Genomic DNA, 57,671 nt, shown 5'->3' with positions numbered 1-57,671 from the left:
TGAACGAGATGCAAAAACCACCGCAGCAGCAACGGCAGAAAGTATGAGAGACATTATTACGGAAAAGCTTGATAATTACGGCAATACAATTAATAAACTCGCAACAAGTACAATGACTGAAGAATTTGCGCGAAAACAAACCAAGCAAACATTGGCTTTTGAAAACGATGAACTAAAAAACATGCAGGAACAGGATAAGCTCATTTCGTTTGCCTATATTGGAACAAGTGACGGAAAAATGTTCGGCTTTCCGGAGTTCGATCTTGGCGAAGGATATGATCCATCGAAACAAGGCTGGTTTAAACAAGCAGCTGAAAAGCCTGATCAGGTCGTTTGGACAGATCCATATGTCGATGAAGCAACGAAAAAAGTGATTGTCTCAGCCACGAAGGCGATTGTCAAAAATGGAAAGGTCATTGGGGTCGCTGGACTTGATTTGAAGCTGTCCTCTATTCAAACGTATATAAATGAACAAGAGATTCCTTATAAGGGGACCGCTTTCTTAGTTGATGGCACAGGCACCCTTTTGGCGCATCCAACAGAGCAAGGAAAAAACATATCAAAGGTCCCTTCTGTGAAAAAAGCGCTTGACAACTCAGGTGTTGATGACAGCAAAGAACTGACGGTCCTATCTAAAATCAAAGAAGCCGATTGGACGGTTGGTGTCAGCTTTGAGAAAAGTAAACTGCTTTGGATCACAGAACAAATGAATCAGACAAGTATCATTATATCCGTCATTGCCATTATTCTTGCGATAATCCTCAGCTTCTTATTGGCAAGAAGCATTACAACGCCAATCAAGCGTCTAATAGAGCATGTGCGTAAGGTGTCAGAAGGCGATTTAACAAGTACGCTTGCAGTGAAATCCCAAGATGAAATTGGTTCCCTCACGAAAAGCATTAATCAAATGACCGAGGATGTCAGGGAGTTAATTGAAAAAGTGAAAGGGGCTTCAGATCAAGTTGTGAAATCAGCGGATGAAGTGACCCACATTTCAAATGAGACTTTGCTGTCTAGCGAACAGATTGCAACGGCCATTCAAGAGGTGGCAACAGGAGCGACTAAGCAGGCGTCAGATGCAGAAACGATTAATGAAAAATCAGAGTATTTGTATGAGAAAGTGCGCCATATGGGTGAGCTCGCTTCACAAATGCAAACCAACTCAAAATCATCTGAAGATGCAAGCTATAAAGGGCTTGACGCACTTGGTTTGCTCGTCCAAAAATCAACACAAGCGAGTGAAGAATCGAAAAAGGTTGAGCAAATGCTGCTAGACCTTGAGCATAAAACGAAAAATATTGAAAATGTCGTGACCGCCATCTCTGAAATCTCGGATCAAACGAATTTACTTGCACTGAATGCAAGCATTGAAGCAGCGAGAGCAGGAGAAAGTGGACGAGGATTTGCTGTAGTTGCAGAAGAAGTGAGAAAGCTTGCTGAACAATCTGCGCAGTCAACAAAACACATTAGTGAAACCGTCAAACTCATTCAAGATGAGTCGAAGAAGGCGGCTGAAGCGATGACAACAGCAAGTAAAATGAATGAGGAACAAGGTGCCGCCATCAATGCAACCGGTGAGGCACTCAGCAGTATCACAATGGAAATGCAGGCACTTGTCGGTTCAATCGACAGCATTCATACACAGATTAATGAAATGACAGAAGAACAGCAGAAGATGAGTGACTCCATTCAAAGTATTGCTGCCATTTCAGAAGAATCTGCTGCCTCAGCTGAGGAAGTGCATGCGTCTACAGATGAACAAGTTCAAGTGTTAGAAAGAACGAAAACCTCAACTGAAATGCTGAACGAATCAAGCCAGGCACTGCGTCAGGCGGTTGATCGATTTAAGGTGTAATGAGCGGAAAGGAACCTTGCGATGTGAGCAAGGTTCTTTTTGTATGATAAAATAAACTAGGGGAGGTGTTGACATGGATGTCAATCTAACTGGAAAAAAAGCATTGGTAGCTGCAAGCAGTCAAGGTATCGGAAAAGCGATTGCCTTTGCTCTAGCAAAAGAGGGAGCAGATGTGATGCTCTCGGGAAGACATGAACAAAAGCTGAAGGAAACAGTCAATGAGCTGTCTCCGCTTGTCAAAGGACAGCTGACTTATCAAGTATGTGATGTATCTGACGCCGGGCAAATCAAGGCGCTTGTTCAAGCGGCGGCTGGTGATGAGAAGTGTCTAGACATTCTTGTGAACAATACAGGCGGGCCTAAAACAGGAACGCTCGACACCTTAACAGATGAAGATTGGATCGAATCATTTCAGCTTCATTTACTCAGCTATATTCGATTATTAAAAGAGGCATTGCCTTATTTGAAAAAACGCGGCGCACGTGTGTTAAATATTGCGTCAATGTCAGTGAAAGAACCGATCCCGGGCTTGATGCTGTCGAATACATTTAGACCGGCCATAGCCGGATGGACAAAAACAGCCGCTCTGGAGTTTGCAAAGGATGGTATTTTGATCAATACGTTAGCACCGGGAAAAATTGAAACAGACCGTGTGAAACAGCTGGAGAAGCATCGCGCACAAAGAGAGAATCGGACGGTTGAAGAAATCAAAGCACAGGCTGAACGAGCGATCCCGCTTGGCCGTTACGGCCAGCCAGAGGAATTTGCAGCATATGCAGTGTTTCTTTTATCAGAAGCCAATACATATATGACAGGTCAAACACTGATCATTGATGGTGGATTGACAAAGTCTCTTTAAGGAGGAACAAGTGATGGCACAAATCAAAACAGTTGGTTTTATAGGAATCGGTGTAATGGGTCGCAGTATGGCAGGACATTTAATGGATGCAGGCTATGAAGTGATCGTTTATACAAGAACGAAAGCAAAAGCAGATGCATTGATTCAAAAAGGCGCATCATGGAAGCCGGCAGTAAAGGAGATTGCAGAAAGTGCAGATGCCGTCATTACAATGGTGGGATATCCATCTGATGTAGAAGAGATCTATTTAGGTGAAGATGGGCTTGTGGCACATGCCGCGCCAGGTACATATCTCATTGATATGACGACATCGAAGCCTCAGCTTGCAAAAGAAATTGAGTTGAAAGCGAAGGAAAGAGGTATATTTACATTAGATGCACCTGTGTCAGGCGGAGACATAGGAGCCAAAAATGGCACGCTGGCCATTATGATCGGCGGAGAAAGGTCAGCCTATGAAGCCTGTCTGCCGCTATTTGAGCAAATGGGTGAAAACATTCAATATCAAGGACCAGCAGGAAGCGGTCAGCATACAAAAATGTGTAACCAAATTGCCATTGCAGCGGGAATGGTCGGTGTCGCAGAGGCAATGGCCTATGCCGAAAAATCAGGGCTTGATCCAGAGCAGGTGCTCAAAAGCATCACAACAGGTGCAGCCGGCAGCTGGTCTTTGTCAAACCTTGCACCAAGAATGCTGAAAGGCGATTTCGAGCCAGGGTTTTATGTGAAGCATTTTATCAAAGATATGGGCATTGCACTTGAAGAAGCAGAGCTGATGGGTGAAGAAATGCCAGGGCTCTCACTTGCGAAGTCCCTTTATGAAAAGCTGAGCGAACAGGGAGAAGAAAACAGCGGGACCCAGAGCATCTATAAATTATGGGTCAAATAGTTTGCAGCACCCTCAAAACAAACTAAAAACCTGTCCCAAATAGGGACAGGTTTTTTTGATATTATTTTCCGATGAATTGCTGCGTCCAGTAGTTGCCAGATTTCACATAACCAACACCGATATGTGTATAGCTTTTGTTTAAAATGTTCGCTCTGTGGCCTTCACTGTTCATCCATGCTGTCACAACTTCTTGAGGAGATCTTTGACCTTGGGCAATGTTTTCACCTGCTGATTTGTAAGTGATACCGAATTGCTTCATTTGATCAAATGGAGATCCATAAGTTGGGCTTGTATGAGAGAAATAGTTTTTATCTTTCATATCTTGAGATTTTGCGCGAGCAGATTTGCTTAATTTAGAATCAACAGAAAGGGCCTTTAAGCCTTGTTTTGCACGCTCTTTATTTGTAAGCTCAACCACTTCTTTTTCAAATGCATTTAAGCTGCTGTCTGCTTTTGATGCGGTTGTGTCTTTTTGGTCAGCTTTTGTGTTGCTGCTTGTGTTTTCTTTTGCTGGAGTGCTTGGTTTAGAAGCAGTTGGTTTTTTCACTGATTCTTGTTTTTGTTCTTGTTTTGCTTTGTTTACTTCTTTCACTACTTTTGTTCCTGTAACAGGTTGACCGCTTTTGATCAGTTTGTTTAATAGAGCTTCGATCTCTTTTTGATTCGACTTGCTTAGCTTGTTTACATCTGAAGAGATATGTAATTTTGCTGCTAGTGTATGAAGATCAATGGCTTGATGCTGTACATTTATTACTTGTTTCAGGTTAAGCTCCTTCGCATCAGCTGAATGTCCTCCAGTGAACGTGATGAGTGCAGCAGCTGTCAGCGCTGAAAAAAAGAATGATTTCTTCTTCATATTGTAACTCCTCCTAAAATCTTTGTTTTGTTTTCTCACAAAAAATCATACCATGGACTTTTTGTTATAAACGTACCAGCATCCTCCATTGACAATGCCAGTTTGTCATTTTTGTTAAAGTCATCGTAAGAGCCGCTTCATATCAAAGTATGGGGAATTCTTCCATTTAAAGAAAACGACATAAACATACCAATATTTTAAAGTGTTAGTATATTTTTTTGCAGATTAGGGATTGACAGCTTTTTTTCACTCGTTTCGCTGTAACAACTATTACAAAAGTGTTACAATAATGAGTGGTAATTGTAAAAGATTGAAAAGGATGAGAGGAGCTACATAAGTGGGAGAGAAACAGCATCAAGGTGCTGCCGAGCAAAAAAAAATCAAGCGCCGGAACGCCTGGAGAATTAATCTCTTTTTCTTCGCTGTATTTAGTTTATTTGCTGGACTTGTGATCAAGCTTGGTGTGCTGCAAATCGTCAATGGTGAAGATTATAAAAAGCAAGCCAACCGAACAGAGGTCAAAACAGCATCATACCCGTCTCCAAGAGGAAAAATGTATGACGCGAGAGGAAGAGTCGTCGTTGATAACGAAAGTGTACCTGCCATCGTTTATACATCAGAAAGCGGTGTGAAAGCGGAGGATAAGATTAAGGTAGCAAGAAAACTTGCGACTTATATAAAAATGGATACTGATTTTTTGAGAGAGCGTGACATTCGAGATTTTTGGCTGGCGAGCCATCCGAAAGAAGCGGATAAACTCATTTCAAAAGCGGAGAAAAAAGATATCGATGCAAAGGATGTCTATCCGCTTCAAGTAGAGCGTGTCCCAAAGAAAGAAGTCAAAGCGATCGAAAAGGATGCAGAGGAAAAAGCTGTTGCAGCGATCTACCGTAGATTTACAGGCGGATATGCCTTTGAGCCCCAAATCGTGAAGGCAATGAACCCAAACGAAGAGAAAAAAGGGGACGAAAAAGTGGCTTTACTCGATGAAACGAAAGAATCAAAACAAACTTCATCCGTAAGCCTGACATATGAAGAAATTTCACTTGTCTCAGAGCATCTTGATGAACTGCCTGGTGTGAACGTCATCAACGACTGGACAAGAAAATATCCGTATGAAAAGACCCTTTATAATGTACTTGGCGGTGTGACTACACCAGAGCAAGGAATCATTAAAGAGCGTGAAGATTACTATATGGCAAGAGGCTACTCGCGAAATGACCGGGTAGGAAAGAGCTATTTAGAATATCAATACGAGGATTTTCTAAACCCAGAGAAAGCGACCGTTCAATATACACAGGTTGGTGGGAAGCTGCTCGATGAAATCAAGCGGACAGAAGGACGAAGAGGACTTGATCTTGCGCTGACATTTGATATGGAGCTGCAAAAGGAAGTCGACAAAATCGTTGAATCAGAGCTTAGATCCGCCAGCGCGAGAAACTATATGATGGATCGTGCCTTTGTCGTCATGATGGACCCTCACACAGGGGATGTTCTCGCCATGTCAGGCAAGAAAATGGACGGCAGAGACGTCACAGATTATGCGATCGGAACATTTACGACCCAGTACGAAATGGGCTCTGTTGTCAAAGGAGCCACAGTACTTGGCGGTTATCAGGACGGGATGTCACACAACCAAGCCTATATGGATACACCGCTCTATTTTGCAGGGAGTAATGGAAAGGCGAAAAAGTCTTATAAAAATCTAGGATGGGTCAATGACCTTCAAGCACTCCAAAAAAGTTCCAACGTCTACATGTTCCAAGTAGCGATGAGAATGGCGGGCATCACCTATCAAAAGGATGGTCCGTTACCTGCAAGGCCTAAGCACTTACAAAAAATGAGAAACTACTATGCGCAATTCGGTCTTGGCGTGAAAACGGGGATCGATCTGCCGCAGGAATCAAGCGGGATGCAGACGCATCCTAAGACGGTCGGCGGACTCTTGCTTGATGAAGCAATTGGTCAGTACGACACGTATACACCGCTTCAAGTGGCACAATACATGTCAACGATCGCCAATGGAGGCAGCCGTATTCAGCCAAGAGTAGTGAAAAGTGTTCATCTTCCAACGAAGAAGGATGAAGTAGGCCCAGTCGTAAAAAAATATGAGCCGAAAGTGCTGAATACGATTAACAACTCGAAAGCAGATATTGACCGCGTAAAAACGGGACTGAAAATGGTCACATCAACAGGCGGAACTGCCGCTGGCCGGTTTGGTCAGCATGATGTCGCAGGAAAAACAGGTACAGCGCAAACGTTCTACTATGGTGCCAACCGCAGCTGGTGGGGAAATTCAACGTACAACTTAACCTTTGGAGGATATTATCCTTCTTCTAATCCAAAGGTGGCGTTTAGTGTCGTGACACCTTATGTCTCAGATAAGGATCCTGTTATTAAAAACATCCCGAGTAAAATTGTGGATAAGTACGTTGAATTACAAAAGAAATATGAAAAACAATAAACCGCAGGGAGCACAGCAGCAGAAAGTGCTCCCTTTTTGCTGAAAATATGGACGTTTCCCTCGATGACAGAAGGAAAATACGGGTTTTCTAGCGAATCTTTTTTATACATCAATCTAAGGACAACCCTAAAAAATGAAAAGGAGGGTCGGACGACGATGGAACAACAAATGAAAGATTCGAATCAATTGTATTCGAACATCGATTTACATGCCGTTCTTTCTTCTAATGGCCGCTTTCTCTACATTTCTTCCAACTGTAAGCAGCTTTTGCTCTATGAACAAAAGGATTTACTAGGGTGTTTTTTGAAAGACTTTGTTCATACCGAAGATCAATTTCTCGTCGAAAGTTATTTTTACAATCAGCACATGCTAGAGGTTTGCCACTTTAGACTGCTAAGAAGTGATCTGACAGCTGTATGGATCGAAGCAAGCATTGATTTTGTTGCTTGTGATGGGTTAGACAACGAAGTAAGTAGAGAAATGATCCTGAAAATGAGGGTGCTGGATACTGAGCCCCAAAAAGCAGCATTTCAAACAACATCAAAAGTAGCAGAACAGTCGTTAGGCAGTCTGCCGGCTTTCCAAAATGTCGGTGAAGCTGAACAATTGATTGCCATGCTGCCAAATCCGTTATGTATTACGACTTTAGGGAAAATTGTGTATGCGAATGATGCAATGCTGCAATTAATGGGGGTAAGTGCAAGAGATGACATGATCGGCAAGTCCGCGTTTGATTTTATTGCTGAAGAGTACCATGATATTGTCAGAAGCCGAATAACAAGGCTGCAGCAAGGCCTTCCAGTCGGAATGATTGAACAGATATGGAAGCGTCAAGATGGGAGCAGTATTCATATTGAGGTAAAGTCATCACCGACGATTTATCAAAATCAGCGGGCAGAGCTTTTACTGCTCGTGGACATCTCATCCCGTAAAAAATTCCAAACCGTTCTTCAAAAAAGCCGGGAGAGGTATCAGCTGCTCATTCAAAACTCCATTGATACGATTGCGGTCATCCATGATCACAAATGGGTGTTTATGAATGAATCTGGCATTAAATTATTTGAAGCCGAGCATTACGATAAATTAATAGGAAAGGATATCTTTCATCAAATTCATTCCTGTGATCAGCAAAAGGTCAAAAAGAGTTTATCACGTATTATTGAAAGAGCATCAGATTCTGAGATTGTCACAATGAGCTGTCATACGTTTAAACATAAGTTGATTTATACAGAAATGGTCTGTATCCCAACTACATTTTTTGGAGAAACAGCGGTTCAAATTATTTTAAGAGATATCTCCGAACGTAAGCAGACAGAAGAGCTCATGCTCCGCTCTGAAAAATTATCGATTGCAGGCCAATTGGCGGCTGGCATTGCACATGAAATCAGAAACCCATTGACCGCCATCAAAGGCTTTTTACAGCTCATTAAACCGAAAACAAAAGATCGCGATCAATACTTCGAGATTGTTTTCTCTGAGCTGAGCCGAATAGAAATTATCTTGAGTGAGCTGCTAATGCTGGCGAAACCGCAGCAAACGTCCTCAATGCAGACGCTTGATTTGAAAAAAATCATCAGCGAAGTCACAGCCTTGTTAGAAACACAAGCGAACTTAAATGGTATTTTAATGAACACAAGTGAGATAGAGGAGGGTCTCCTGATGAACGGGGATCAAAATCAGCTCAAGCAAGTGTTTATCAATTTAATCAAAAATGCCGTAGAATCCATGCCGGACGGAGGAAAGGTAGACATCACAGCCAAAGCAGAAGGTGATGGAATACTTGTCACGATTCGTGATGAAGGGATCGGCATTCCTGAATCGGTGATGAAGCGGATTGGAGAGCCCTTTTTAACCACAAAGGAAAAAGGAACAGGACTTGGCCTCATGGTCACATTTAATATTTTAGAAAATCATAACGGGACGATCCGTGTGGATAGTCAGCCTGAAAAGGGCACTGTATTTCACATCATGTTTCCTGCAAAATAAAAACAACGGCAAGAGAGCCGTTGTTTCAATCTAGCGAATGAATGGAACGTTTTTCGAGTACAAATTGTTCTAGCCGGTCAAGTCCTTCTTTCAGCGTTTCAAGTGAATAAGCGTAAGACAGGCGCACATACCCTTCGCCGAGTGGAGAGAAAGCAGAGCCTGGTACGACCGCAAGTCTTGTACTTTCTAACAGCTCCATGCAAAAATCAAAGGAACTCATCCCAAACGATTCAATGGATGGAAAAATATAAAAAGCGCCAGAAGGTTTAATCACCGGAAGCCCCATAGAAATGAGCCGATCATATACATAATCGAGTCTTTTCTTATATTGCTCTCTCATGATCAGTGCATCATCCACACCATTTGTCACAGCTTCAAGTGCCGCCTTTTGTGAGACAGCCGAGGCACAAGACACGTTATATTGATGTACTTTTAATACATGTTTAGCAATTGGAGCTGAAGCAAATAAAAATCCAATTCTCCATCCAGTCATGCTATGAGATTTAGACAGTCCATTGATGACAATGGTCTGTTCTTTTAAGAAAGAGGCAATTGAATGATGCGGCCGGTCAAATGTCAGCTCGCTGTAGATTTCATCGGATAAAATAAAGATGTCTTTTCCTTCAAGGAGCTGGGCAATTTCTTTCAATTCTTCTTCTGAAAGCGTGACACCAGTCGGGTTTGAAGGGTAAGGAAGAACCACACACTTTGTCTTTTCCGTTAGCGCATCCTCAATCAGCTTGGCATTCAATTTAAAGCCGGCATTCGTTGTGTCAATATGTACGGGCATGGCACCGCACATTCGAATGATCGGTTCATATCCGGGGTATACAGGTCCAGGTAAAATGACCTCATCGCCTTCTGTTAAAATGGTTCGAAACGCAGCATCGATTGCTTGACTTGCACCTGTCGTCACAATGATTTCTGACTCTGCATCATAATCAAGATTCACTTTCTTCTTGATATAATGCTGGATCGCTTGTCTTAGCTCTAGGAAACCAGCATTGTGAGTGTATGAGGTGTAATTCTCGTCAATGGCTGCTTTGGCAGCTGTTTTGACATGATGCGGCGTATAAAAATCGGGCTGGCCTATCGTCAATGAAACGACATCTTCATATGACGATACGAGATTTGAAAATGTTCGAATGCCTGAAATTTCAATATCCTTTACTCTTGGATTCAGCAAATGCTCCATTTCTCATCACCTTAAAAATTTATGTTTTTATCCTATTTTACCATTCACTGCATAAATGTCACCTGCGAAAGGCACTGGATATCGTTATATGTAGTCTATTCTCCTATCCATCACCGCATGAGTGATATATTAAAGAAAGAGCAACATTTATTATAGCGTAACCTCAAGAGAAAATACAGGCTGTGATGAAGATGATTAGAAAACGGCAAAACTGAGTAAACTGAAAGAACGTGAGAATCAGGGTCATGGGAATTGCTTTCATAGACATACGATCTCCTAAAGGAGGACGATAGATGGAACAATCAGCGAAGACATCGAAAATCGCGTTTCTATCCGTGCTGAGCAACACATTTGTTGTCATCTTAAAAATCATTGTGGGTCTATTAACCGGATCTGTCGCGGTTTTATCAGAAGCCATTCATTCGTTTCTCGATTTAATGGCATCGTTTATTGCATTTATTTCTGTTCGTATTTCAAGAAAGCCAGCAGATTCTAAACATCCTTATGGACATGGAAAAGTCGAAAATATTTCTGGAACGATTGAGACACTGCTGATTTTCGTTGCTGGCATTTGGATTATATACGAATGTGTTCACAAATTAATGCATCCAGAGCCAGTCAAGCTGCCTGTGCTTGGCATTGTGGTCATGCTGCTAGGCGCGCTCATCAATTTTGTTGTATCGAGGGTTGTGAACAAAGAGGCTGAGCGAGTACATTCAGTTGCCATGAAATCAAATGCACTGCACCTTTTAACGGATGTGTTTACGTCATTAGGGGTGGCATTTAGTTTATTGCTTGTGGCATTAACCGACTGGTATTTCCTAGATCCGATCATTGGAATGGTTCTGGCTCTCTTTATTATGCGTGAAGCGTTTAAACTCATGAAGGAAGCCTTCCCGCCGCTTGTTGATGCTCGGTTAACACCAGAGGAAGAACAATCAATCGAAGCGATCATTCAAGGATTTAGTCAAGAATTTATTGAATATCATGACTTTCGAACAAGGCGGTCTGGTGCCGAGGAATATATTGATTTTCATTTGATTGTAGATGGAAAGACAACGATTGAAGATGTGCACCAATTATGTGATCGAATTGAAGAGAAGATTCAGCTGGAATTTCCGCATGCACAAATCTTTATTCATGTGGAACCTGAAAGTGAAAGAAGCGCACAAACGTAAAAAAGGCGATCAACCTATTCTCAGGTTGTATCGCCTTTTTTTACGCTTCATCTATGAAATGAAATCAATATCCATAAGCAGTATCGTAGTCTTCATACCAAGAGATATAAGCTGTGTCATCATTTGACAAACCATGCTTCATATCTAAAAAATCAGCCTCGCAAATATCTTCAATTACAGTCATTTCGTTGTTCTTTAATAATACGACAGTTCCCATCATGAACACCTTTCTTTAAAAAATCCTTGACTATTGTACCATTTGAAGAATCATTGTCAACAGAAGAATGGAAACAAGACGAAAATATCACAAAATGTTAAAAAATCAGGAGGTAAAAGAACTAGAAGTGCCATGTTTTTCACAAATTTTCAGTATTTATTCACATAAATCGCTTAGATCAAACTGATCTAAAATGTATGTAAAAGTGTAAAGTTCCATTGATCTTGCTATATTCATAGGATATAATAACGAATGATTATAAGAAATTTATAGAAAACATACATAATAAAGGAGAAATAGGATGGAAACCAACATAACAGAACCACACATTCAAGAAAAGAAGCATCCTGAGCTAGCAGGTGTAGGCTATCGTTTTCTTGCACACCTTTTGGACGGTATCATTATCGGTGTACCAATTGCATTTATCATGTTTATTTTGGCGTCAGTCTTTTTTATCTCAAGCCCAGAGGCAGCAATGATGATGGATGACGACAGTTATTACTATTCTTCAACCGTCATAACGGATGAGGAGTGGGAAGCTATTATGGGACTGATCTTTTTCTATATAGGGGCAATCTTGATGGGTACCGTGGTGACATGGCTTTATTACGCCATCATGGAATCATCAAAATTGCAAGGAACACTTGGAAAGATGGCTCTCGGCATCAAAGTAACAAAAGTCACAGGCGAAAAGGTCACATTTGGCCGTGCAACTGGCCGCTTCTTTGCAAAAGGCTTTTTGTCTCCGATCTTATATATTGGCTATATCATTGCTTTCTTCACAGAAAAAAAACAAGCACTTCACGATTTGATTGCAAGTACCATTGTTGTGAAGAAATAATGAAAAAAGCACCTCTGCTATATGGTAAGAGGTGCTTTTTTTCATAGATCGCTTGTATGGAAGAGGGAAACAGCACATAAAATAGAATGATAGTGAAAAATGAGGCAGGGAAGGGAGACAATCGATTGAGAACAGGAAAAAAGACCGCACAGAAAAAAGGGGCAGGCTTTGGGCTGTTTTTGACAGCACCTGTGCTGGCCTGGGCGTTGTATGATTTTGCAAATACGATCTTTTCATCAAATATGATCACCATTTTCTTCCCATTTTACTTGCAGGAAACGATCGGAGACAGTGCGAGAATGGACCAGATCGCCAGCACCTTTATTTCTTATGCAAACGCACTAGCCAGCTTTTTTCTCGTCATTTTTACACCTTTATACGGAGTGCTGATTGATCGTACAGGGAAAAAGAAACGCTACATTACGGTGTTTACGTTCATATGTATTGCTTGTACGTTGATGATGGGGATTTTTGCTGGGATTGATTTCTCAAGTGAATGGTTTGGGCTGCCTGTTTCTTTATTAGTCGTGGTTACCTTATTTGTGATCGCAAAGTTTTTTTATCATTCTAGTCTTGTTTTCTATGACACCATTTTGCCTGATCTTGGGACAAAGGAAGAAATCCCGCTTATTTCAGGATTTGGTATCGCCGTTGGCTATTTAGGAACACTTGTCGGTCTCTCTGTTTATTTACTTGTCGGCAATGACCAGTTTCATGAAGCATTTATTCCGACAGCTCTTTTATTCCTTCTCTTTTTTCTACCCTTTCTCTTTTTTGTAAAAGATCCTCATCCGCTGCCTCAGCGAGAGAAAAAGGCGTCTTTTTTCAGCGGGTATAAAGAGATTATTCACACGTTTAAAGAGATGAAAAAGTACAAGCCAGCTTTTATCTTTATGATTGCTTTCTTTTTTATGAATGATGCTTTACAAACAGCGATTGCGATGATGGCTGTTTATGCCAAAATCATCATTGGCTTTACCGCTGGGCAATTTATTTTGCTCTATCTTGTGTCGACCATTTCAAGTATCATTGGCTCCTTTCTGTTTGGATATATCACAAAAGCGATAGGGGCAAAGCGATCGATTACAGTCGTGTATGTCATTTTAATTGTGGCGCTCATTCTGGCTGTGACAGCGGCAACCGAATGGGTCTTCTGGATAGCGGGCAGTTTATTCGGGATTTCACTTGGCGCAAGCTGGGGGGCATCACGAATCTTGATTATTGAACTGACACCGAAGGAAAAGCGAGGACAGTTTTTTGGCCTCTTTGCATTCTCAGGGAAGGTATCTTCCATTATCGGGCCGATCATTTATGGCTCAGTTACCCTGCTGTTTGCAGAGCACGGAAATCTCGCAAGCCGCCTTGCACTAGGGTCTTTGCTCATCCTTGCAGCGATAGGACTTGTGATTCATCAATTCGTTCGAGAGAAAGCGTAAAGAAACGTCAACTTTTTACCTATGCTGCCGATATAAAAAGTACAATCTTATATTGAAGAATAGAGGGATTTCCGTGGCTTTAAACAAACAAGAAATTTTACTTGACTCTGGTACCAATGAATTGGAAATTGTGAAGTTTGAAATTGGTGCAAATCAATTCGGCATTAACGTCATGAAAGTAAGAGAAATCATTCAGCCGGTTGAGGTGACGGTTGTACCGCACTCTCACCAAGATGTAGAAGGGATGATTAGTTTACGAGGCGAGATTTTACCAGTCATCAATCTATTTTCCTTTTTTAATGTCGAGTCAGATCAGTCAGAACAAGAGAAATATATTGTGACTGAATTCAACCAACGGAAATTTGTGTTCCATACAGGAACGGTATCACAAATTCACCGCGTCAGCTGGGAAGAGATTGAGAAGCCGACTGCACTCAATCAAGGGATGGACCGTCATTTAACGGGCATCATTAAGCTTGATGAAAAAATGATTTTCCTTCCAGATTACGAAAAAATCATTTATGATATTGAATCCGCTTCTGGTGTTGATACGTATCATATGTTTGACGGTGAGAAAGACGAGAGAAGAACAGGGAAGAAACTGTATGTCGTTGAAGATTCTCCGCTTCTCATGCGTTTATTAACAAATGAATTAACCGAAGCAGGCTATAAAAACATTGTGACCTTTGAAGATGGCAAACAGGCATATGATCATGTCATGGACCTTGTCAGCAAAGGAATCAGTGTCACAGAAGAAATTGATATGATTATTACGGATATTGAAATGCCTAAAATGGATGGCCACCGGCTAACAAAACTGCTGAAGGACAATCCTTTAACAAATTCCATTCCGATTCTTATTTTCTCTTCGTTAATCACTGAAGATTTGCGTCATAAAGGGGAAACGATCGGGGCAGATGATCAAATCAGTAAACCAGAAATTCATCAGCTGATTGAAAAAGTCGATCATTTTATTATCTAAACGAAAAAACCACTCGGTATGAGTGGTTTTTTTCTGTTTAAAAATAACTTTCCCCGAGACGTTTGAAGACGGGTTTTGTGTAATGTGATTTTTGTTTTGTGGCGGCAGGTTTTTCTTTTAAACCGACATACGTTTGAAGTATTTGCTTTGCTCGGTTTAATGACATATTCGCTTTCGGATTGCGATATGATTGATTTAAATTTCCTAAGTGTGGCAAAAATTCGAAGTCTTCTTTCGTTGGTGGCAGGTGAAAATAATAATCTCCAATTTCAATCAGCACGTCGGACTGTTGTTGACTATACTTGGGATTGTTAGAGAAATGTAGGCCCACTTTTCTTCCTTTACCTTCTTGCAATAGTTTTTGCAGCGCGCGTTTTTTCAAAAGATAAAGAAACTTGGGGTTTGGTGCGGTTTTAGCATGGCGGTTAACAGTATAAATGGCTTTTGCGATGTTTTCTGCTGTAGGTTCTATGTCTTTAGTATGAGCATAATCGTCCATTTTTTCTCTCCTTTGTCTTTCGTCTTCCTGTGCTTAGTATAAATTATACGTTTTTATTAGTAAATTGCAAATAGAGTTATTGTAAAAAGAAAACCTTTGGTATAAAGGGATTAGGGAGGGTTAAAAATTTTGTGTGTTTTAGAACCTCCCCAATGTAGCTTTTAACGAATTTTTAATTGATCCAAGAATAAAGTTACTCGAAAGACGGAAGGAAAGGCAAACGGTATTGGTTCTATGAAGAATCAAAAGAAATCATGAAACAAATTATGGATGAAGGGGAAATAAAATCGTGGACAAGTACATCTGAGAATTTTTAAAAACTGTTGCAACTCGTTTTTTTGAATGGCCACTCTTTAGTATAAGCGTGTAAGTTTTGAATTAAATGAGTTAAGACAATATTTCGATAGGAGGAACAAAAATGAATACCCATTTACAGTAATTGATGAAAAAGAACAAGTGTTTAATAATCTCATAACTCTAAATCTGTAAAGAGTGTCAAGAACACGGTTTTAAATTAAAAGAGTTAGAAAGGGACTAATTGCCCCTCTCATGAGTTATCCAGTATGACATTCATTACAACAGTAGTAACAACCATCAAAATTATATTTGCTAGTTTCACGTTTTGCTCGATTAATGGCTGACTTACAATCAGGCTCATAGCCAATATACTCACGGTTTCGAGTATCAGGAAGGTAAGAGCAATCTTCTGTATGCACTTCATGATTGCCATTAATGTCAGTATTTATATTATAATAGTAGAATTTATCCGAATTTTCACCTCCCTTCAAAATTATTCTATCAGAAGGGAAGTATTTAGTCCGCTAATTTTTCAGCACACCCAATTTAAAATTTCCGCTCGAATTCTGAGTTAAAATAGAAGGGCAAGGTGAATAACAATTTTAAAGTAATAGATTGTTCTTAAATTTGGAACACAGGTTGACAGTTAGAGATTGGTATTGAGAAGCGCCGCTTACCGCCAAACATATAAAAGAGGCCGTGGCGGGGCATTAAAAAGCAAATAAAGGGGGAGGGTATTTTATGGTGAACCACCTGTAATAGATAAAAAAGAAACGAGAAAAAGAGTTGAAAGGATTCTCGACAACTATCGTTCGTATCTTCTCCCAGTCACCGGACGATATGCTGCCAAAGATAACAGGAGGATTCAGCATAGTGCCGCCCGCTACTACCAACGCTTTCCGCTTATCCACTGAAAGTACAGCCATTATACGGATTGAATGGGAGCAGAAACGAAATGCGTTTCTTGAGAAGTTGCAAAGAGAGGTTAATCGTCATCATATAACGAGAGGCAAATAATCATTAAACGGTACATGCAGCAAGAACCTGTTTTCGATTACCAGGTTGATAATGAAATCGGCATGAGTATATACAAGGTTAAAAGCAAAGACTTTCCTAGACCTGGCATACGCTCTCAATGAAATTGTAACTAAAGCACCCGTTTAGAGGTGCTTTTATTTTCGTTCGACAAATTTTGCAGAATATAAAGTTCATAAAGGTGTTGTCGATAAACTCATGGGAGGTGAAAATATGACTAGAAATTATAATGAAGCTAAAACGACGATAAAATATTTAGAAAATCGCTATGGTAAATTCTATAACTTAACTAATGATGGACAAAAGGAACTTCAAAAATCAATTATATTAGATCATAACAAAGATGATTTAAATAGAATGTTGAGAAGAATTAAAGGTGGTATCGAAGTAGCCAAAGATACACAGGCTATTAATGTTCAACCTTTTAGTTTCTTTATGGTAATGATTGCAGCTTTATCTTCAGCAAGTATAGGAATTATGACTGCGGCTATGGCCTTCTTAAACAGTGTTTTCAGTAAGTATTTAGACACTAAAGATCTTACCAAAATGGATGCTTCAGAACTTTTAAATATAATTGATTTTGCAACCGTTATAAGGACGACCATATTAGCTGTCGGTGTGCCATTCATACTAATATTTGTTATTTGGGGTATACAACATAGGGTGTTAACTAAAAATGTAGATAAACGCTATATAATAAAAATATTTTTGGAAGAATGTTTAGAGGATTACAATAAGGTAACTCAACAAGTGGAGCCAGTGAAACAAAAATAAAATGAAAGTTTAAGCGCCTTTATGGTGCTTTTTTATTGGCAGAAAACTGGCGTGTTTTTGGCGTAATGTTGGCGCAGCGTGACAGAAAAAAGGTTATAATATTGTATTATGCGATAGATAATGGATTAAAAATAAGAATAAGGAAATGGACGAAATGGAACAGTTATTTAAAAAATGGGTTAATCACTCTAAAGAAGGATATCGTAGGTTCGATTTAAACAAAACGGATGTGACCTGGAAAGATTTAATAAAACAATTATACGAATGGGAGAACAGTGAAGACAGCACTGCGAAAGAGCTTGCGAAATATTTACTATATATCGGAGAAATAAGAAGAATTCATAAAGATCATAAAAAAATTGATTATGATAATCACTATGTTTCATGGACATTAGCAGAAGATCTAGAGGATATATATTGGTTTAAAAACGAATCTTCATCACCTTACACAATTATTACAGCAAAAGCTACTAAGGATAACCCTGGAATAAATATTAAGGGATTTATAGTTGCTATGAAATCAAAAATTCCTGATTATGTGTTAACCTCAGTAAACATTTATAAGGAACAAGAAGTCATATTTCCTTTACAAAAAAGTTCAATGATTAAAGTTGAGAAATTTAATTGAATTATTGGTTAAATTTGATCATTAGAAGCACTGTTCGATAGGGTGGTGCTTTTTCTATTTGCTCTAAAGCGTTCCTGTCTGTTTTCAAAATCAATGGCGGCTAACAAACAGGGGCGGCTTAGAACAAATAAAAAAGGAGAGTGATGAAATTAAAACAGGGACGTACACCTTTGTCTTATCCTTGAGTCGCATAAGGGTAATTAGAAATGCCGGTAAAACGTTGTAACGTCCCCACCTGCCGGGAATATATAGACTGGACTGAACGTTATTGTACAAAGCACCAGGGCTGTGCTGATAAGCAATTAGATACAACAAACAGAATGAAGCGAATTACAAATACTATCAAAGCAGAGAATGGAAATCACTTCGAGAAGCAATGTTACGTGAGAGTCATTACAGATGTGCTGTGTGTGCCACAGAAGGACGCATAAACTCCAATAGGTTAGTTGGTCCATCATAAGCATAAAGGAGCTTAGAGAGGTCATGATATAGAGCACAATGATTTAAACAACCTTGAAGTGCTTTGTCAGTTTCATCACAATCAAATTACATTTTCCAAAAAATGAATTATAATTAACTTAATTTTATTTGAGAGGAAGAGTATATTGCGTAATGATTGGTTGGACCTTTTTAGACACTATGGTTTAGTAAAACTAAGCGATTATGCGGAGCATGTAGAGAGCACATTAAATCATCAACTTGTCGAAATTGATAGATATATCGATACATTTGAGACAGTAGAGGAAAAAGAGTTTTATGTTGATCGAATTTATGATGAAATAGCAGCTTATAGTGATGACTTCCCAGCAATTATGAGAGCTTCATTGCTGATTAGTATCTATTCTTACTTAGAACATGAATTAAATAAGTTATGTCGATTTCATAATAAGGAAGGGTTTATGACATATAAAACCAAAGCCACTGGCATAGCACGATCAAAAGAGTTTTTAAAAAAAGAACTTAAGATGAATTTTCCTGACCAAACAAAGGAGTGGAATTTCATTTGTCATGTAAAAGAAATAAGAAATTGTTTTGCACATACACAGGGGCATATAGATATGATGAGTCAAAGTTCACAAACAAGAGTTAGGCAAGCAATTAAATCAATAGGAAAAGATTTAATTTCCGAAAAGGAGTCTTTAATAGAAATTCAGTTACACGAAACGTTTAATAAAGAATTTATAAAAAATGCAAAAAAATTCCTCGACTATATTTATGAAGAGATAAAGTCCCCCCGACATTGAACGGGGTGGGCTTTTTTGATTCCTGGAAATCGGCGTCCCCTCAACTTTAAAAGAAGTGTTGAAATGGAGTTTTGAATTTTCCCGTTTTTTGCGGTTTTTCACTCATTCATAAAATGGAGTGATCCTTTACAGGCGTTGAGATAGAGCGGAATTATTCATTTGTTTAATTGCCTAAAATCAATAGGTTGGATTTGCTGAAAGGTGGTGGTTTTTTGGCGAGAAGAAAACAAATGACGGACACATTAAAAGGGCAAATAAGCAATGAAGAACGTGAGCAGCGGCAGCAACATGAAGAAAAATTGAAAGGCATTTCGCCATTGAAAGAGAACCCGCCTTATTGGCTGTCAACAATGGCAAAAAACGAATGGATCAGAATTTACCCTCATATTATCGAGCTGCCAATATCGGAACTGGATCGCACTCTGTTGGCTATGTACTGTAATAGTTATGCACAGTATCGACAGGCACTAGAAGATGTGGCAGCAGAGGGACAAGTCGTTTTTGAAGTGAATAGTAAGGGGTTTGAAGTGAAAAGAAAAACGCGTCTATTGAAAATCATGATGCAAATGTCGAAAGAGGTTCGAGCCATTTCGGGGCAGCTTGGTCTTATTGGCACAGTATTTATGGATCGAAGACTAAAGCAGTCCTCGAAAATCTATTAAAATAAAAACTTGTAGTCATATGTCTATAGGAAAAGAAGGTGCATGAAACAATTAAACCCCTGTCCTTATGGACAGGGGTTTATTTATTTATCTAAGCTATCAATATTGGTATCTACTTCAGAAATCCATTTCTTTGATTTAGTTGTTTTATATTTGCCATTAACATATATTTTTGTGGTTGCTTGGTATTCAGCTTTAGTGTATTTCTTAATCCAACGATATTTCTCAGTCGAGACAAGTCTAATTTTGCCTTTTGTTGAGATGTAATTCGTAATCATACCAGTTAATGCAGCCGCAGTCGCACCACCTACATTTAACGTACCCATCATATATTGAGTAATTTTGTATGCACCAGCACTTGCAGCGGCTGCAACAATATGAGCCGGAAGGGTATAATCTGATTTAAATTGACCATCCCAACTAGCTTGAGTTTCCACTTCCGATTTCAAGATATTGTCATCCAATACAGAATAAGAGGTTTGATCTGTTTGTTCAATTTGAGTCTGTGTCTTCTCCTTAGCAAAAACGGGAGCGCTTACAGAAAACGTTAAAACAAGGGACAGAGCGGCGATAGATAAACTTTTGTAAATCTTCATAATAACCCTCTTTCTAGCAATATTGTAATACATTGTCTATTATAAACGCCAAATTGTATAATTTCCACCTTTTTGTAATAAAATGTAGAAAAATATTCTGAAAGGTTGTTTGATAAAAATGAAAGATTTAATTACCACTGTATTAGTTGCAATTGTAGTTGGCACTATCGTTTATTTTGCTGATAATCGTTTAAATGATATATATTGCTGTGCTCGTTTTTATTGAGATATATTTGACAGTTACAATATGTAATCAATTCTTTCAGAGTTATGACCGCAAAGGTGATCAGAAAAGTATTGTAGTTAATATCTAAATTATGTGAATCCTGCGGTGATAGTGATAATTATATATGTTATTATATGTAAAAAAGGGATGGGATAGGGAGGATGAAGTGTAGCCTACTTTGTAGGCGATTTCTGTGATAGTGAAATCCGTTTCTTGAAGCAGGATGAGGCTTTGCTGAATTCTATATTCATTTACATAATGCATAGGTGATTTCTTTAAAATGTCTTTGAAGGATCTGCAGCATTCTGAGCGGCTAAGCTGTCCTGCACGAGCAATATCTTGGAGAAGGATCTTTTCATGATAATGCTGATGAATCCATTTCAGCATGTGTTTCATCCGTTCGTTTTTATCGTGTTTACGCGCATCATGTTTCATTTGGAAGCCATTTTGTAATAAGCTTTTCCAAATGGTGATGAGCTGAATATTGAGTTCAAGTTCATAATAGACTGGAGTTTCATCAATTAATTGTTGAATGGTTTGAATACATTGATAAATATGTTTAGGCCAGTGATCTTTTTGGTTGAGTAAAATATAAGCTGTCTGGCTCGCATGCATATAAGGATGGACAAAAGTGGTGAATAATTCATTCGCTGTGATGAAGTAGGGAGAGACATTTAAACAAACATAAGTACATGCCGTCCCATTCGCATCTTTTGCCATGTGCAGGCAGCCACTATTGATGAAAATGCCATCTCCTTGCTTTACATATAATGTCTCTTCATTGATATGAAATTCAGCCTCACCCTCTAAAATAAAGACAAATTGAAACTCGTCATGCCAGTGAAGAGGAATATAGCCGCTTCTATGATGACGAATCTTCGTATGATAAAGAGCAATAGGCCATGCTGTCGTGGAATGCTCCGTTAATTCTTTCAGGTTGCAGTCAATCAGAAAATGATGGTTGTGCATAATTCTCCTCAATATTCTTTTATTTTTATGTTCAATTAATATATCAATATGTAACAAAGTGAACTACTATCAACTATATTATCATGATTTGTTAAGAATTGAGGAGAATGAAAATGAATAGGAGAAAGGGCATTTTACTTGTACTCATAGGCGCCATCTGCTGGGGTGTAGGAGGAACGATTTCACAAAAATTGTTTCAGCAATATGGGATTGATGTCAATTGGCTTGTGACGGTCCGGCTGCTCATCTCAGGGGGATTGCTTTTATTTGTTCATGTGATGACAAAAGAAAAAACACATCTGATGGGTGTGTGGCAAAAGAAGAGGACAGCGATGCAAATCCTTCTATTTGGACTAATGGGGATGCTGGCTGTTCAATATACTTATATGGCATCCATTCAACATGGAAATGCTGCTGTGGCAACGCTGCTTCAGTATACAGCCCCTGTTATGATTATCGTGTATTTGGTCATTCGCAGGCAATCAACCTTCACTAGAAGAGATCTAGTCACAGTGGTATTGGCTTTAGCAGGTATGTTTTTCTTATTGACGAATGGTTCTATTTCAACATTAACCGTTCCATTTGCGGCAGTGATGTGGGGAATATTATCGGCTGTGGCGCTCTCGTTTTATACGTTATATCCAATCAGACTGTTAAAACAATTCGATTCTCTAGTGGTTGTCGGCTGGGCGATGCTGATAGGAGGAGGCGCCCTTAGCTTGATCCATCCTCCTTGGAAGGTTAATCTCACTCATTTACCTTTTGAAGCGTATGTCTATTTATTATTTGTGGTCATATTTGGAACGATGATCGCTTTTTGGTTTTACATAGAAAGTTTGCAATACTTATCACCAAAAGAGTCGAGCTTAATTGGAAGTGTTGAGCCCCTTGCAGCAGTCGTTACGACAGTTTTCTGGTTAAAAGAGCCATTCGGACTTTTCCAATGGATAGGGACAGCTTGTATTGTCTATATGATTTTATTCTTGGCATTGTATCAGCCGAAAAAATGAGAGGGATGGGTGTTGAACAATAGAAGGAACGATAAGAAGAGTTGACTGAATGAAATATAAATAAAGTGAACTATTAGTTCATGATAACTACCTATTTATTAAAATGGGTAGTTTCTCAAATGATATTTTTTATATGATGTAAGCAGATGAATTATTTTGTATGAATAGAATAAGCGCAATAAAAACAACCATTAAAGTCCGTTTCATTTGTCATTTGTTTGGCTTCGCCCATGGCGCTTTCCCCATTCATATGCATGCCAATCAATGTACGGCTTGCAGCATCACCTAAAAATGCACAATCTTCTGTATGTACAACAAACTGTCCCTGTTCATTCTTTGTATGAATAAAATAGTAACTTTTTAGCATTTCCTTCACCTCCAACCTGACTATCCTACTATAAAACGTTTAATGATGTAAAGGAATTTTATTGTGAAAAACAAGAAAAAATGGATCAACAAAACAAAACGAGAGGTGCTAAATGGATGGAGGGGGGAGTAAAGCGAGGTAAATGTGATTTATTTATGCATGCTTCAAGCAGATTCTATGGGCAGAGGAAATGAAATGAAGGATGTTTCAGCCATGCAAAAAGGACTTTCCTGAAAAGAAAGTCCTTTTGCTATTTACTTATTGAACTCCCTGACCCTTTAGTTCACGCTGCACGTCTAAGTCGGCAGCTTCTCTGCTGAACTTTGGCAGTGTAATGAAGTAAAAAAGGAAGACGAGTAAAATAATAAAGCCCATTCCGTAATAAATATAAGAAACATTTGTGATGAGTTTTGGAAATAATACAGCAATCAGACCTAATGTCATCGATTGAGCAAACATAGTAAGCGGATCAACCCATCCTGACACACGGCCCATCAGGCGTGGGTGGACGATTCTAGGCAGCCAGCCGCCAATGACAATGTTGACTGGGCCAATGCATGTACCAATGACAAATGATGTGACATAAAACAACCATAATGTATGGGTAGAACCAAGGACAAAAATCAAAATACCTGCGACCAGAATTGGAATCGACATGAGATATTGCATCTTTACCTTCTTAGCGAGGACAGAGCCCATTAAGCTTCCAACGAGCAATCCTGCACCGATCGCAATGGTAAAGAAGGATGTATGCAGCTCAAAATGGTCCGGTGAAAGTCCATATTTCATTGTAAACATCGGAAGAACGGCAAATGCGCCATTGACTAGACCGAAAACAAAAAAGCCAAAAATTAAAGAAGCCAATAATTTATTTTTTAAAATATACAGTATGCCTTCTTTAAAATCTTTCAGAGACGTTTTAATGGTCATGCCTCTCCAGCCAGCTTGTCCATTTGGCTGACGCGCTTCAATTGGAATGTTACATGAACGAATCAGGATGCCTGAAATAATAAAGCTGACTAAATCAATTGTAATGGCACCGTGAAGACCAATCGTTTTATACATAATGGCACCGAGTCCAACGCCAAATACCATAAATAAACTAAACAGCATTTGATTTAAGCCAGCGGCTTTTGCATATTGATCTTTATTTAAAATGGCCTGAACGAGAGAAGCTTCAGCTGGATAGAAGAATTTCGTAATGGCACTTCGAATAAACAAGATCAAGAAAATAAGTGGCAGTGAATTAAAATAAATAACGATGAATAATACAATCGTCAGCCCAGCTCGTATCCAATCACAATTCTCTGCGACTTTTTTACGATCAAACCGGTCTGCGACCACACCGACCATAAAAAAGACAAAGACAGTAGGAAGAGAATACATAAGCTCAGCCAATGTGGCGTATGCGGGCTGATGACTAAAATGGTCGAGCAAATAAAAGGCAAACGCCATATTGCCTACTGTTGTCCCCATTTGCGAAGCAAGTGCCGCAAAAAAGAGACGAACAAAATTTCTGTTTTTAAAAATATCCATAAATACGCTCCTTAACCTGAAGATCCCACTTTATATCATATAAAATTTTAACCATTCGTACAATTGATTTCATCTACTGGCTAATGGTCACAGGTGTTCCGTTTGGAACGAGTGAAGCAAGCTCGATGACATTCTGATTATACATGCGAATGCATCCTCTAGAAACAGCTTTACCAATTGAAGACGGGTTATTCGTACCGTGAATGCCGTAATGAATTTTTGAGAGGCTCAGCCAATAAGCGCCAAAGGGACCTCCTGGGTTTGGCTGTCTGTTGACAATATAATAAGAACCTGTCGGTGTCATATTTAAAATTTTCCCTGTTGCAATCGGATACGAACGAATAAGCTGTGATCCAGAAAACAAAACAAGACGTTTCGTTGAAATCGAAACAAAGATGCGGTAAGGGATCGTATTAGGATCCGGCAAACCAGGAATAATGATGACCTCATTTTGTTCGGGCTCGCGAGCTTGAAGTGACGGATTTGCAGCCTTTAAGGCATCTGTTGTTGTTCGAAAATCAAGTGCTATAGAAGCAAGGGTTTCCCCGCTTTTCACCGTGTATCGAAGCACCAAAGCACACTCCTTTTACTCAAATAAAAGAAGCCGTGATGCCGTCGCTTGACATACTATATGGACGGAATCAGGCCCCGTAAGGTTTCTCCTAACATTTGTCATGAGAAAGATCTTTGATTATACATATGCAGGAGAGGGCAGTTTGGCTTCTATTTATACGCGAGATGTCAAGGTAAAAAAGGTTAACTCGGGTTTGGCTAAAAACCGAAGCGGCAGCCGCGTTGTTCCAAGTCCACGGTTGACATAGATTCGGTGCTGATCGCTGCCGTATATACCTTCTACATATGTACGGCCGTAAGGTGCTGTGAGAATCGGTCCATAGAAAGGCAGCTGCACTTGACCGCCATGCGTATGCCCGGAAAGCTGCAAGTTAATAGGTGTGGTTTTCAGCTCTAATGCGGCATCAGGCTCATGGACGAGCAGTAATGTAAATAAATCAGTTGATACTTCCCGTTTGATCAAATCGTAATCAGGCACGCTCATCATGAGATCATCCAGTGAAGCAATCTGAATATGCGCATGATCTTTTTCTAATAGAAACACATCATTTTTACATAAAGTAAATCCACAAGCCTCCATTGTTTTCTCATAAAGCTCCACGCCAAATGGTCCGTAGTCATGATTTCCGTAGATGGCAAGCTTACCGAACGGAGCATGAAGCTTATTCAAATAAGCCTTCGCTTTTTCATGCTCTTCAGAGGATGCTTGAAAATCAACGAGATCACCTGTGAACACAATGAGATCTGGAGATGCAGCATTGATTTTCTGGACGATGGCTTCTAGATTCTTCGCAGCGAATGTATCACTCAAATGAACGTCACTAAATTGGGCTATTTTAAACTGGTCAAATGAAGCTGGAAGCTGAGCATCTTGAATGGTCAGTGACACGGTATCGATCATGCGCGGCTCAATGTACCTGGCATATCCATATCCACAACTTGTAGCCAAAAAACCGAGAATACTCGCACCAGCTGCTCCTTTTAAAAATTGTCTGCGGGAAAGCTGCTTCATATAAGACTCCTTTATAAATAAAATTAAGTATAGCATCATATTTGGATAATCTCCCATATGGTGCACCGAGGGTCAATCATGATATGATAGACAACAATGAATGAATAGTCATTCAAATGACACAGAGGGGGAGAACAAATGACGAAACAAACAGTGATTGTCACAGGGGGATCAAGCGGTATGGGGAAGGCGATGGCTGCTCATTTGGCAGCTGAAGGCTGGAATGTCGTGATTACTGGTAGAACGGAAGAGACGCTGGAAAAAACGGCAAAAGAAATGAAGCAGAAGGGCGGATCGGTTGCTTATTTCCAAATGGATGTACGAAACCCAGAGGATGCTGACCAAATGGTTAAGTTTGCAGTGGATACATTTGGTGATGTCGATGCCCTCATTAACAACGCAGCAGGAAACTTTTTAGTGCCAGCAGAAAAACTGTCTCCTAACGGCTGGAAGGCTGTCATTGATATTGTGTTAAATGGTACATTTTTTTGCAGCCATGCAGTGGGGAATTACTGGATTCGTCAAAAGAAAAGGGGAAGTATGATTAACATGGTGGCCACCTATGCATGGGGTGCTGGTGTAGGCGTGGCGCATTCGGCGGCAGCAAAGGCCGGTGTGTTGTCTCTCACTCGAACGCTTGCTGTGGAATGGGGGAAGCAATATCGAATTCGCGTCAATGCGATCGCACCAGGTCCAATTGAGAGAACAGGCGGTGCAGATAAACTATGGGAATCTGAAGAGGCAGCGCAAAGAACATTAGATAGTGTTCCTCTTGGCAGACTGGGCACACCTGAGGAAATTGCAGCGCTTGCGAGCTTTTTATTGTCTGAGCATGCGTCTTATATAAATGGAGATTGTATCACGATGGATGGGGGACAATGGCTCAACCAATCACCATTTTGATTGACGATGTAAGACCTGCTTTTGATGTGGTATAATCACACAAAGAGAGAAGCAGGTGATGAAAATGGTCGATCCATTGGATATTTTAACGAATATTGAAGATGTTTTCCCGCACTATCAAGCAATATTCAGTGCGGAAGAGCAAAAAGTGATAGGCTATGAGATTCTAGGAAGAATGAAGCTTGAGTCAGAAACGGTCAGCCTAGGCTCCTTCTTTACGGATTCATCTATTCCTGACGAATATAAATTGGAAGTAGATCACAAAGTATTGACTCAAGCACTTGATCTCTTCACAACTGCAGATGACGATTTGCTCATTTTTATTAATCATGATGCCAATATCCTCATGCTGGATCATGGAGAAAGCTTTTTAGAACTTTTAAAGGAATATGAAGCACGGGGCATTCAGCTTAACCGGTTTGTTATTGAGTTTGCAGAGCATACGTTTAGCGGCGACATTGAACAGCTATACCATACGTTAACGTATTATCGTACATATGGGATTAAAATCGCCGTCTCAAATATAGGAAAAGAAAGCAGTAATCTGGACCGGATTGCCTTGCTTTCACCCGATTTATTAAAAATAGATTTACAGGCATTAAAGGCATCGGCTCCATCTCCTTCCTATGAATATGTCTTGTACAGCATTTCATTGCTTGCAAGAAAAATAGGAGCAGCCTTAATTTATGAGGATATTGAAGCAAATTTCCAGCTGCAGTATGCTTGGAGAAATGGCGGGAGATATTTTCAAGGGTTCTATCTTCATGAGCCTGCAGGAGAATTAATCGACCGAAGCCACCGAAAAGATCAGCTTAGAGAAGAATTCCAGCAATTTATTGCCCATGAGAAAAAGAAGCTGCAAGCGGTCTACGAACATTCTGAAACATTCTATAAACGAATTCATCAAGCTGTTACGACTTTAAAGAAATCGTGCAGCACAAATGATGAGCTCATTCAAAAGCTGGCACTCGAACTAACAGATTGCAGCTTCCGAATTTATATGTGTAATGAAGAAGGCTTTCAAATCACTGGAAATGTGTTCAAAAAAGAAGAAGAATGGCTGTTTCAGCCGGAGTATATCGAAAAAAACTGGAGCTGGCGTCCTTATTTCCTAGCAAATATTCTTCAAATGAGAATTAGCGGAAAAGGATTTTTCAGCGATATTTACAGTGATTTAGAAACCGGTGAGAGGATACGTACGTTTTCTTATCCTTTAGAGGGAGATATGTATTTGTTTATAGACCTTCCGTATGCTTATTTATATGAGCAAGATGGATTAATTTGAAGACGCGGCGTGAAGACAAACCCTCGTATTCATTGTCAGTCCTATGTGCCAGTGCTCATGAATGTATAATTCGCTCCGCTCCTCCGGTACTCGACCTTCCTAGACTTCAAAAGTTTTCTATCAAAAAAAGGCAGCCTTGAAGGCTGCTTTTTTTGATAGAAAAAAGAAATAAAAAATGGTTGACAATGAAACTGATAATCATTATCATTTAGTTATAGAGAGAAGCTACTCTCTGTTCCCCAACCCCTCTATCAGATCAAGATCCAAAAAACTTGGCGCTACCCCCGCCAAGTTTTTTTTGTGCTTCAATCTTTCCCTTCATGCATAGGACAGCCCAAACCTTCCATACATCTTAAGTGATGATAGTTAGACGGTAGGAGGGAAACATCATGATCAAACGTGACACGCGGCTGCTCATTGATTTGCCAAGGCCAGATCACCCAGATGCAAATGGTGCCGCTGCTGTGCAAGAATTACTCGGCGGAAAATTCGGTGAAATGTCCACATTAAATAATTACATGTTTCAATCCTTTAACTTTAGAGGAAAACGAAAACTTAAACCGTTTTATGACCTCGTATCCAGTATTACGGCTGAAGAATTCGGTCATGTTGAGCTTGTAACCACAGCCATCAATCTCATGATTACAGGAACCACCCATGGCGGGGACCCAGATACGACGCCGATGAAGGCAGCTGTCGATAAACGAAATACACAGCATTTTATTCAAACAGCCCAAACAGGCTATCCGTTTGATTCAATGGCAAAACCTTGGACCGGAGAGAATGTGTTCTCAAGCGGCAACCTCATTCTTGATCTTCTCCATAATTTCTTTCTTGAATGCGGAGCACGTACGCACAAAATGCGCGTATATGAAATGACGGACCATCCTACAGCAAGAGAGATGATCGGTTATTTACTTGTCAGGGGCGGCGTGCATATTGTGGCATATGCAAAGGCACTTGAAGTCGCTACAGGAGTAGATGTGGGGAAGATGCTGCCAATCCCAAACCTCGACAACAAATACTTTGACTCAGCGAGAAAATTTGAAGATCAGAATGTTCATACAAAGCTGTATACATTTAGTGATACGGATTACAAGGATATTAATAAAATTTGGAAAGGGAGCCATCCGATTGATGGAAAGCCGCTGACAGTCATTGAGGGCACCCCGCAAGGTGCACCTGTGCCAGATTATAGAGAATTACCGGAAGAGTTTGCTCCAGGCATTTCAAAAGAGGATTTTGATGAAATTGCGAAACGGCTGATGAGATCTGCTGGGTTATAAAAATCATGGTGCATGAGATGAGAAAAAAGACCCAAACTAAAAAAACAGATTCTTTTTCTTTTTTTGAATTCAAGAGGAAAAATATCATCTGAGAACACTTTATGGTATGATGCTTTGTAGGACTTGTGTATAATCAATACGGGTTCATCTTGAGTTGTTTTTTTGAAAGGAGTCTTTTTTTAGAATGTCACAATTAATGGGTATCATTACAAGGCTGCAAAGTCTTCAAGAGACAGCAGAAGCTGCAAACGAGCCGGCACAGCGTTATTTCGAAGTGAACGGTGAGAAAATCTGTAGTGTTAAGTATTTCGAAAAGAATCAAACGTTTGAATTGACTGTTTTTCAACAAGGGGATAAGCCAAATACTTTCCCATTTGACAACATTGATATGATTTCGATTGAGATTTTTGAGCTTCTACAATCCTAAGCTGAATCGTATGAAATGTTTTTTCTGAGGATTCCTTCGTTTATTGCGGCAGCATACATGGATCATCATAGATGATATGTACAAATGGAAGATGATCAATCAGCGCATTTTTCGGATAAGAGACCATTAAAAAGGAGTTCCTTTCTGTGAGTGATTCTTTTTTCTACAATCTTTCTGAAGATCATTTAGCGTTTTCTGATGTCGTCATGAGAATGAAAGACTTTATTCGAAAAGACCCTAGATCCGCCTATGTGTTATCAATTGGTACGGACTCTCAGGTCAATCAAAATGTCACAACATTTATGACTGCAATTCATCTCCACCGGATTGGCAAAGGAGCATGGGGCTGTCTCACACAACAAGTGATCGAGAGGCCTGTGCAAAGTCTTAGAGAAAAAATTTCATTAGAGACAGCGTTTAGCCAAAAGGTATGTGCAGACATCCTTGAGGGGCCTTTAACAGAACTGATGGATTTGCTTCTTCCGTTTGCTGAGGAAGGGGCAGACCTTCGTTTTGAAGCCCATCTGGATATTGGCAAAAAAGGAAGTACGAAAGAGCTGATTCAGGAAATGACCGGAATGATCACAGCTATGGGAATTGAAGCAAAAATAAAACCCGACTCATATGCAGCATTTTGCTATGCCAATCGATACACAAAATAAATTCCGTCATTTTTCTCCAAACCTTGTCGAAACGTGCGGTTGACGATTCGATTCTAGTTCCTTATTCTAGCTGTATAGAGAGGAAGCAGACATTCAAAAGCCTGCTAATCAATATAAAAGCATATATGAAACAGGGGGCCTGATGTTGAATGAGCGTCATCGAAAATCGTTTTAATGAAGAAGAGAAAAAGCTATTATTAAACGTATTGCTGAATCAGGAATATGCTGTCGAATTACTAAGCAGTGAGATCAATGATATAGAATGTGGAACAAAAAATGTCGACGACAATACGTATAAGCAATTGATCACATTGTATGACAGAGTAAGGTTTGAGAATTAATATTGGTTTAACATTCTATTAGATACTCGGGGGCTGAGTATCTTTTTTATGCAGAAAAAAATCTTTCGACAAAATTCGTTTTAGTTTATGCTTAATCGTAATGGGGAATGTATGATTGATGATTGAGAGAAAAGGGGTCGAAGAAACATGATAGAGATAGAACCGACTCAATTGCTTGAGTCCACAGTAGCCGAGCATATGATTGATGCAGATAAAGTCGCACATGTTCAAATTGGAAATAACCTTGAGCATGCCCTATTGGTTCTAACAAAAACAGGATATACAGCTATACCGGTATTAGACGCTTCTTATCATTTACACGGGTTAATTGGAACGAATATGATTATGGATAAAATCTTCGGTTTAGAACGAATCGAATTCGAGAAGCTCGATCAGTTGAAGGTTGAAGAAGTCATGCTGAAGGATATTCCGAGACTTAAAACAACAGATCCTGTACTAAAAGGCGTTCACGCAGTGACGAATAATGGATTTGTTTGTGTAGAAAATGAGGAGCAGGTCTTTGAAGGCATTTTTACTCGACGAGTTGTATTAAAGCGCTTAAATGAGGTCATTCATTCCGCAAAAAAATGAGCTGCAGCCCAGCTTATTTTTTTTGCCTTCATAAGTTAAAATTTATATAATGAGCATATAAAATAAGAAAAACTTATAGAGAGAAAGGGGACGCCCATGCAGCTTCAGGAATTACATATGCTTGTTGTGCTAAGTGAAGAATTGAATATGAGAAAGGCTTCAGAGCGGCTCTTTGTCTCTCAGCCTGCATTATCTCAAAGATTGCAGACGATCGAAAAGGAATGGGGAACCAAAATCTTTTTTCGTTCACAAAAGGGGCTGACTGTGACCTCGGCAGGTGAACAGATTATTCAATTTGCAAAAGAGGTGACGGTTGAACAGGATCGAGTGAGAGAGCGAATTGATGAACTTGAGGGTGATATTCACGGTACACTCAAACTTGCGGTGGCGTCGATTATTGGACAGCACTGGCTGCCAAAGGTGTTAAAACGGTATGTTGAAAAATATCCAAATGCCAAAGTATCACTCGTTACTGGCTGGAGCAGTGAAATGCTCAAAAGCTTGTATGAAGACCACGTGCACATAGGAATCATTCGCGGTAACCCTGATTGGAAGGGGACAAAGGAATACTTGATGACAGATCATTTATATTTAGTCGATTCCGTGATCAAGGACGTAGATGAATTAATCAAGACAGAGCGGCCATTTATCCAATTTAAAAGCGACAGCACGTATTATCAGGAAATCCAGCACTGGTGGCACCAAAAGTTTAAAGTGTCTCCAAAGCAGACGATTTTAGTAGACCAAATTGAAACATGTAAACAAATGGCCTACCACGGCATCGGTTACGCCATTTTGCCTTCTGTTACCTTATATGACCACGAAAAAAGTGTTTATAAAACACCGCTTGTTGATGTGAACGGAGAGCAAATCGGCCGTGACACATGGCTGCTAGGCTATGAAGCGTCTTTTCAGTTAAAACAGGTGCAAGCTTTTGTCGGTGTGGTTAAAGAAATGCTTGAGAATGATGCCGTGTAAGTACCTTCTTGGAAGAAAGAAGGTGCTTTTTTTAAGACCTTCGACTTCATACACTATTGAGGAGCGATTTCACAAATGAGAAACAAACAGTTGATCAAAATCAACAAACCGAAATGGGGACATGATTTACGCGCGAGATGGCGTGAACGTTTTGCTCGTCATCTGTCAATCAAGGAACAAAAAGAGGCGGCAATAGATGACTTTCTATGGCATTTATGCAGCTCAGGAATGGTTACATGCCTTGAAAAAGATGAAGCGATTGACGCATTTCTTAAACAACCAAAGTACAAATGTACTGTTTTTTATCAATTTGTGAACGAGGCGTATCTGTTTGAAAATGCCAGCTCACTTTCAATTAATGATTTACCATATCAATCTAATGATATGGATTATAACGATATGTATGTGATGGATTGGAATGAAAAATGGACATTTGTGATGACGCATGAAACGGACTATGGTCCATATTTTATTCAAATAGATAAAACGAGCGAATGATCAAGCCATGATCCTTTCGACATAAAAAAAACCCGCCTTCCAGTTGGAATGAGCGGGTTTTTTATTTGGTTATGCTGATCTTGATCAATGTCTTTTCATAAAACATTTGACAATGAAAATCATTATCATTTAAAGTGTACATATAATAATTGAAAATGATTATCATTTAGATGAGGTGACCGATAGATGAAAGCACTAATTGCATTTGCGAGTATGTCTGGAAATACGGAAGATATGGCAGCGATCTTAAAGCAAACACTTGAAGGAAAAGGGATCGATACAGAAATGATGGAATTTGATGATACGAATGCAGAAGACCTTTCCTCATACGATTACGTATTCATTGGTTCTTATACATGGGGTGATGGAGATTTGCCTTATGAAGCAGAGGATTTTTATGAAGAGGTCTCTACTCTTGAACTTAGCCACATCAAAGCAGCTGTCTTTGGATCGGGTGATTACAGCTATCCGAAGTTTTGCGAGGCTGTCCATACATTCCATGACATGCTGAAATCAACGGGTGCATCTGTTTTTCCTGAAACATTAAAAATGGAGCTTGCACCGGATACAGATGAAGATGTGGCGTGCTGTCAGGAATTTGCTGCGAGCTTTTTAACGTGGGCTGCTTTATCTGAGAAACGAGTTGAAAATCATGTTTCATAAAGGAGCAACAGCCGTTGCAGCATCTAAAAGCGGTGGATACTTTGTTGCTGTAAAACGTGAAGGTATTTTTCACTATAGTGTGGAGAGCGGATGGCAGCAGCTGTTTAAGCTCAAGCATAAAATCCATGCGATCAGCTATATTGGCCCTTATTTATTCGGTGTTGGTGAAAATGGTACAGTGATTAGATCAGGAGATGAAGGCAGTACATGGGCGTTATCTTCATTCCCAACAAATGCAGTCGTTTGGTCTATTACAGGACGCAAAGATGGATTTGTGTGTGCGCATGGAAAACATAGTATCTATGTGTCAAATGATTTCGGAATTTCCTGGGAAATTATGAAGCCATTTGCTCATGTGAATCATCCGCCGGTCATTCGTTCTTTATGTGCTACAGGTGACCATCTTTATATTGGAACACAGATTCATGAGGTTCACGGAGGAATATGGGTGTATGACTTGCAAAGTGAACAGATTTTTCTTCTAAACAGAGAGGAGCACCGAATGACGGCTTCTATGCTGCTCTGTCATGAACATCTTCTTGTTTGTGCATTAGGTTCAAAAAAAGGCAAAAAAGGATCTGTTCAAATTTTAGATTTACATACAAATATTCTGCATGATATTCAATCACAGGCCTTTGCTAGAGAAGAATCATTTTTGGATGTGTCAGAGGATAATGGCATTGTGTATGTGACCACCTCACAAGACGAACACGGATTTTCTAAAGTGTATCAGCTTGATATTGAGCAAAAAGAGCTCAAATGGTTTGATACGATCAAAGGACATGGTTTTCGTGTAGCCAATCAAAACGAAAACTTTTTCTGTGCGGGTTTATATGAAAGTAAGTTTGTCAGGCCATATGAGGAGCCTGCATTGATTCATTGATAAGGAGGAAGAAAAAGTGACAGAAAAGGTTTTATTGGTATATGCCACGATGTCTGGAAATACAGAAGCGATGGCAGATTTAATTGAAAAAGGTATAACGGAAGCAGGAGCCAGCGTAGACCGGCATGAAGCGATGGATATTGATGCCGAGCTGCTCAATGATTACTCGCACATTATGTTAGGTGCGTATACATGGGGAGATGGCGATCTTCCGGATGATTTTATTGATTTATATGAAGAAATGGAAGAGCTTGATTTAACGGGAAAAGCATTTGCAGTATTTGGTTCTGGCGATACATCTTATGAACATTTTTGCGGAGCTGTTGACCTAATTGAAGAAAAAGTGAAGGAGCTTGGCGGTGACATTGTCCTGCCCTCAGTTAAGATTGAGCTGAATCCAGAAGGGGAGGAAGAAGACGAATTAATTTCTTTTGGCAGACAATTTGTTCAGCTTCACCAGCAAGAAGCGGGATAATCGGTCCCGCTTGTTTTATTTTCCATTGCGGAGATGACTCTTTCACTTGTCATTAAAACACTCCTTTGGTACAGTAATGAAGTATAAATTAAGAGGAGGACATACATACATGAAACAAATGGACGCTAATGAAATTATTTCATTTATTCAAAATAGTACAAAATCAACACCTGTCAAAGTCTATATCAAAGGTGACTTAGAAGGTATTGAGTTTGGTGAACATGCAAAAACATTCATCACAGGAAACACTGGAGTTGTTTTCGGTGAGTGGAGCGAAATTCAAGAAGCACTAGCATCTAACAAAGATAAAATTGAAGATGTTGTCGTGGAAAATGACCGCCGCAATTCTGCAATTCCGATGTTAGATTTGAAAAACATTAAAGCCCGTATTGAGCCAGGGGCAATCATTCGTGACCAAGTTGAAATCGGTGATAATGCAGTCATTATGATGGGTGCTTCTATTAATATCGGTTCTGTGATCGGCGAAGGTACGATGATTGACATGAACGTGGTGCTTGGCGGCCGTGCGACAGTAGGTAAGAACTGTCATATCGGTGCTGGATCTGTTCTTGCAGGTGTCATTGAGCCGCCGTCTGCTAAACCAGTTGTTGTAGAAGATGACGTTGTCATCGGTGCTAACGCTGTTGTTCTAGAAGGCGTGACAATTGGTAAAGGTGCAGTAGTAGCTGCTGGTGCAATCGTTGTAAACGATGTAGAGCCTTACACAGTTGTAGCAGGTACACCTGCTAAGAAAATCAAAGACATTGATGAGAAAACAAAAGGTAAGACTGAAATCAAACAAGAACTGCGTCAGCTTTAATTCATATAATTCGCAGCTGAAGACAAAGACGTGGATGAAATATCCACGTCTTATTCGTATAGAAGAAAGGAAGTGAGTTCACTTGTTAAATCGTGAGCAATTAATATCCATTCGAAGAGATTTACACCAAATCCCTGAGCTTGGTTTCCAAGAATTTAAAACACAAGCGTATCTCATTCAGCACCTTAATACCTATTCAAAAGATCGAGTTGAGATTGAAACGTGGCGCACTGGGCTTTTTGTGAAAGTGAAGGGAACAAATCCAACGCGCGTATTTGCTTATCGTGCAGATATGGACGGTCTGTCTATTCCTGAGGAAACAGGGTATCCATTTGAATCTGTGCATGAAGGAAAGATGCATGCATGTGGACATGACCTTCATATGACCATTGCACTTGGTATCATTGATCATTTCGTCCATGAACCGATCAAAGAAGACGTATTATTTATCTTCCAGCCGGCAGAAGAAGGTCCAGGCGGAGCTGAACCGATGCTTGCAAGTGATGTATTGAAAAAATGGACACCAGACTTTATTACAGCGCTGCATATCGCTCCTGAATATCCTGTTGGAACAATTGCTACGAAGCCTGGTTTGTTATTTGCCAATACGAGTGAGCTTGTAATTGAGCTTGAAGGAAAAGGCGGACATGCTGCATATCCTCATTTAGCAAATGATATGGTTGTTGCTGCAAGTGCACTTGTAGGTCAGCTGCAATCGGTCATTTCGCGTAATGTCGATCCCCTTGATAGTGCGGTCATTACAGTCGGCACGATTACCGGTGGAACGGCTCAAAATATTATTGCGCAGCATGCAAAGCTTGACGGTACCATTCGCACATTATCTCCAGAGTCTATGGACAAGGTGAGAAAGAGAATTGAAGCATTGGCAAAAGGCATTGAAATTGGCTACGAATGCAAGGCAACCGTTCGATACCCTTCATCTTATTACGAAGTGGACAATTCAAAGGATTTGACTGAGGAATTTATGTCATATGTAGCCGAAGAAGGGCTAGCAAATGTGATTGAATGCAGAGAAGCCATGACAGGAGAAGATTTTGGGTACATGCTGAAAAAGTATCCCGGCTTCATGTTTTGGTTAGGGGTCGATTCAGAATACGGCCTGCACCATGCAAAGCTGCAGCCTGCTGAAAACGCAATTGAAACAGCTGTGAAAGTCATGACGGCTTATTTTAAAAAGCAAGCTGGCGAATGAATAATCGAGATGCCTCCTGTACACCTTATGAACAGGAGGTGTTCTTGATTATGACAAGAATTGGTGTAGAACAATCTTTATCCGATGTAGAAGAATTATTGAAGCAAAAAGGGTATGATGTCGTACGTATTCAAAATGAACAGCAAATGGATCAGTGTGACTGTTATGTCGTCACAGGACTAGATTCAAATGTTCTTGGCATTTCAGACACAACAACAAAGGCATCTGTTATTACAGCATCAGGTATGACGGCTGATGAAATTTGTCAAGAAGTAGAACAGCGTGTTCAATAAAACAAGAAAAAGAACCGGTAGATTATGATCCCGGTTCTTTTTGCTCTTTTTCTATATCGAGTACTTCTTTCATTTTTTTGCGCAAGATTCGTTCCACTCGCCATTGCTCCATTGTTTCAGTTTTCGCTATGATGCGCAGCACAAGGGAAGAAGAACCGAACGCCTCTACGCCGACAACTTGAGGACCTTCGATAATTTGCGGAGTTTCCTCTCGCACCTCATCACAGGCAGCTTGAAGGGCTGTGATCATCTGATCCACATTTTCATCCGGTGACAGCTCAATATCAACGAGTGCCTGCATCGTTCCTCTTGAATGATTGCTCACATTCAGTATGCTGCGATTTGGAATGAAATGAAGGGTACCGTCAAAGCTTCGAAGCTGCGTGGTTCTTAGGCCAATTTGTTCGACAATCCCATCAAAGCCAGCGACCGTTATATATTCTCCTACATCAAATTGTTTTTCCAATAATATAAAGAATCCGGTCACAATATCACTCACTAACCCTTGAGCGCCAAAACCGATCGCAAGTCCCACAACGCCCGCACCTGCCAGCAAAGCGGTCGGGTTATAATGAAATAAGTCGAGGATCATCACAACTAGAATAAAAATCAATAAGTAGGCGAAAATATTTAACGTCAAACTTTGCAGTGTCTGAGCTCTTGATAAAGAGACTTCATGCTTTTCAGCGAATGTTGAATAGGCGCGCTTAATCATCTTGTTTCCTATGGCTCTGATGATAAAGTAAATGGCAAAAATGGCGACTAGTTTTAGCAAAATCATACTGCTATTGAGGATAATGGAAACCCAATCTACTTGTTGAAATGCTCTCATAATCTTCAAAACCTTTCTATGTATGCTCTAAAAGAGAAGCTAATCATTTGTTCCCTTATGCAAGTCATGTTAAACTTTTGATAAGTAGAGCAGGAATTGTGACAAATCGTTAATTAAATTTATTATTAATTAATATTGACTAAAAATCGCATAAGTAGTATAATTGTAATTGTGAAGTTATTAACTAAATGAGAATTTTAAGTTTTGATTCTCATTTTATATACAGCTAAGAAGACTGTATAAAGATATTATTTTTTGGAGGGATTTACATATGGCAGAGCGTTTTGTAGGAAAACAAGCTCCACGTTTTGAAATGGAAGCAGTACTTGCTAACAAGGAATTTGGTAAAGTAAGTTTAGAGGAAAACATGAAGAATGACAAATGGACAGTTCTTTTCTTCTATCCAATGGATTTCACATTTGTTTGCCCAACTGAAATTACAGCAATGAGCGATCGTTATGACGAGTTCGAAGATTTAGATGCAGAAATCATTGGTGTATCTACTGATACAATCCACACGCATCTTGCTTGGATCAATACAGACCGTAAAGATAATGGTCTAGGTGAATTAAAATACCCGTTAGCTGCTGATACTAACCACACAGTATCTAGAGAATACGGCGTTTTAATCGAAGAAGAAGGAATTGCTCTTCGCGGTTTATTCATCATTAACCCAGAAGGCGAACTACAATACCAAACAGTATTCCACAACAATATCGGTCGTGATGTAGATGAGACATTACGTGTTCTTCAAGCATTACAAACTGGTGGACTTTGCCCAGCGAACTGGAAACCTGGTCAAAAAACACTTTAATTGATAACTGAAGAAACAGGAGGGTCTAACTGATGTTAGACCTTTTTGTTTCGACACATACAATGGATGGAGGCGCTTCATAATGAAATTACGTCAACCAATGCCAGAACTAACTGGTGCAAAAGAATGGTTAAATGGAGAAGTAACAAAAGAAGATTTGATTGGTGACAAACCAACATTGATTCATTTCTGGTCAGTCAGCTGTCATCTTTGTAAAGAGGCAATGCCTCAAGTCAATCAATTCCGTGATGAATACAAGGATCAACTAAACGTTGTGGCAGTTCATATGCCTCGTTCAGAGGATGACCTAGATCTAGAAAAAATCAAAGAAGTTGCGAAAGAGCATGAAATCACGCAGCCAATCTTTGTGGACAGTGATCATCACTTAACAGAAGCCTTTGAAAACGAATATGTACCGGCATATTATGTGTTTGATAAAACAGGTGCTTTGCGCCACTTCCAAGCCGGCGGAAGCGGAATGAAAATGCTTGAAAAACGTGTCAATCGAGTGCTTTCTGAGTCTGAAAAGGCTGCAGAATAAGCTTTCCCCCATAAATGGGGGTTTTTTCATGGGTAAAAACAGGCGGCGTATTGCACTGGACGAGTTTGTTATTCCTAAGAAAAGAGAAAATGAGGGAGTTTATTAAAAAATATCCCTGAAACAAAAAGGTATAACGACCTATTTACATTTTTGTTTTGAAATGAAAATGTAAAGATTTTAACTTTTTACTATTCAGAACGTTTTTGCACAAAAGAAATTTCAGTTAGGTAAATAACTATATAAATCAAGTAGTATAAGCGTTTATTCAATTTTTTTACAATATTTTAAGGTTTGTCAAAAGCCTATAGTGGCAATGAAATGGGTGCCGATTTTTCCTCTTTGGCAAAATTTTAGTTGAAAATACCTATCTGTTAGCAAACTGTAAAATGATAAAAAAATAGTTGATAAAATTAGTTTTCTAATCTAATATTTACTATAGAATATTTTTTATATGATGAGGGGGAAATCCATTGTTTAATGAGAGGGAAGCGTTACGTTTACGATTGGAACAATTAAACGAGGCAGAAGTAAAGGTCATCCGTGAATATCAAATTGAGCGAGATGCGATTTATGCAAAATTAAGAGAATTAGACCGTCAAGGAACAGGTCTAGTGTCAGATACAAAAAAAGAAGTACGTACAGAGAGAAAGACGGATTCACTGCCTGTATTAGCTGAGCTTGCTGCGCAAGAAATGAGAAGCTACCAGCAGCCGGCACAACCACAATCATCATCTTTAGGAACAGGACAGCTAAACGGTGCACCTGTAGGTATTCCTGAAGGATCGACAAGACGCAGAAGAGGCACAGCTCGTCCTGGCTCTAAGGCAGCGAAGCTTCGTGAAGCTGCGATTAAAACGTTAAAACGTCATAATGCAGCGATTAAAAGCTCAGAACTTCAAAAAGAGATCGAAAAAGAGAGCGGTCTTGAAATCCCAAATATGACAACGTTTATGCAAAGCTTAATTAAAATGTATCCTGAAGTGAAGAAGCCTTATCGTGGACAGTATATTTTAGAAGGCGACATTCAAACAGAAGACGAATAAAATAAAAAACTGCTGGGCGTAAAAGCCAGCAGTTTTTTATTTCGAGAATTACTTCTTTTGATCAACTGTATAGACAATTTTGCGTTCCTTGGGCAGGTGATCACGCTGTTTTTTGAAGCTGTCGATTTTGACTGTCATGACCTCTCCATTACGCTGCACTGCATCAACGTGTTCCTGAAGTGTTTGAACTTGTTCGTTGAGTTTCTTCAAGATCGGTTCGATTTCTTCTGTCGTTTGCAGGATGCGGTCTCGTGAGAATGGCTGTGCATTTGTTTTTGCTGACTGGTCAATATCAGCAAAATGTGAGGCGATCCATTCTTCGCTTTCTGCTAACTGTTTTTGATAGCTTGTGAGCGTTTCGTAAAAAATCGCTTCTTTTGCTTTTTCTATTTGCAGCAATTTCTCTTGTGTTTCATAAAAACGCTCTTGAAGGTGTCTGACTCCTTCCTGTAATACATGAAACTCTGCATTTTTATCGCTCAATGTTTGCTGCAGCTTCTCAATCACTGCGGATAAAGTATTTCCTTTTTTCTCCTCTTTTGCAAGCTGTTTATCTTGATCCTCTATCCGCTCATTTAATTGTTGAGAGATTTCCTTATATTTGACAACTTTCAAATGCAGCTTGTGTTTTTCTTCGGTTTCTTTTCTTCTATGATAGGTTTCCTTTTGCAGCATCTCATGGAGAAGGACAATTTTATGTAATAATTCTGATTTGCTGTAGGAGAGTTCCTGTATTTTTGAGGCAGCATCGTGTTGATCATTGGTCATTTCATCCAATTGTTGTTTTAATTGCGTGAAATCCTTTTTCATCTCATGATATTCTTGAGTTAACTTCTTATTTTTAGAATACGTATATGAGGACTGTAAATCAGAGATCATTTGTTGATATTTGGCAGTTTCAGCTTTTAAGTATAAATTCTCTTGAGATAAATCATGGAATAGGGGAGAAGAATGGCGCCTGTTCATCGATAGACCCTCCTTATTCATGTTACCAATAAAGTATGCGAAAGGAGTGCGATTAGAACAACCATATCAAAGGAGGACTTAGAGGATGCACGTAGTGAATGTCATTTTAGCTGGAGGCGCTTCCAGACGCTTTGGAGAGCCAAAGGCAAGTCATATGTATCAAGGGAAACCATTATATGAGCATGTGAAAGAGCAGCTTTTAGAAGGGCAGACGGTTATCATCAGCCATCCGTCGCTTCTTCCTTTTTTCAAAGCAAGAGGTGAACAAAGTGTGTGGTTAGATGATGAAGAGGTGCGCGGATGCGGACCGCTTGCCGGCATATATACGGCGATGCAAAAGCAAGAGGCAGAATGGTATTTAGTAACGGCATGTGATATGCCTTTCATCCGGAAGGAAACGGCGGAAGTATTATCGTCCTATTTCAGCGAGCACACAGATGCCATTATCCCGCTTGTTCAGGGCAGATTACAGCCTTTGTTTGCGCTTTATCACCGCCGCTCTCTGCCGTTTATTCGCGCGTGTTTAAAAGAGAATCAATTTGCCGTCAAGGACTTGCTTCAAAAGCTTCAAGTGTGCATCGTTTCAGAGGAAGAACTGAACGTGACATCAAACGAATTTCGTAATATCAATAAAAGAAGCGATTTACCTGAAAACGGTATGATATGATACATAAAAAACGGTGAGGAGAGAACAGCATTGAATGACCGATATTCAAGACAAATCTTGTTCCCTCCGGTTGGGGAAAAAGGACAGCATGCGTTGGCTGAAAGTCATGTTCTGATCGTTGGAGCCGGTGCTCTTGGTACCGCCTCTGCGGAAGGGCTTGTTCGGTCTGGCATTGGTACGCTTACGATTGTCGATCGTGATTATGTGGAATTTTCAAATTTACAGCGGCAGCAGCTGTACACGGAACATGATGCAAACGCACATGTGCCAAAAGCAGCAGCGGCAAAAAAACGTCTCGAGCAGATCAATCATGAAGTGACGATACACGCCCTGATTGAAGATGCAGGGGCGGAGCTGTTAAGGCCGTTATTCCAGAGAGCAGATATCGTTATTGATGCAACAGATAATTTTGAGACAAGAATGGTGATGAATGATTTATCACTAGAAACGAAGACGCCGTGGATATATGGCGCTTGTGTGAGCAGTCAGGGGATGTATATGACCATATTGCCGGATAAAACGCCATGTTTATCATGTGTGTTCACGGCAATGCCTGTTGGCGGCTTGACGTGCGATACAGCGGGGATTATTTCACCTGCCGTTCAAATGGTTTCTGCTTATCAGCAAACAGAGGCACTCAAATATTTAACAGGTCATGAAGAGCAAATCGAGCGGAAATTTGTCACGTTTGATCTTTGGCAGTCTACATCATTTAAAATGGATTTATCTCGCACTAAAGAGAAGACCTGTCCAACTTGCGGCACGGCAAGGACCTATCCTTATTTACATGATCAGCGTAAAAAATCGACGGTCCTTTGCGGACGTGACACCGTTCAAATTGTATCAAAGGATTTAGCAAAACTATCATTTCAGCATATGAAAGAGCGGCTCTCATCTATATGTGAGGTGGAAGTAAACGACTTCTTAATCCATGTACGCTACGAAAACTACCGAATGGTCTGTTTCAAACGGGGACGTGCATTAATCCATGGAACAAATGATGAAAAAGAAGCCAATTCATTACTAGCAAGACTGCTAGGGATATAGGAGTGATGTGTGATGGAAAGACGGCAGCCAATACCAGTAGAAGAGGCAATAAAGAAAGTCCATCAATACGAAAAACATGGAGAAATAGAATGGGTCCCTTTAAAAGACAGCCTTGGACGGTGTATTGCAGAAGATATTTTGGCAGACCATGATGTTCCGGCATTTGATCGTTCTCCGTATGATGGCTTTGCACTTCGGGCAGAAGATACAAAAGAAGCGTCAAGTGCGCATCCAGTTGAATTCGAGGTCATTGATCATATTGGTGCAGGAATGGTCTCAGCAAAAACCATCGGTCCCTTTCAGGCCATTCGTATTATGACAGGAGCAAAAATTCCAAATGGCGCAAATGTCGTCATCATGATTGAACTGACGAAGACTTTTGAAAAAGGCGGCAAATCAATCATGTCACTGAACAGACCGCTGAAAAAGGGAGACAATATTTCTCGTCAAGGAGAAGAAGTACTTAAAGGAAACGTGATGGTCAAAAAAGGAACAGATGTCACTCCTGGCGTCACGGCTCTATTGGCGACATTCGGATATGCGGTAGTGCCAGTAGTAAAAAAACCGTTGATTGGCATTATCTCAACGGGCACAGAGCTTCTTCAAGTAAGTGATGCCATGGTGGACGGCAAGATTAGAAATAGTAATCTTAGTATGGTCTATGCGCAAGTACTTGAGGCCGGAGCTGAGCCGCTTGATTTAGGCGGAGTCTCCGATGATTTTGACAAAAGTTATCATGCAGTAAAAGCAGCTATGAGTAAGGTAGACATTCTGATCACAACAGGCGGTGTGTCAGTGGGTGATTTTGACTTTCTGCCTGCTATTTATGAAAAGCTGGGAGCCAAGGTCCTGTTTAATAAAGTAGCCATGAGACCTGGAAGTGTGACGACTGTGGCTGCAATGCCGAATGGTCAATTGCTGTTTGGGCTGTCCGGAAACCCTGCTGCCTGTTTTGTGGGCTTTGAATTATTTGTGAAACCGATCATTTATAAATGGTATAGGAAAGAAAATCCGTTTTCCACTTTTGCTGAGGCGAAACTCACACATGATTTTCCAAAAGCCAATCCGTTCACTCGTTTTGTCAGGGCGGCCCTTCAATTCACTGGCAGTCAGATCAGTGTGACTCCAACAGGTCTTGATAAATCAAGTGCAGTGACCTCTATTGCAGAGGCTGACTGTTTCATCGTGCTGCCTGGGGGAACAAGAGGTTTTCAAGCAGGTGATCAAGTTGATGTTCTGCTGTTTCAGCACAAAGGCGGTGGGTCTCCATGCTGGATGACAAATTAAGCATATTACAGGTGGTCGGTTATCAAAATAGCGGCAAGACCACGTTGATCGAAAAGCTCTGTCAGTTGGCTGAATGTGAAGGGCTGAAGCTAGGCTGCTTTAAACATCATGGACATGGCGGGACACCAGATCGTCTTTTCAAAGAAAAAGATACTGATCGATATATTCAGGCAGGTGCATATGCCGCAGGTGTGGAAGGAGAAGGTGAATTTCACTTTTCGATGCAGGACTTCACGTTAGAGCAGCTGCTCAACATGTGTCAGCATCTTCCGTTAGACGCTGTTCTCATAGAGGGGTACAAACAGGCGCCTTATCGCAAAATCGTTTGTGTCAAGAATGAAGAGGAGCTTATTGACCTTTCAACTCTTTCTAATATACAAGCAGCTATTTATTTTTCTCAAGAGGATCCATTAACCGAAAATTACCCGTTTCCTGTGTTTTCAGCTTTTGATAAGCGCGGGATGACATTTGCTTTTCACTTATTGAAGGGAGGCGGCACGTTTTGAGCGAACTTTTTAAAATAACAAAAACGCCGATTGAGGTAAACGAATTGATTCAGTATGTGACAAGACGAAAGGCAGGAGCTATTACAACGTTTATCGGGACGGTCAGAGAATGGACAAACGGCAAGAAAACATTGCGTTTAACCTACGAAGCATACATACCAATGGCGGAAAACATGCTAAGGCAGATTGGACAAGAAATGAAGAATCGGTGGCCTGACACTGAAGCTGCGATTGTGCACCGGATTGGAACACTTGAGATAACCGATATTGCTGTTGCGATCGCCGTTTCGTCTCCTCATAGGAAGGCTGCCTACGAAGCCAATGAATATGCTATTGAACGAATCAAGGAAATCGTTCCTATTTGGAAAAAAGAATATTGGGAAGATGGAGAGGCCTGGATAGGTGATCAGCTTGAAACGGTTTCATATCCAGAAGGTAAACCTAGCCATCTTCAACTTGCAGAAAAAGAAGGTGATCAGCATGATTAATGTGTTATTGTTCGCCGGCCTTGCTGAGAAGGCCGGTAAACAACAAATCATCATTCAAAAAGATCAAACAACGGTTGATGAGATTAAAATAGAATTACAGGAGGTATATGGTGTTGATGCTGCACAAAATGTAATGGTTGCAGTCAACGAAATATATACGAGGGGAAATGCTGAAGTGCGTAGCGGGGACACTGTTGCACTTATTCCTCCTGTAAGTGGTGGATAATAGATATTAGAGGATTTGGTTATGGCCACCCGGCTGTAACCAATTTTTTATGTGTGAAAAGTTTGTAGAGGTGCTTGGGTGTGATCTTCGTAAATAAAACATCCCCTTCTTGCTTTAGAAATGTGAGGATCGAGCTGCTGAATGAGATCATACAATTCGCTGATTCGTCTCACATTGAAATCTGTTTGAGCTTGAAGCTGTTCCTTTAATTCTTTTGTGCTCACAATGCTTCCCTTTTTCTCTTTAATAATATCTACACATCTTGCAGCGTAGTATATTTTGTCGTTAGAAGGTCTGCTTTCTTTCATATCAAGTAATTTGAGCTCATGATAAATCGATTCTCTTTCCTTTCGAAAGTATTGCCATGCTTCTTGTTCCTTTTCATACAGTAAAATCAATTGCATTTTCAATTTTTCTCTTAACATTCACTTGACTCCATTTCCACTATCATTTAACCTACCTCTATTTTACATTATATGAAAAAATAACTTTTGATCAAGTAAAATCCCTTTATTTTTAATTTTTTAATATGAAAGTATTGATACTAAAGACTTATTTGTTCTGTAAAAGAAACCATTCATAGTCCTATAAAGCCGGGATTTGCCGAAATTACTAGGATTATTTTAACAAAAAATTGTTGTGTCTATGTAAGACTATGCGAATCCAAAAGAAAAGGATATTTATTCCGAAAGACATATTGTTTACTTAATAAAATGTTTTTAAGTCAGTAAAAGCACGATTCTGGATATGAATATGGTCGGATCATGAGGTCATTTGAAGGATTTCATTCGTGAAAATAGAATAATAGATAAAATTTTTTCTCAACGAAAATAAGAAAATTAAATGATCGATCACTTATTGGCAATCTTTTGATAAAATAGAAAGAAAAAGAGCGTCATTGTGCGTTTGCATACTTGCTTGACATAGAGAGGATGACATTTGATGAAAGAAAACATGCAAAAACCTACGATCATTGGAGTGAGCACAAGACCATCAGAGCACCTGATTAGAGTATGGGAACATCCAGTTGTTTGGTGGCCTTTATCTTGTGTGCTTATTTTAACAGTCGTTGTGACTTATTTGTCTGAGCTCGTAAATAAGGGAATGTGGGCAGATTTAAGTTTGCCGGTACCTGTTGTTTATGTGGTGACGCTCATTGGCCTGGTATTTGGCATTGTCATCAATGCAGCTATATATAAGTTCATCGTATTTTTAGCGAAAGGTGATGCATCATTTCGGCAGCTGTTTTCAGCGGTCCTGTTCATTACGCCCGTGACGATCATTGGAACGATTATTTCTCATTTGGCAGTCATCCTTTTTCATGTTCCAAAAGACATCACGGTTACCTCGTTAAACGCGCTCATTCGAATTTCTGGTCCATGGCAGGCGGTGTTAGCCAATATCGATCTTTTTGTGATCTGGAATCTTGTTTTAACAGGTTTTTTATTCATCCGAGTTGGGCGTATATCACCGAGAATTTCTTGGGTGATTATAGGCGTTTTTTATATCTTATCGTTAATTTTTCAATATATAGGAACAGCAATTAACATATCAGTAAGCTGGGGGTAGAAGGTTTTTATGAGAAAGAAAATCATCATCGGATCTATTTTAATTATTGTGATTGGACTATTTATTGGATTTAATATTGCGAAAAACCAAGCAAAGCCTGCTTCTACAGCAGCGATTAAAACAGTCAAACTCACGCCGAAAGAAATCACATCTACGGTGATGACACCCGGTACACTTTCGTTCTCTGAAGAGCAGTTCATCTATGAAGAAGAGGAAAAAGGGAAATTGAAGGGAATTGCTGTGAAAGAAGGGGAAAAGGTAAAGGCTGGAACGCCGCTTCTTACATATGAAAACAAGGAACTGGAGCTTGAGGAGCAGCAGCAAGCACTAGCCGCTGAGTCAAGTACATTAAAACTGGAACAATTGCAAAAAAGGCTGAGTGAATTAGATGAGAAAAAAGCAGGCGGATCTGACGCTAATGCCAAAAGCGAGCGAGATCAGCTTCAATTAGAACTGAAAGCGGCTGAATTAGAACAAAAGCAAGCAGAGATCAGCCAAGAAAAAGTAAAGGCGCAAATAGAAGATTTAACCGTACATAGTAAAATTGATGGAACAGTCATTTCCATTGAGCAAGAGGACGGAGCAGGGGGGCCGGAAGAAAGGCAGCCGATCATCCATATTGGTAATGAGAAAAAAATGATTGTGCGAGGTTTGATCTCAGAGTATGATGCCATCAAAATCAAAAAGAAGCAAAAAGTGAAGGTAACGTCTGATGTCATTCGCGGGAAGAGCTGGCAAGGAGTCGTGAAAAAAGTGGGCGCTGTTCCTGTCCAGACTGCAGCCGAAACAACTTCGAGCGATCAAACGGTTCAATATCCTGTTGAAGTTGAAATAAAGGGAAAGAAACCTGAGGCGAAGCCTGGTTTTAAAATGATCATGGAAATTGAAACTGATAAGCGCCAAGCGCAAACGATTCCTGAAACAGCGGTAAAAAAAGAGACTGATGGACAATACGTTTATGTTGTTCGAAAAAATGTACTGAAAAAAGTAAAAGTGGTCATAGGGGAAACATCAGGTCATGATCTTGAAGTGACAAAAGGTGTCAAGGCAGAGGATCAAATCATTGCTCATAGAGCAGATGATATGTATGACGGAATGGAAGTGGATGCTGAATGATTCAGCTTTCCAACGTAACAAAAAGCTATGAGGTCGCACACGAAACATTTGATGTATTAAGTGACATGAATCTTGTCATTGAAAAAGGCGAGTATATGTCCATTATGGGCCCGTCCGGCTCTGGGAAGTCAACATTAATGAATATTATTGGCTGTTTAGACCGCCCGACGACAGGACAATATCATTTTCAAGGTACAGAGCTGTCAGCAGCAAAGGATCAAGAGCTTGCGGTCATTCGAAATCAATCCATTGGATTTGTTTTTCAGCAATTTCACCTCCTGCCAAGGTTAAATGCGAGGCGCAATGTTGAACTGCCAATGATTTACGCTGGGATCAGCCAAAAGGAAAGAAAAGAACGTGCGGAATTGGCGCTTGAAAAGGTTGGTTTGGCAGATCGAATGAAACATATGCCAAGTGAGTTGTCAGGAGGACAAAAGCAAAGGGTGGCCATTGCACGAGCGATTGTCAATATGCCTCAGCTTATTTTAGCAGATGAACCGACTGGTGCCCTCGACTCAAAAACAAGCATGTCAATTATGGAACAGTTTACACAGCTGAATGAGGAAGGGACAACGATTGTGCTTGTCACCCATGAAGAAGAAATAGCTGCGTACACAAACCGTACGGTCGTTGTGAGAGATGGACGGCTTGTTGAAGATAGATGGATACAAGGGGACGCTATGAATGAAACTCTTTGAAAATATCAAAATAGCGCTGAATTCGGTTTTAGCTCATAAATTACGTTCTATTTTAACGATGCTTGGGATTATTATTGGTGTTGGATCAGTCATTGCAGTCGTGGCGATCGGTCAAGGCGGTGAGCAAATGTTAAAAGGATCGATTTCAGGTCCAAACAATACCATTGATATGACATATACGCCTTCTGACGAAGAGTTAAATGCAAATCCAAATGCTTTATTTGAAGCCTCATTTACTGAGGAAGACATAAAAAGCATTAGGACAATCAATGGGGTGAAGCAGATCGCCTCCTCGACTGCACAAGGAATGCAGCTGAGATTTCAAGATACGACAGTTGATGCGACAGTTAACGGCATAAATGAGGGGTATACGGATGTACATTCATTACAAATCGCAGAAGGACAGAATTTAAGAGATATTGACTTTAGAAGCGGCAGAAGAGCTGCCCTCATCTCGGATGGCTTACAAAAAGAACTATTCAATGGACAAAAGGCATTAGGTGAACTGATTTGGATAAACGGACAGCCAGTTGAAGTCATCGGTGTGTTAGCAAAACAGAAAGGGATGTTTTCATTTGATATGAATGAAATATATGTCCCATTTGCGATGCTCACCTCCACATTTGGTATGAATGAATATGATAAGTTGTCTATTCAAGTCGCACATGCGGATCAAATGAAGGAAGTAGGAAAGAGCGCGGCTGCCATATTAAATGAAAATCATCATACAGAAGATGCTTACGAAATGATCAATATGGAAGAAATCGCAGAAGGGATCGGTCAAATAACGTCCGTTATGACAACGATCATTGGCTCAATCGCCGGAATCTCTTTACTTGTTGGCGGCATCGGTGTGATGAATATTATGCTCGTTTCTGTGACAGAGAGGACAAGAGAAATCGGTATTCGAAAGGCGATGGGCGCAACAAGGGCGCAAACTCTCGTTCAGTTTTTAATTGAGTCTGTCGTTTTAACACTCATCGGCGGGCTGATGGGAATTGCACTTGGTTTAGGCGGCGCTTCGCTAGTATCACTATTTGCCGGCTGGCCGTCTCTCGTATCTTGGCAAGTGGTTTGTGGAGGCGTACTGTTTAGTATGCTCATTGGTATTGTTTTTGGGTTAATTCCTGCGAATAAAGCAGCGAGACTAGACCCTATTGAATCGCTCAGGTATGAATAATTCGGAGAAGAAAAAAGCATACAAATGGTCTACATTCGCCTTCATTACACACCAAAAGCTTTTATGCAAATCGCATAAAAGCTTTTTTTAGTTCCATTGAATGAAATAAAAAATGATAGAAATGCTAATATCATGACTTTCATCATAATGTCACATATTTTTCAGTTTACAAATGGTACATATAAAGGTAAGATGACCATGGTGAAAGATTTTGATAGTTATTGAATGTATTTGATTGTTTTGTATTGATAATGTTGAAAAAAGCGATTACAATAAAGGTGCGCGCAAAATGAATACGTTTTCAAAAGGGGTGTTCTCATGTTAACACCGGAAAGACATCAACTCATTATCGACAGCTTAGAAGAAAATGATGTCATTAAAATACAGGACTTAACGATGATGACGGATGCGTCTGAATCTACAATTAGAAGAGATTTATCAGCCCTTGAAGAAAAAGGATTTCTTAAAAGGGTTCATGGAGGAGCAGCCAAGATTTCGAGTATTCGCCTTGAACCAGATGTATTTGAGAAATCTGCCAAAAACCTTCAAGAAAAGTCATTGGTAGCAGAGGCAGCGGCATCTCTTTTAAAACAGGGCGACTGTATTTATTTAGATGCAGGTACAACCACACAGCAAATGATTGAATATATCGATCCAGATCAAGATATTGTTGTAGTGACAAACGGTGTGATGCACATTGAAGCACTTATGAGAAAAGGCATTACTTTTTACTTGATAGGCGGATCAGTGAAACATCGAACAGGAGCCATGGTGGGAGCCGCAGCTTTGACAGCGATGGAAAATTATCGTTTTGACAAAAGCTTTGTTGGGACAAACGGCATTCATCCCGAGGCGGGTTTTACAACGCCTGATCCAGAGGAAGCACTCATGAAAAAAAGAGCCATGAAACAGGCGAAAAAAACCTATATCTTATCAGATGCCTCGAAGTTTGGCGAAATATCGTTTTCAGCCTTTGCTAGTTTACAGGAAGCCACCATTATCACAAACGACGCAAAAGAGGATTCATTCGATAATTACCATGAAAAAACGGTTATAAAGGTAGTGAAAACATGATTTATACAGTTACTTTAAACCCATCAGTTGATTACATCGTACACGTGGAGGATTTTGCAGTCGGCGGTTTAAATCGTTCAACCTATGATCAAAAATATCCAGGTGGTAAAGGAATCAATGTCTCAAGGCTTTTAAAACGTCACGGTGTTGAATCAAAAGCACTTGGATTCATTGGTGGATTTACAGGCAAATATATTCAAGATTTTTTACAGAACGAACAATTACAAACAGCCTTTCACGAGGTGTCAGAAGATACAAGAATCAATGTGAAACTAAAAACAGGTGAAGAGACAGAAATCAACGGACTCGGCCCATCAATTACTGAAGCGCAATTTGAGTCGTTTCTATCTCAATTTTCTTCATTGACTGAAGGAGATGTCGTGGTTTTAGCTGGCAGCATTCCTTCTTCATTACCTCATAACACATATGAGCGTATTGCTGAAGTTTGCAGAGAGCAAGGTGTAAGAGTTGTTCTTGATATTTCTGGCGAAGCGTTAAAAAAAGCAGCAGACATGAAACCGTTCTTAATGAAGCCAAATCATCATGAGCTTGGTGAAATGTTTGAGACGAGTATTTCATCAGCAGCAGATGCAATTCCTTATGGGAAAAAGCTGTTAGAACAAGGTGCTGAACATGTCATCGTCTCCATGGCTGGAGATGGCGCTCTTTTATTCAGTAAAGAAGGTATCTTTCAGTCCAATGTTCCAAAGGGAACGCTCGTTAATTCAGTTGGAGCAGGGGATTCAGTCGTTGCAGGGTTTTTAGCCGGCGTTTCAAAAGGCCTTTCAATTGAAGATTCATTTAAGCTTGGTGTTACTTCAGGAAGCGCTACAGCCTTTTCTGAGGAGCTTGGCACAAAAGAGCTTGTTGACACACTATTACCACAAGTAAAAGTCACACGCATTTAAAGGAGGAGTCATCATGAAAATTACAGAACTACTCACGAAGCATACCATTAAGCTTCAATTAGACAGCCAGCAGAAAGAAGCAGTCATTGAAGAGCTGGTCACTGTTTTAGATACAGCAGGCAAGTTAAATGATAAAGAGGGCTACAAAGAAGCTGTGATCAATCGTGAAAAACAGAGCTCTACTGGTATTGGCGAAGGAATTGCCATCCCGCATGCTAAAACAGCAAGTGTAAAAGAGCCTGCCATTGCATTTGGCCGCTCAACTGCTGGTGTAGATTATGAATCACTAGACGCACAGCCGAGTCATCTTGTCTTTATGATTGCCGCAACTGAAGGTGCAAACAACACGCACTTAGAGGCACTTTCTCGTTTATCCACACTTCTTATGCGTGAAGAAATTCGAAAGCAGCTCCTTGAAGCGGCGACTGAAGATGAAATCATTGAGATCATCAATACACATGATCAAGATGATGAAGAAGAAGAGGAAGTTCAAGAGGAGCCGGCTGCAGAAGGAAAGCCTGCTAAAATTTTAGCGGTAACAGCCTGCCCGACAGGTATTGCCCATACATTTATGGCAGCAGATGCTTTGAAAGAAAAAGCAAAGGAAATGGGCGTTGACATTAAAGTTGAAACAAACGGCTCTGGCGGTATTAAACATGCCCTTACAGCAAAAGAAATTGAAGAAGCACCAGCCATCATTGTGGCAGCGGACAAGCAAGTAGAGATGGAACGCTTTAAAGGCAAGCATGTCATTGAAGTCCCTGTAACAGCTGGTATTCGCCGTCCACAGGAATTAATTGAAAAAGCAATCAATCAAGATGCGCCGATTTATAAAGGTTCAGGCGGCAGTTCTTCTAAAGAGGAAAATGAATCATCTGGCAAAGGAAGAAGCGGATTTTACAAGCACTTAATGAGTGGTGTAAGTAACATGCTTCCATTTGTTGTCGGAGGCGGTATTCTTGTTGCGATTTCATTCTTCTGGGGCATTAACTCAGCAGATCCTAAGGACCCTTCATTTAATTCATTTGCAGCTGTCTTAAAAGGAATTGGCGGCGATAATGCGCTTGCCTTAATCGTTGCGGTATTAGCTGGATTTATTGCCATGAGTATTGCAGATCGTCCAGGTTTTGCGCCAGGTATGGTCGGTGGTTTTATGGCGTCAGCAGCAGGTGCAGGGTTCTTAGGCGGATTGATTGCTGGTTTCCTAGCAGGTTACATTGTTGTGCTGCTCAAAAAAGTATTCACATTCGTACCGCAGACACTCGACGGGATTAAACCGGTTCTGCTGTATCCATTGTTCGGTATTTTCTTCACAGGCATTATCATGCATTATATTGTCAACACACCAGTGAAAATGGTGATGGACGGATTAACACATTGGCTTGAATCATTAGGTACGGGAAACCTTGTCTTAATGGGTATTATTTTAGCTGGTATGATGGCAATTGATATGGGAGGCCCAATTAACAAAGCGGCTTACACATTTGGTCTTGCGATGATTGCTGCTGGCAACTATGCACCGCATGCTGCGATTATGGCAGGCGGAATGGTTCCACCACTAGGTATTGCACTTGCAACAACGATCTTTAGAAATAAGTTTTCAAAACGTGACCGTGAAGCAGGGATTACATGTTACTTCATGGGAGCTGCCTTCATCACGGAAGGAGCGATCCCATTTGCGGCGGCAGATCCTCTTCGTGTGATTCCTTCAGCTGTTATTGGTGCAGCAGTTGCTGGCGGATTAACGGAATTCTTCAGAGTGACGCTTCCTGCACCGCATGGCGGACTATTTGTTTTCTGGGTAACAAATCATCCAGTTCTTTATATCATCAGCATCTTAATCGGTGCCGTTGTGACAGCGATTTTACTGGGTATTTTGAAAAAACCAGTCAGACAAGAAGCGTAATGCAGAAGAGAAGCATCGTGTAAAACGGTGCTTCTTTTTGTTTAATTATCAGTGAATTAGGAAAAAATATCTAATTAGATGGTTGTTTTGTGAATTTTTAAATGACATATGATAAAGTAAAGTTATTCAATTCACGTTTTATGTCTTTTAGTAGAAAGTCTTAGGAGGAAGCAGTATTTTGAACGAAGAAAACAAACAAAACGAAAATGAAATTCAATCTGATGCGAAGCAAGCCAAAACAGAGAAGAAAAGTTCACTGTTTGAATGGATCAAAGCCATTTTAATTGCACTTGCGCTCGTCTTGCTCATCCGTACATTTATATTTGAACCGTATGTAGTGGAAGGAGAGTCAATGGAGCCGACACTTCATGACGGGGAAAAGCTGTTTGTCAACAAAACCATTAACTATCTCGGTGGTGTGAAACGCGGTGACATCGTGATTATTAATGGAAAAGATGGTCAGAAGATTCATTATGTCAAACGATTGATCGGTCTTCCAGGTGATACGATTGAAATGAAGGATGATACGCTTTACATTAATGGAAAAAAAGTAGATGAGCCTTATTTAAAAGAGAACAAGGCGCATGCGAAAGAGTATGAAGTGCATTTAACTGGAGATTTTGGTCCAGTAAAAGTACCGAAAAACGATTACTTTGTGATGGGGGACAACAGACTCAATTCCATGGACAGCCGAAATGGACTTGGCCTCATTGAAAAGGACCGGGTTGTCGGGACATCAGAATTTGTTTTCTTCCCATTTGGCGATATTCGACAGACAAAATAAAAGCACCTTCTCATGGGCAAGAGAAAGGTACTTGAACGAGCGACCCTTACAGAAGGGTCGTTTTTAATTTGGTGTGAGCACCGTCACAATGATCACAATCGCAAGAACAGAAGCGAACACAGATCCGGTAATGGCTAAAACGGATCGAAACAATCCGATCTTTTGGTTTTCTTTGCCCCGCTTTTGTAAAAAGCGTTTGGAAAAGATGTGAACCAGTGTGTAAATGAGGACAAGCCCAATATAAAGGCCAAAGTCCCTCGCATTAAAGCCTGTTGCAGATAAATAAATGCCCATAAAGAAAATCAATAAACAGTATTCCATCAGTGTGAGTAATCTCAAATCGCCCGAACTCCTTCAATCAATCATTCCCGTTTATTATATCATAATAGACAAAAAGCCTTCGTTCTTAGCGAGAGACGTTTCTATCAAACGTTATTCATGTTATACTTCATAATGATGAATGAGTGATGGAGGATTAATAAATGATTGCAGTAAATAATGTTAGTTTGCGCTTTGCTGATCGTAAACTATTTGAAGAAGTAAATATTAAATTCACTCCTGGCAACTGCTACGGATTAATTGGTGCCAATGGAGCTGGTAAATCAACGTTCCTAAAAATTCTTTCTGGCGAAATTGAGCCTCAAACGGGCGATGTTCATATGAGTCCTGGCGAGCGTTTAGCGATTTTAAAACAGAACCACTTTGAATACGAAGAGTTTGAAGTGCTGAAAGTCGTCATCATGGGTCACAAACGTCTATATGATGTGATGCAGGAGAAAGATGCGATCTATATGAAACCTGATTTCTCAGATGAAGACGGGATTCGTGCAGCAGAACTTGAAGGTGAATTTGCCGAATTAAACGGCTGGGAAGCTGAAAGTGAAGCAGCGATCCTATTAAAGGGTCTTGGCATTCCAGAAAGCCTTCAATCGAAGAAAATGTCTGAGCTTGGCGGTTCTGAAAAGGTAAAAGTACTTTTAGCTCAAGCTTTATTTGGCAAGCCTGACGTTCTTCTTCTCGATGAGCCGACGAACCACTTGGACTTACAAGCAATCCAGTGGCTCGAAGAGTTCCTCATTAACTTTGAAAATACCGTCATCGTCGTTTCGCATGATCGTCATTTCTTAAATAAAGTATGTACACATATTGCGGATCTTGATTTCGGAAGAATCCAAGTATACGTCGGTAACTATGATTTTTGGTATGAGTCCAGCCAGTTAGCGCTGAAACTAAGCCAAGAAGCAAATAAGAAAAAAGAAGAACAAATTAAGCAGCTTCAAGAATTCGTTGCCCGGTTTAGTGCGAACGCTTCTAAATCCAAGCAAGCGACATCAAGAAAGAAATTGCTTGATAAAATCTCTTTAGATGACATTAAGCCGTCTTCACGTAAATATCCGTATGTTCATTTTGCACCAGAGCGCGAAATCGGAAATGATGTCCTTCAAGTAGAAGGTCTATCAAAAACAATTGACGGTGTAAAAGTACTGGATAATGTCAGCTTTATTATGAACCGCGAAGATAAAATTGCGTTCTTAAGCCGTAATGAGCTTGCTGTGTCCACATTATTTAAAATCCTTGCTGGTGAAATGGAGCCAGACAGCGGATCATTTAAATGGGGCGTCACAACGTCACAAGCTTTTTTCCCGAAAGATAATAGTGAATACTTTGATGGAAATGACGTTGATCTCGTTGATTGGCTCCGTCAATATTCTCCGAATGATCAAAGCGAAAGCTTCCTGCGTGGTTTCTTAGGACGTATGCTTTTCTCTGGGGAAGAAGTGAAGAAAAAAGCAAGTGTCTTATCAGGAGGAGAAAAGGTTCGTTGTATGTTATCAAAAATGATGCTGTCTGGAGCGAATATATTGCTGCTGGATGAGCCAACGAACCACTTAGACCTAGAATCCATTACAGCGCTGAATAACGGTCTCATGAGCTTTAAAGGAGCCATGCTCTTCTCATCTCATGACCATCAGTTTGTTGAAACAGTCGCAAACCGGATTATCGAAGTGACGCCAAATGGCATCGTCGATAAACAAACAACATATGATGAGTTTTTATCAGATCAAGACATCCAAAAAAGACTTGAAGAGCTTTACGCATAACACAAAAAAGACATCCAAATGTGGATGTCTTTTTTTGATTAAATCGCCCAGTTTCCATTTCGGAAGATCGGTTCGCGTTTCCCGTCTTTTGTGATTCCGTCAATATTCATTTCCTTTGAACCAATCATAAAATCAACGTGTGTAATACTGCTGTTCACACCCGCAGCATCCAATTCCTCTCGTTTCATTTCTTTTCCGCCTTCGATATTAAACGCATATCCGCTGCCGATGGCAAGGTGATTTGATGCATTTTCATCGTAAAGTGTATTGTAATAAAGAATATTTGAGTTAGAAATTGGTGAATCATCTGGTACGAGGGCAACCTCACCTAAATAATGAGAGCCTTCATCTGTTTCAACGAGAGATTTTAAAATATCTTCGCCTTCTTTTGCTTTCACATCCACAATCCGGCCGTT

At 40.1% G+C, this 57,671-nt stretch carries 62 protein-coding genes and 1 pseudogene (2 of these 63 running past the window's edge); 48 read left to right on the top strand and 15 right to left on the bottom strand.

Annotation, left to right across the window (positions count from 1 at the left end):
- From M1D84_RS12185 to M1D84_RS12170, 4 genes and pseudogenes are all read left to right on the top strand, one after another.
- A pseudogene (locus tag M1D84_RS12185) lies at positions 1–865 on the top strand (HAMP domain-containing protein) (its annotated part extends 107 nt beyond the left edge of the window); the annotation flags it as partial.
- A gap of 42 nt (positions 866–907) precedes the next feature.
- Positions 908–1,855: a methyl-accepting chemotaxis protein gene (locus tag M1D84_RS12180; protein ID WP_370880879.1), complete on the top strand. Its 948-nt coding sequence runs from the start codon at positions 908–910 to the stop codon at positions 1,853–1,855.
- Between the two features lie 73 nt (positions 1,856–1,928).
- A complete protein-coding gene (locus M1D84_RS12175; protein WP_024424700.1) occupies positions 1,929–2,714 on the top strand; it encodes an SDR family oxidoreductase in 786 nt (261 codons plus the stop codon).
- Between the two features lie 13 nt (positions 2,715–2,727).
- Positions 2,728–3,600 carry an NAD(P)-dependent oxidoreductase gene (locus M1D84_RS12170; protein WP_024426850.1) on the top strand — a complete coding sequence of 291 codons (873 nt, stop codon included), beginning with the start codon at positions 2,728–2,730 and terminating at the stop codon, positions 3,598–3,600.
- Between the two features lie 61 nt (positions 3,601–3,661).
- Here M1D84_RS12170 and M1D84_RS12165 read toward each other — a convergent pair whose 3' ends face one another.
- On the bottom strand, positions 3,662–4,456 hold the full coding sequence (locus M1D84_RS12165; RefSeq protein WP_024424702.1) for a CAP domain-containing protein: 795 nt from the start codon (positions 4,454–4,456) through the stop codon (positions 3,662–3,664).
- A gap of 337 nt (positions 4,457–4,793) precedes the next feature.
- On the opposite strand from M1D84_RS12165, the gene M1D84_RS12160 reads away from it, so the two are divergent.
- A complete protein-coding gene (locus tag M1D84_RS12160; RefSeq protein WP_247721837.1) occupies positions 4,794–6,920 on the top strand; it encodes a peptidoglycan D,D-transpeptidase FtsI family protein in 2,127 nt (708 codons plus the stop codon).
- Positions 6,921–7,076: 156 nt separating this feature from the next.
- Positions 7,077–8,906: a PAS domain-containing sensor histidine kinase gene (locus tag M1D84_RS12155; protein WP_025092344.1), complete on the top strand. Its 1,830-nt coding sequence runs from the start codon at positions 7,077–7,079 to the stop codon at positions 8,904–8,906.
- 25 nt (positions 8,907–8,931) lie between these two features.
- Here the strand turns inward: M1D84_RS12155 and M1D84_RS12150 are convergent, their stop codons facing one another.
- Positions 8,932–10,101 (bottom strand): aminotransferase A, encoded by a 1,170-nt coding sequence (locus M1D84_RS12150; protein ID WP_024424705.1) that lies wholly within the window; start codon positions 10,099–10,101, stop codon positions 8,932–8,934.
- Positions 10,102–10,394: 293 nt separating this feature from the next.
- On the opposite strand from M1D84_RS12150, the gene M1D84_RS12145 reads away from it, so the two are divergent.
- Positions 10,395–11,279: a cation diffusion facilitator family transporter gene (locus M1D84_RS12145; protein WP_024424706.1), complete on the top strand. Its 885-nt coding sequence runs from the start codon at positions 10,395–10,397 to the stop codon at positions 11,277–11,279.
- Between the two features lie 64 nt (positions 11,280–11,343).
- On the opposite strand, the gene M1D84_RS12140 is transcribed toward M1D84_RS12145, so the two are convergent.
- On the bottom strand, positions 11,344–11,496 hold the full coding sequence (locus M1D84_RS12140; protein ID WP_162842519.1) for a hypothetical protein: 153 nt from the start codon (positions 11,494–11,496) through the stop codon (positions 11,344–11,346).
- Positions 11,497–11,797: 301 nt separating this feature from the next.
- Here M1D84_RS12140 and M1D84_RS12135 point away from each other — a divergent pair, with 301 nt between their 5' ends.
- The 3 genes from M1D84_RS12135 (at position 11,798) to M1D84_RS12125 (ending at position 14,755) form a co-directional block, all read left to right on the top strand.
- A complete protein-coding gene (locus M1D84_RS12135) occupies positions 11,798–12,337 on the top strand; it encodes an RDD family protein (protein WP_024424707.1) in 540 nt (179 codons plus the stop codon).
- A 125-nt stretch (positions 12,338–12,462) separates the two neighbouring features.
- A complete protein-coding gene (locus M1D84_RS12130; RefSeq protein WP_024424708.1) occupies positions 12,463–13,773 on the top strand; it encodes an MFS transporter in 1,311 nt (436 codons plus the stop codon).
- A gap of 73 nt (positions 13,774–13,846) precedes the next feature.
- Positions 13,847–14,755, top strand: a complete 909-nt coding sequence (locus M1D84_RS12125; protein ID WP_024424709.1) for a chemotaxis protein — start codon at positions 13,847–13,849, stop codon at positions 14,753–14,755.
- 37 nt (positions 14,756–14,792) lie between these two features.
- On the opposite strand, the gene M1D84_RS12120 is transcribed toward M1D84_RS12125, so the two are convergent.
- A complete protein-coding gene (locus tag M1D84_RS12120) occupies positions 14,793–15,254 on the bottom strand; it encodes a YkyB family protein (RefSeq protein WP_008356877.1) in 462 nt (153 codons plus the stop codon).
- A gap of 1,545 nt (positions 15,255–16,799) precedes the next feature.
- Here M1D84_RS12120 and M1D84_RS12115 point away from each other — a divergent pair.
- The 4 genes from M1D84_RS12115 (at position 16,800) to M1D84_RS12100 (ending at position 19,894) form a co-directional block, all read left to right on the top strand.
- Positions 16,800–17,360, top strand: a complete 561-nt coding sequence (locus tag M1D84_RS12115; protein WP_213404933.1) for a hypothetical protein — start codon at positions 16,800–16,802, stop codon at positions 17,358–17,360.
- A 154-nt stretch (positions 17,361–17,514) separates the two neighbouring features.
- Positions 17,515–17,988: a hypothetical protein gene (locus tag M1D84_RS12110; protein WP_213404934.1), complete on the top strand. Its 474-nt coding sequence runs from the start codon at positions 17,515–17,517 to the stop codon at positions 17,986–17,988.
- A 605-nt stretch (positions 17,989–18,593) separates the two neighbouring features.
- Positions 18,594–19,232 carry a hypothetical protein gene (locus tag M1D84_RS12105; RefSeq protein WP_257802704.1) on the top strand — a complete coding sequence of 213 codons (639 nt, stop codon included), beginning with the start codon at positions 18,594–18,596 and terminating at the stop codon, positions 19,230–19,232.
- A gap of 212 nt (positions 19,233–19,444) precedes the next feature.
- On the top strand, positions 19,445–19,894 hold the full coding sequence (locus M1D84_RS12100) for a phage terminase small subunit P27 family (RefSeq protein ID WP_213404936.1): 450 nt from the start codon (positions 19,445–19,447) through the stop codon (positions 19,892–19,894).
- A gap of 83 nt (positions 19,895–19,977) precedes the next feature.
- Here the strand turns inward: M1D84_RS12100 and M1D84_RS12095 are convergent, their stop codons facing one another.
- The gene (locus M1D84_RS12095) at positions 19,978–20,490 is read right to left on the bottom strand and encodes a hypothetical protein (RefSeq protein ID WP_213404937.1); all 513 of its coding nucleotides are present in this window, start codon (positions 20,488–20,490) and stop codon (positions 19,978–19,980) included.
- Positions 20,491–20,800: 310 nt separating this feature from the next.
- Positions 20,801–21,685 carry an AraC family transcriptional regulator gene (locus M1D84_RS12090; RefSeq protein WP_213404938.1) on the bottom strand — a complete coding sequence of 295 codons (885 nt, stop codon included), beginning with the start codon at positions 21,683–21,685 and terminating at the stop codon, positions 20,801–20,803.
- A gap of 113 nt (positions 21,686–21,798) precedes the next feature.
- On the opposite strand from M1D84_RS12090, the gene M1D84_RS12085 reads away from it, so the two are divergent.
- Complete coding sequence (locus M1D84_RS12085) at positions 21,799–22,695, top strand: DMT family transporter (RefSeq protein WP_024424711.1); 897 nt, start codon at positions 21,799–21,801, stop codon at positions 22,693–22,695.
- Between the two features lie 151 nt (positions 22,696–22,846).
- On the opposite strand, the gene M1D84_RS12080 is transcribed toward M1D84_RS12085, so the two are convergent.
- From M1D84_RS12080 to M1D84_RS12065, 4 genes are all read right to left on the bottom strand, one after another.
- On the bottom strand, positions 22,847–23,062 hold the full coding sequence (locus M1D84_RS12080) for a hypothetical protein (protein WP_024424712.1): 216 nt from the start codon (positions 23,060–23,062) through the stop codon (positions 22,847–22,849).
- Positions 23,063–23,320: 258 nt separating this feature from the next.
- Entirely contained in the window at positions 23,321–24,598 is a 1,278-nt protein-coding gene (locus tag M1D84_RS12075; RefSeq protein ID WP_024426859.1) for an MFS transporter, read from the bottom strand.
- 73 nt (positions 24,599–24,671) lie between these two features.
- A complete protein-coding gene (locus M1D84_RS12070) occupies positions 24,672–25,169 on the bottom strand; it encodes a L,D-transpeptidase family protein (protein ID WP_034623332.1) in 498 nt (165 codons plus the stop codon).
- Between the two features lie 156 nt (positions 25,170–25,325).
- Entirely contained in the window at positions 25,326–26,183 is an 858-nt protein-coding gene (locus M1D84_RS12065; protein ID WP_073204995.1) for a metallophosphoesterase, read from the bottom strand.
- Positions 26,184–26,321: 138 nt separating this feature from the next.
- Between M1D84_RS12065 and fadH the strand changes: the two genes are divergently transcribed.
- From fadH to M1D84_RS11990, 15 genes are all read left to right on the top strand, one after another.
- Complete coding sequence (gene fadH, locus M1D84_RS12060; RefSeq protein WP_024426862.1) at positions 26,322–27,086, top strand: 2,4-dienoyl-CoA reductase; 765 nt, start codon at positions 26,322–26,324, stop codon at positions 27,084–27,086.
- A gap of 64 nt (positions 27,087–27,150) precedes the next feature.
- Positions 27,151–28,371: an EAL domain-containing protein gene (locus tag M1D84_RS12055; RefSeq protein ID WP_024426863.1), complete on the top strand. Its 1,221-nt coding sequence runs from the start codon at positions 27,151–27,153 to the stop codon at positions 28,369–28,371.
- A gap of 389 nt (positions 28,372–28,760) precedes the next feature.
- Positions 28,761–29,657, top strand: coding sequence for a manganese catalase family protein (locus M1D84_RS12050; protein WP_024424718.1), 897 nt, complete (start codon positions 28,761–28,763; stop codon positions 29,655–29,657).
- Positions 29,658–29,841: 184 nt separating this feature from the next.
- Positions 29,842–30,084, top strand: coding sequence for a YkuJ family protein (locus tag M1D84_RS12045; protein ID WP_003212254.1), 243 nt, complete (start codon positions 29,842–29,844; stop codon positions 30,082–30,084).
- 146 nt (positions 30,085–30,230) lie between these two features.
- Complete coding sequence (locus M1D84_RS12040) at positions 30,231–30,746, top strand: ribonuclease H-like YkuK family protein (protein ID WP_024426864.1); 516 nt, start codon at positions 30,231–30,233, stop codon at positions 30,744–30,746.
- Between the two features lie 149 nt (positions 30,747–30,895).
- Complete coding sequence (gene abbA, locus M1D84_RS12035) at positions 30,896–31,087, top strand: antirepressor AbbA (protein ID WP_003210802.1); 192 nt, start codon at positions 30,896–30,898, stop codon at positions 31,085–31,087.
- A 147-nt stretch (positions 31,088–31,234) separates the two neighbouring features.
- Positions 31,235–31,678 carry a cyclic-di-AMP-binding protein CbpB gene (cbpB, locus tag M1D84_RS12030; protein WP_024424720.1) on the top strand — a complete coding sequence of 148 codons (444 nt, stop codon included), beginning with the start codon at positions 31,235–31,237 and terminating at the stop codon, positions 31,676–31,678.
- A 96-nt stretch (positions 31,679–31,774) separates the two neighbouring features.
- Positions 31,775–32,656 carry a LysR family transcriptional regulator gene (locus tag M1D84_RS12025; RefSeq protein ID WP_024424721.1) on the top strand — a complete coding sequence of 294 codons (882 nt, stop codon included), beginning with the start codon at positions 31,775–31,777 and terminating at the stop codon, positions 32,654–32,656.
- A gap of 75 nt (positions 32,657–32,731) precedes the next feature.
- On the top strand, positions 32,732–33,154 hold the full coding sequence (locus M1D84_RS12020) for a DUF4275 family protein (protein WP_024426865.1): 423 nt from the start codon (positions 32,732–32,734) through the stop codon (positions 33,152–33,154).
- 186 nt (positions 33,155–33,340) lie between these two features.
- On the top strand, positions 33,341–33,817 hold the full coding sequence (locus tag M1D84_RS12015) for a flavodoxin (RefSeq protein ID WP_024426866.1): 477 nt from the start codon (positions 33,341–33,343) through the stop codon (positions 33,815–33,817).
- Positions 33,807–34,700, top strand: a complete 894-nt coding sequence (locus M1D84_RS12010; RefSeq protein ID WP_103132186.1) for a WD40/YVTN/BNR-like repeat-containing protein — start codon at positions 33,807–33,809, stop codon at positions 34,698–34,700. The genes M1D84_RS12015 and M1D84_RS12010 overlap by 11 nt, the downstream gene beginning before the upstream one ends.
- A 49-nt stretch (positions 34,701–34,749) precedes the next feature.
- On the top strand, positions 34,750–35,175 hold the full coding sequence (locus M1D84_RS12005) for a flavodoxin (protein WP_029706705.1): 426 nt from the start codon (positions 34,750–34,752) through the stop codon (positions 35,173–35,175).
- Between the two features lie 109 nt (positions 35,176–35,284).
- A complete protein-coding gene (dapD, locus tag M1D84_RS12000; protein ID WP_008347987.1) occupies positions 35,285–35,995 on the top strand; it encodes a 2,3,4,5-tetrahydropyridine-2,6-dicarboxylate N-acetyltransferase in 711 nt (236 codons plus the stop codon).
- An 82-nt stretch (positions 35,996–36,077) separates the two neighbouring features.
- Complete coding sequence (locus M1D84_RS11995; RefSeq protein ID WP_103132185.1) at positions 36,078–37,208, top strand: N-acetyldiaminopimelate deacetylase; 1,131 nt, start codon at positions 36,078–36,080, stop codon at positions 37,206–37,208.
- 50 nt (positions 37,209–37,258) lie between these two features.
- Positions 37,259–37,501 carry a YkuS family protein gene (locus tag M1D84_RS11990; protein WP_024424725.1) on the top strand — a complete coding sequence of 81 codons (243 nt, stop codon included), beginning with the start codon at positions 37,259–37,261 and terminating at the stop codon, positions 37,499–37,501.
- Positions 37,502–37,523: 22 nt separating this feature from the next.
- Here the strand turns inward: M1D84_RS11990 and M1D84_RS11985 are convergent, their stop codons facing one another.
- A complete protein-coding gene (locus tag M1D84_RS11985) occupies positions 37,524–38,333 on the bottom strand; it encodes a mechanosensitive ion channel family protein (protein WP_024424726.1) in 810 nt (269 codons plus the stop codon).
- A 271-nt stretch (positions 38,334–38,604) separates the two neighbouring features.
- Here M1D84_RS11985 and ahpA point away from each other — a divergent pair, with 271 nt between their 5' ends.
- From ahpA to rok, 3 genes are all read left to right on the top strand, one after another.
- Positions 38,605–39,147 carry a biofilm-specific peroxidase AhpA gene (gene ahpA, locus M1D84_RS11980; RefSeq protein ID WP_003211758.1) on the top strand — a complete coding sequence of 181 codons (543 nt, stop codon included), beginning with the start codon at positions 38,605–38,607 and terminating at the stop codon, positions 39,145–39,147.
- Between the two features lie 82 nt (positions 39,148–39,229).
- A complete protein-coding gene (locus M1D84_RS11975; RefSeq protein WP_024424727.1) occupies positions 39,230–39,688 on the top strand; it encodes a TlpA family protein disulfide reductase in 459 nt (152 codons plus the stop codon).
- Positions 39,689–40,158: 470 nt separating this feature from the next.
- A complete protein-coding gene (rok, locus tag M1D84_RS11970) occupies positions 40,159–40,731 on the top strand; it encodes a transcriptional regulator Rok (RefSeq protein WP_024426871.1) in 573 nt (190 codons plus the stop codon).
- 48 nt (positions 40,732–40,779) lie between these two features.
- Here rok and M1D84_RS11965 read toward each other — a convergent pair whose 3' ends face one another.
- Positions 40,780–41,697 (bottom strand): coiled-coil domain-containing protein, encoded by a 918-nt coding sequence (locus M1D84_RS11965; RefSeq protein WP_024424729.1) that lies wholly within the window; start codon positions 41,695–41,697, stop codon positions 40,780–40,782.
- 85 nt (positions 41,698–41,782) lie between these two features.
- Between M1D84_RS11965 and M1D84_RS11960 the strand changes: the two genes are divergently transcribed.
- Genes M1D84_RS11960 through moaD form a run of 6 tightly spaced genes read left to right on the top strand, consistent with a single transcriptional unit; the run spans position 41,783 to position 45,918 of the window.
- The gene (locus tag M1D84_RS11960; protein WP_332284469.1) at positions 41,783–42,364 is read left to right on the top strand and encodes a molybdenum cofactor guanylyltransferase; all 582 of its coding nucleotides are present in this window, start codon (positions 41,783–41,785) and stop codon (positions 42,362–42,364) included.
- 30 nt (positions 42,365–42,394) lie between these two features.
- The gene (locus M1D84_RS11955) at positions 42,395–43,411 is read left to right on the top strand and encodes a ThiF family adenylyltransferase (RefSeq protein ID WP_458106255.1); all 1,017 of its coding nucleotides are present in this window, start codon (positions 42,395–42,397) and stop codon (positions 43,409–43,411) included.
- Between the two features lie 9 nt (positions 43,412–43,420).
- Positions 43,421–44,698 (top strand): molybdopterin molybdotransferase MoeA, encoded by a 1,278-nt coding sequence (locus M1D84_RS11950; protein WP_024424731.1) that lies wholly within the window; start codon positions 43,421–43,423, stop codon positions 44,696–44,698.
- On the top strand, positions 44,680–45,204 hold the full coding sequence (gene mobB, locus M1D84_RS11945; RefSeq protein ID WP_024424784.1) for a molybdopterin-guanine dinucleotide biosynthesis protein B: 525 nt from the start codon (positions 44,680–44,682) through the stop codon (positions 45,202–45,204). Before M1D84_RS11950 ends, mobB begins: the two co-directional genes overlap by 19 nt.
- Positions 45,201–45,692, top strand: a complete 492-nt coding sequence (locus M1D84_RS11940) for a molybdenum cofactor biosynthesis protein MoaE (protein ID WP_024424732.1) — start codon at positions 45,201–45,203, stop codon at positions 45,690–45,692. Before mobB ends, M1D84_RS11940 begins: the two co-directional genes overlap by 4 nt.
- The gene (gene moaD, locus M1D84_RS11935) at positions 45,685–45,918 is read left to right on the top strand and encodes a molybdopterin converting factor subunit 1 (protein ID WP_024424733.1); all 234 of its coding nucleotides are present in this window, start codon (positions 45,685–45,687) and stop codon (positions 45,916–45,918) included. Before M1D84_RS11940 ends, moaD begins: the two co-directional genes overlap by 8 nt.
- Before the next feature lie 47 nt (positions 45,919–45,965).
- On the opposite strand, the gene M1D84_RS11930 is transcribed toward moaD, so the two are convergent.
- On the bottom strand, positions 45,966–46,343 hold the full coding sequence (locus M1D84_RS11930; protein WP_024424734.1) for a Rok-like winged helix domain-containing protein: 378 nt from the start codon (positions 46,341–46,343) through the stop codon (positions 45,966–45,968).
- 517 nt (positions 46,344–46,860) lie between these two features.
- On the opposite strand from M1D84_RS11930, the gene M1D84_RS11925 reads away from it, so the two are divergent.
- The 8 genes from M1D84_RS11925 to lepB all read left to right on the top strand — a co-directional run bounded on the left by M1D84_RS11925 (position 46,861) and on the right by lepB (position 55,153).
- The gene (locus M1D84_RS11925) at positions 46,861–47,487 is read left to right on the top strand and encodes a YIP1 family protein (RefSeq protein ID WP_024424735.1); all 627 of its coding nucleotides are present in this window, start codon (positions 46,861–46,863) and stop codon (positions 47,485–47,487) included.
- A 9-nt stretch (positions 47,488–47,496) separates the two neighbouring features.
- Complete coding sequence (locus tag M1D84_RS11920) at positions 47,497–48,603, top strand: efflux RND transporter periplasmic adaptor subunit (RefSeq protein WP_024424736.1); 1,107 nt, start codon at positions 47,497–47,499, stop codon at positions 48,601–48,603.
- On the top strand, positions 48,600–49,301 hold the full coding sequence (locus M1D84_RS11915; protein ID WP_024424737.1) for an ABC transporter ATP-binding protein: 702 nt from the start codon (positions 48,600–48,602) through the stop codon (positions 49,299–49,301). Before M1D84_RS11920 ends, M1D84_RS11915 begins: the two co-directional genes overlap by 4 nt.
- The gene (locus M1D84_RS11910; protein WP_458106254.1) at positions 49,288–50,481 is read left to right on the top strand and encodes an ABC transporter permease; all 1,194 of its coding nucleotides are present in this window, start codon (positions 49,288–49,290) and stop codon (positions 50,479–50,481) included. The genes M1D84_RS11915 and M1D84_RS11910 overlap by 14 nt, the downstream gene beginning before the upstream one ends.
- Positions 50,482–50,799: 318 nt before the next feature.
- Positions 50,800–51,555, top strand: coding sequence for a DeoR/GlpR family DNA-binding transcription regulator (locus M1D84_RS11905; RefSeq protein WP_024424739.1), 756 nt, complete (start codon positions 50,800–50,802; stop codon positions 51,553–51,555).
- On the top strand, positions 51,552–52,463 hold the full coding sequence (gene pfkB, locus M1D84_RS11900) for a 1-phosphofructokinase (protein ID WP_024424740.1): 912 nt from the start codon (positions 51,552–51,554) through the stop codon (positions 52,461–52,463). Before M1D84_RS11905 ends, pfkB begins: the two co-directional genes overlap by 4 nt.
- A gap of 13 nt (positions 52,464–52,476) precedes the next feature.
- The gene (locus tag M1D84_RS11895; RefSeq protein WP_024424741.1) at positions 52,477–54,369 is read left to right on the top strand and encodes a PTS fructose transporter subunit IIABC; all 1,893 of its coding nucleotides are present in this window, start codon (positions 52,477–52,479) and stop codon (positions 54,367–54,369) included.
- Between the two features lie 211 nt (positions 54,370–54,580).
- On the top strand, positions 54,581–55,153 hold the full coding sequence (gene lepB / locus M1D84_RS11890) for a signal peptidase I (protein ID WP_029706712.1): 573 nt from the start codon (positions 54,581–54,583) through the stop codon (positions 55,151–55,153).
- A 63-nt stretch (positions 55,154–55,216) separates the two neighbouring features.
- Here the strand turns inward: lepB and M1D84_RS11885 are convergent, their stop codons facing one another.
- Positions 55,217–55,492 carry a hypothetical protein gene (locus M1D84_RS11885; protein WP_024424743.1) on the bottom strand — a complete coding sequence of 92 codons (276 nt, stop codon included), beginning with the start codon at positions 55,490–55,492 and terminating at the stop codon, positions 55,217–55,219.
- Positions 55,493–55,635: 143 nt separating this feature from the next.
- Here M1D84_RS11885 and M1D84_RS11880 point away from each other — a divergent pair, with 143 nt between their 5' ends.
- The gene (locus tag M1D84_RS11880; RefSeq protein WP_458106253.1) at positions 55,636–57,255 is read left to right on the top strand and encodes an ABC-F family ATP-binding cassette domain-containing protein; all 1,620 of its coding nucleotides are present in this window, start codon (positions 55,636–55,638) and stop codon (positions 57,253–57,255) included.
- A 38-nt stretch (positions 57,256–57,293) separates the two neighbouring features.
- Here the strand turns inward: M1D84_RS11880 and M1D84_RS11875 are convergent, their stop codons facing one another.
- On the bottom strand, positions 57,294–57,671 hold the 3' portion of the coding sequence (locus M1D84_RS11875; RefSeq protein ID WP_375851273.1) for an aminopeptidase. 855 nt of this gene lie beyond the right edge of the window; the window shows 378 of its 1,233 coding nt (coding positions 856–1,233); its start codon lies off the right edge, out of view — the gene reads right to left on this strand; its stop codon occupies positions 57,294–57,296.

It is taken from the genome of Bacillus sp. PK5-006 (assembly GCF_054161415.1).
Note: the sequence above shows the minus strand (reverse complement) of the source record. Positions and strands in the feature narration are given on the sequence as shown.

Coding starts and splice junctions, on each gene's coding strand:
- M1D84_RS12180 (WP_370880879.1), top strand. CDS start 908: ATGACCGAGGATGTCAGGGAGTTAATTGAAAAAGTGAAAGGGGCTTCA.
- M1D84_RS12175 (WP_024424700.1), top strand. CDS start 1,929: ATGGATGTCAATCTAACTGGAAAAAAAGCATTGGTAGCTGCAAGCAGT.
- M1D84_RS12170 (WP_024426850.1), top strand. CDS start 2,728: ATGGCACAAATCAAAACAGTTGGTTTTATAGGAATCGGTGTAATGGGT.
- M1D84_RS12165 (WP_024424702.1), bottom strand. CDS start 4,456: ATGAAGAAGAAATCATTCTTTTTTTCAGCGCTGACAGCTGCTGCACTC.
- M1D84_RS12155 (WP_025092344.1), top strand. CDS start 7,077: ATGGAACAACAAATGAAAGATTCGAATCAATTGTATTCGAACATCGAT.
- M1D84_RS12150 (WP_024424705.1), bottom strand. CDS start 10,101: ATGGAGCATTTGCTGAATCCAAGAGTAAAGGATATTGAAATTTCAGGC.
- M1D84_RS12145 (WP_024424706.1), top strand. CDS start 10,395: ATGGAACAATCAGCGAAGACATCGAAAATCGCGTTTCTATCCGTGCTG.
- M1D84_RS12140 (WP_162842519.1), bottom strand. CDS start 11,496: ATGGGAACTGTCGTATTATTAAAGAACAACGAAATGACTGTAATTGAA.
- M1D84_RS12135 (WP_024424707.1), top strand. CDS start 11,798: ATGGAAACCAACATAACAGAACCACACATTCAAGAAAAGAAGCATCCT.
- M1D84_RS12120 (WP_008356877.1), bottom strand. CDS start 15,254: ATGGACGATTATGCTCATACTAAAGACATAGAACCTACAGCAGAAAAC.
- M1D84_RS12115 (WP_213404933.1), top strand. CDS start 16,800: ATGACTAGAAATTATAATGAAGCTAAAACGACGATAAAATATTTAGAA.
- M1D84_RS12110 (WP_213404934.1), top strand. CDS start 17,515: ATGGAACAGTTATTTAAAAAATGGGTTAATCACTCTAAAGAAGGATAT.
- M1D84_RS12095 (WP_213404937.1), bottom strand. CDS start 20,490: ATGAAGATTTACAAAAGTTTATCTATCGCCGCTCTGTCCCTTGTTTTA.
- M1D84_RS12090 (WP_213404938.1), bottom strand. CDS start 21,685: ATGCACAACCATCATTTTCTGATTGACTGCAACCTGAAAGAATTAACG.
- M1D84_RS12085 (WP_024424711.1), top strand. CDS start 21,799: ATGAATAGGAGAAAGGGCATTTTACTTGTACTCATAGGCGCCATCTGC.
- M1D84_RS12080 (WP_024424712.1), bottom strand. CDS start 23,062: ATGCTAAAAAGTTACTATTTTATTCATACAAAGAATGAACAGGGACAG.
- M1D84_RS12075 (WP_024426859.1), bottom strand. CDS start 24,598: ATGGATATTTTTAAAAACAGAAATTTTGTTCGTCTCTTTTTTGCGGCA.
- M1D84_RS12065 (WP_073204995.1), bottom strand. CDS start 26,183: ATGAAGCAGCTTTCCCGCAGACAATTTTTAAAAGGAGCAGCTGGTGCG.
- fadH (WP_024426862.1), top strand. CDS start 26,322: ATGACGAAACAAACAGTGATTGTCACAGGGGGATCAAGCGGTATGGGG.
- M1D84_RS12055 (WP_024426863.1), top strand. CDS start 27,151: ATGGTCGATCCATTGGATATTTTAACGAATATTGAAGATGTTTTCCCG.
- M1D84_RS12050 (WP_024424718.1), top strand. CDS start 28,761: ATGATCAAACGTGACACGCGGCTGCTCATTGATTTGCCAAGGCCAGAT.
- M1D84_RS12045 (WP_003212254.1), top strand. CDS start 29,842: ATGTCACAATTAATGGGTATCATTACAAGGCTGCAAAGTCTTCAAGAG.
- abbA (WP_003210802.1), top strand. CDS start 30,896: ATGAGCGTCATCGAAAATCGTTTTAATGAAGAAGAGAAAAAGCTATTA.
- cbpB (WP_024424720.1), top strand. CDS start 31,235: ATGATAGAGATAGAACCGACTCAATTGCTTGAGTCCACAGTAGCCGAG.
- M1D84_RS12025 (WP_024424721.1), top strand. CDS start 31,775: ATGCAGCTTCAGGAATTACATATGCTTGTTGTGCTAAGTGAAGAATTG.
- M1D84_RS12020 (WP_024426865.1), top strand. CDS start 32,732: ATGAGAAACAAACAGTTGATCAAAATCAACAAACCGAAATGGGGACAT.
- M1D84_RS12015 (WP_024426866.1), top strand. CDS start 33,341: ATGAAAGCACTAATTGCATTTGCGAGTATGTCTGGAAATACGGAAGAT.
- M1D84_RS12010 (WP_103132186.1), top strand. CDS start 33,807: ATGTTTCATAAAGGAGCAACAGCCGTTGCAGCATCTAAAAGCGGTGGA.
- M1D84_RS12005 (WP_029706705.1), top strand. CDS start 34,750: ATGTCTGGAAATACAGAAGCGATGGCAGATTTAATTGAAAAAGGTATA.
- dapD (WP_008347987.1), top strand. CDS start 35,285: ATGAAACAAATGGACGCTAATGAAATTATTTCATTTATTCAAAATAGT.
- M1D84_RS11990 (WP_024424725.1), top strand. CDS start 37,259: ATGACAAGAATTGGTGTAGAACAATCTTTATCCGATGTAGAAGAATTA.
- M1D84_RS11985 (WP_024424726.1), bottom strand. CDS start 38,333: ATGAGAGCATTTCAACAAGTAGATTGGGTTTCCATTATCCTCAATAGC.
- ahpA (WP_003211758.1), top strand. CDS start 38,605: ATGGCAGAGCGTTTTGTAGGAAAACAAGCTCCACGTTTTGAAATGGAA.
- M1D84_RS11975 (WP_024424727.1), top strand. CDS start 39,230: ATGAAATTACGTCAACCAATGCCAGAACTAACTGGTGCAAAAGAATGG.
- M1D84_RS11965 (WP_024424729.1), bottom strand. CDS start 41,697: ATGAACAGGCGCCATTCTTCTCCCCTATTCCATGATTTATCTCAAGAG.
- M1D84_RS11960 (WP_332284469.1), top strand. CDS start 41,783: ATGCACGTAGTGAATGTCATTTTAGCTGGAGGCGCTTCCAGACGCTTT.
- mobB (WP_024424784.1), top strand. CDS start 44,680: ATGCTGGATGACAAATTAAGCATATTACAGGTGGTCGGTTATCAAAAT.
- moaD (WP_024424733.1), top strand. CDS start 45,685: ATGATTAATGTGTTATTGTTCGCCGGCCTTGCTGAGAAGGCCGGTAAA.
- M1D84_RS11930 (WP_024424734.1), bottom strand. CDS start 46,343: ATGTTAAGAGAAAAATTGAAAATGCAATTGATTTTACTGTATGAAAAG.
- M1D84_RS11925 (WP_024424735.1), top strand. CDS start 46,861: ATGAAAGAAAACATGCAAAAACCTACGATCATTGGAGTGAGCACAAGA.
- M1D84_RS11920 (WP_024424736.1), top strand. CDS start 47,497: ATGAGAAAGAAAATCATCATCGGATCTATTTTAATTATTGTGATTGGA.
- M1D84_RS11915 (WP_024424737.1), top strand. CDS start 48,600: ATGATTCAGCTTTCCAACGTAACAAAAAGCTATGAGGTCGCACACGAA.
- M1D84_RS11910 (WP_458106254.1), top strand. CDS start 49,288: ATGAAACTCTTTGAAAATATCAAAATAGCGCTGAATTCGGTTTTAGCT.
- M1D84_RS11905 (WP_024424739.1), top strand. CDS start 50,800: ATGTTAACACCGGAAAGACATCAACTCATTATCGACAGCTTAGAAGAA.
- pfkB (WP_024424740.1), top strand. CDS start 51,552: ATGATTTATACAGTTACTTTAAACCCATCAGTTGATTACATCGTACAC.
- M1D84_RS11895 (WP_024424741.1), top strand. CDS start 52,477: ATGAAAATTACAGAACTACTCACGAAGCATACCATTAAGCTTCAATTA.
- M1D84_RS11880 (WP_458106253.1), top strand. CDS start 55,636: ATGATTGCAGTAAATAATGTTAGTTTGCGCTTTGCTGATCGTAAACTA.